This is a genomic window from Kocuria sp. HMSC066H03, assembly GCF_001812045.1.
In the GTDB taxonomy this organism is placed as follows: domain Bacteria; phylum Actinomycetota; class Actinomycetes; order Actinomycetales; family Micrococcaceae; genus Kocuria; species Kocuria rhizophila.
This window is the reverse complement of sequence record NZ_KV807506.1, coordinates 908,330-961,781: the sequence shown is the minus strand read 5'-3', so window position 1 is coordinate 961,781 and position 53,452 is coordinate 908,330. Positions and strand designations below refer to the sequence as shown.

The 53,452-nt window shown below is 69.2% G+C and carries 48 protein-coding genes and 2 tRNA genes (1 of these 50 only partly in view); 29 read left to right on the top strand and 21 right to left on the bottom strand.

Annotated features, from left to right (window positions below; all coding sequences use genetic code 11):
- Positions 1 to 154: 154 nt before the first annotated feature.
- From HMPREF2833_RS07700 to rpmH, 7 genes are all read right to left on the bottom strand, one after another.
- Complete coding sequence (locus tag HMPREF2833_RS07700; protein WP_019310420.1) at positions 155 to 1,018, bottom strand: ParA family protein; 864 nt, start codon at positions 1,016 to 1,018, stop codon at positions 155 to 157.
- A 268-nt stretch (positions 1,019 to 1,286) separates the two neighbouring features.
- On the bottom strand, positions 1,287 to 2,021 hold the full coding sequence (gene rsmG / locus HMPREF2833_RS07695) for a 16S rRNA (guanine(527)-N(7))-methyltransferase RsmG (protein ID WP_083310961.1): 735 nt from the start codon (positions 2,019 to 2,021) through the stop codon (positions 1,287 to 1,289).
- The gene (locus HMPREF2833_RS07690; RefSeq protein ID WP_019310421.1) at positions 2,018 to 2,566 is read right to left on the bottom strand and encodes a Jag family protein; all 549 of its coding nucleotides are present in this window, start codon (positions 2,564 to 2,566) and stop codon (positions 2,018 to 2,020) included. The genes rsmG and HMPREF2833_RS07690 overlap by 4 nt, the downstream gene beginning before the upstream one ends.
- Positions 2,567 to 2,579: 13 nt before the next feature.
- The gene (yidC, locus tag HMPREF2833_RS07685) at positions 2,580 to 3,563 is read right to left on the bottom strand and encodes a membrane protein insertase YidC (RefSeq protein ID WP_019310422.1); all 984 of its coding nucleotides are present in this window, start codon (positions 3,561 to 3,563) and stop codon (positions 2,580 to 2,582) included.
- A complete protein-coding gene (gene yidD / locus HMPREF2833_RS07680) occupies positions 3,560 to 3,994 on the bottom strand; it encodes a membrane protein insertion efficiency factor YidD (RefSeq protein ID WP_224764933.1) in 435 nt (144 codons plus the stop codon). Before yidD ends, yidC begins: the two co-directional genes overlap by 4 nt.
- Before the next feature lie 66 nt (positions 3,995 to 4,060).
- Positions 4,061 to 4,402 carry a ribonuclease P protein component gene (gene rnpA / locus HMPREF2833_RS07675; RefSeq protein ID WP_039101584.1) on the bottom strand — a complete coding sequence of 114 codons (342 nt, stop codon included), beginning with the start codon at positions 4,400 to 4,402 and terminating at the stop codon, positions 4,061 to 4,063.
- A 25-nt stretch (positions 4,403 to 4,427) separates the two neighbouring features.
- A complete protein-coding gene (gene rpmH, locus HMPREF2833_RS07670) occupies positions 4,428 to 4,565 on the bottom strand; it encodes a 50S ribosomal protein L34 (RefSeq protein WP_012399425.1) in 138 nt (45 codons plus the stop codon).
- Positions 4,566 to 5,160: 595 nt separating this feature from the next.
- On the opposite strand from rpmH, the gene dnaA reads away from it, so the two are divergent.
- The 11 genes from dnaA (at position 5,161) to HMPREF2833_RS07620 (ending at position 18,012) form a co-directional block, all read left to right on the top strand.
- On the top strand, positions 5,161 to 6,855 hold the full coding sequence (gene dnaA / locus HMPREF2833_RS07665; protein ID WP_039101583.1) for a chromosomal replication initiator protein DnaA: 1,695 nt from the start codon (positions 5,161 to 5,163) through the stop codon (positions 6,853 to 6,855).
- 601 nt (positions 6,856 to 7,456) lie between these two features.
- On the top strand, positions 7,457 to 8,581 hold the full coding sequence (gene dnaN / locus HMPREF2833_RS07660) for a DNA polymerase III subunit beta (protein ID WP_019310426.1): 1,125 nt from the start codon (positions 7,457 to 7,459) through the stop codon (positions 8,579 to 8,581).
- A 4-nt stretch (positions 8,582 to 8,585) separates the two neighbouring features.
- On the top strand, positions 8,586 to 9,800 hold the full coding sequence (gene recF, locus HMPREF2833_RS07655) for a DNA replication/repair protein RecF (RefSeq protein ID WP_070637275.1): 1,215 nt from the start codon (positions 8,586 to 8,588) through the stop codon (positions 9,798 to 9,800).
- Positions 9,793 to 10,386, top strand: coding sequence for a DciA family protein (locus HMPREF2833_RS07650; protein WP_059281299.1), 594 nt, complete (start codon positions 9,793 to 9,795; stop codon positions 10,384 to 10,386). Before recF ends, HMPREF2833_RS07650 begins: the two co-directional genes overlap by 8 nt.
- A gap of 250 nt (positions 10,387 to 10,636) precedes the next feature.
- Positions 10,637 to 12,700 carry a DNA topoisomerase (ATP-hydrolyzing) subunit B gene (gene gyrB / locus HMPREF2833_RS07645; protein ID WP_039101582.1) on the top strand — a complete coding sequence of 688 codons (2,064 nt, stop codon included), beginning with the start codon at positions 10,637 to 10,639 and terminating at the stop codon, positions 12,698 to 12,700.
- Positions 12,701 to 12,777: 77 nt separating this feature from the next.
- A complete protein-coding gene (gene gyrA, locus HMPREF2833_RS07640) occupies positions 12,778 to 15,492 on the top strand; it encodes a DNA gyrase subunit A (RefSeq protein WP_070637273.1) in 2,715 nt (904 codons plus the stop codon).
- On the top strand, positions 15,489 to 15,974 hold the full coding sequence (locus tag HMPREF2833_RS07635) for a DUF3566 domain-containing protein (RefSeq protein ID WP_019310431.1): 486 nt from the start codon (positions 15,489 to 15,491) through the stop codon (positions 15,972 to 15,974). The genes gyrA and HMPREF2833_RS07635 overlap by 4 nt, the downstream gene beginning before the upstream one ends.
- A gap of 91 nt (positions 15,975 to 16,065) precedes the next feature.
- Positions 16,066 to 16,139, top strand: a tRNA-Ile gene (locus HMPREF2833_RS07630).
- A gap of 49 nt (positions 16,140 to 16,188) precedes the next feature.
- Positions 16,189 to 16,311 carry a hypothetical protein gene (locus tag HMPREF2833_RS12775; RefSeq protein ID WP_256388763.1) on the top strand — a complete coding sequence of 41 codons (123 nt, stop codon included), beginning with the start codon at positions 16,189 to 16,191 and terminating at the stop codon, positions 16,309 to 16,311.
- 51 nt (positions 16,312 to 16,362) lie between these two features.
- Positions 16,363 to 16,435 (top strand) — tRNA-Ala (locus HMPREF2833_RS07625).
- A gap of 281 nt (positions 16,436 to 16,716) precedes the next feature.
- Positions 16,717 to 18,012, top strand: a complete 1,296-nt coding sequence (locus HMPREF2833_RS07620) for an Nramp family divalent metal transporter (RefSeq protein ID WP_019310433.1) — start codon at positions 16,717 to 16,719, stop codon at positions 18,010 to 18,012.
- A gap of 94 nt (positions 18,013 to 18,106) precedes the next feature.
- Here the strand turns inward: HMPREF2833_RS07620 and HMPREF2833_RS07615 are convergent, their stop codons facing one another.
- Positions 18,107 to 19,018: a hypothetical protein gene (locus HMPREF2833_RS07615; RefSeq protein ID WP_039101580.1), complete on the bottom strand. Its 912-nt coding sequence runs from the start codon at positions 19,016 to 19,018 to the stop codon at positions 18,107 to 18,109.
- A gap of 159 nt (positions 19,019 to 19,177) precedes the next feature.
- Between HMPREF2833_RS07615 and HMPREF2833_RS07610 the strand changes: the two genes are divergently transcribed.
- The 3 genes from HMPREF2833_RS07610 (at position 19,178) to HMPREF2833_RS07600 (ending at position 22,343) form a co-directional block, all read left to right on the top strand.
- On the top strand, positions 19,178 to 19,732 hold the full coding sequence (locus tag HMPREF2833_RS07610; protein WP_180956145.1) for a peptidylprolyl isomerase: 555 nt from the start codon (positions 19,178 to 19,180) through the stop codon (positions 19,730 to 19,732).
- Positions 19,733 to 20,144: 412 nt separating this feature from the next.
- Complete coding sequence (locus tag HMPREF2833_RS07605) at positions 20,145 to 20,687, top strand: rhomboid family intramembrane serine protease (protein ID WP_039101578.1); 543 nt, start codon at positions 20,145 to 20,147, stop codon at positions 20,685 to 20,687.
- A 405-nt stretch (positions 20,688 to 21,092) separates the two neighbouring features.
- Positions 21,093 to 22,343: an MFS transporter gene (locus tag HMPREF2833_RS07600; protein ID WP_070637271.1), complete on the top strand. Its 1,251-nt coding sequence runs from the start codon at positions 21,093 to 21,095 to the stop codon at positions 22,341 to 22,343.
- 12 nt (positions 22,344 to 22,355) lie between these two features.
- On the opposite strand, the gene HMPREF2833_RS07595 is transcribed toward HMPREF2833_RS07600, so the two are convergent.
- Both HMPREF2833_RS07595 and HMPREF2833_RS07590 read right to left on the bottom strand, forming a co-directional pair.
- Positions 22,356 to 23,045 (bottom strand): hypothetical protein, encoded by a 690-nt coding sequence (locus HMPREF2833_RS07595; protein WP_039101577.1) that lies wholly within the window; start codon positions 23,043 to 23,045, stop codon positions 22,356 to 22,358.
- 19 nt (positions 23,046 to 23,064) lie between these two features.
- Positions 23,065 to 24,222 carry an alpha/beta hydrolase gene (locus tag HMPREF2833_RS07590; protein ID WP_070637269.1) on the bottom strand — a complete coding sequence of 386 codons (1,158 nt, stop codon included), beginning with the start codon at positions 24,220 to 24,222 and terminating at the stop codon, positions 23,065 to 23,067.
- Positions 24,223 to 24,617: 395 nt separating this feature from the next.
- Here HMPREF2833_RS07590 and HMPREF2833_RS07585 point away from each other — a divergent pair, with 395 nt between their 5' ends.
- Positions 24,618 to 25,274 (top strand): DedA family protein, encoded by a 657-nt coding sequence (locus HMPREF2833_RS07585; protein ID WP_019310440.1) that lies wholly within the window; start codon positions 24,618 to 24,620, stop codon positions 25,272 to 25,274.
- A gap of 12 nt (positions 25,275 to 25,286) precedes the next feature.
- On the opposite strand, the gene HMPREF2833_RS07580 is transcribed toward HMPREF2833_RS07585, so the two are convergent.
- Positions 25,287 to 26,288: a zinc-binding dehydrogenase gene (locus HMPREF2833_RS07580; RefSeq protein ID WP_070637268.1), complete on the bottom strand. Its 1,002-nt coding sequence runs from the start codon at positions 26,286 to 26,288 to the stop codon at positions 25,287 to 25,289.
- A gap of 107 nt (positions 26,289 to 26,395) precedes the next feature.
- On the opposite strand from HMPREF2833_RS07580, the gene HMPREF2833_RS07575 reads away from it, so the two are divergent.
- Positions 26,396 to 27,649, top strand: a complete 1,254-nt coding sequence (locus tag HMPREF2833_RS07575) for an MFS transporter (RefSeq protein WP_070637600.1) — start codon at positions 26,396 to 26,398, stop codon at positions 27,647 to 27,649.
- A 78-nt stretch (positions 27,650 to 27,727) separates the two neighbouring features.
- Here HMPREF2833_RS07575 and HMPREF2833_RS07570 read toward each other — a convergent pair whose 3' ends face one another.
- From HMPREF2833_RS07570 to HMPREF2833_RS07560, 3 genes are all read right to left on the bottom strand, one after another.
- Entirely contained in the window at positions 27,728 to 29,389 is a 1,662-nt protein-coding gene (locus HMPREF2833_RS07570) for a thiamine pyrophosphate-dependent enzyme (RefSeq protein WP_070637266.1), read from the bottom strand.
- A 201-nt stretch (positions 29,390 to 29,590) separates the two neighbouring features.
- On the bottom strand, positions 29,591 to 31,021 hold the full coding sequence (locus HMPREF2833_RS07565; RefSeq protein WP_070637264.1) for a sugar porter family MFS transporter: 1,431 nt from the start codon (positions 31,019 to 31,021) through the stop codon (positions 29,591 to 29,593).
- A 344-nt stretch (positions 31,022 to 31,365) separates the two neighbouring features.
- A complete protein-coding gene (locus tag HMPREF2833_RS07560) occupies positions 31,366 to 32,658 on the bottom strand; it encodes an ROK family transcriptional regulator (RefSeq protein ID WP_083310958.1) in 1,293 nt (430 codons plus the stop codon).
- 347 nt (positions 32,659 to 33,005) lie between these two features.
- Between HMPREF2833_RS07560 and HMPREF2833_RS07555 the strand changes: the two genes are divergently transcribed.
- Complete coding sequence (locus HMPREF2833_RS07555) at positions 33,006 to 33,776, top strand: phosphatase PAP2 family protein (RefSeq protein ID WP_237708745.1); 771 nt, start codon at positions 33,006 to 33,008, stop codon at positions 33,774 to 33,776.
- A 277-nt stretch (positions 33,777 to 34,053) separates the two neighbouring features.
- On the opposite strand, the gene HMPREF2833_RS07550 is transcribed toward HMPREF2833_RS07555, so the two are convergent.
- The 4 genes from HMPREF2833_RS07550 to HMPREF2833_RS07535 form a co-directional block, all read right to left on the bottom strand.
- Complete coding sequence (locus tag HMPREF2833_RS07550; protein ID WP_070637263.1) at positions 34,054 to 34,464, bottom strand: universal stress protein; 411 nt, start codon at positions 34,462 to 34,464, stop codon at positions 34,054 to 34,056.
- A 49-nt stretch (positions 34,465 to 34,513) separates the two neighbouring features.
- The gene (locus HMPREF2833_RS07545; protein WP_019310448.1) at positions 34,514 to 36,013 is read right to left on the bottom strand and encodes an APC family permease; all 1,500 of its coding nucleotides are present in this window, start codon (positions 36,011 to 36,013) and stop codon (positions 34,514 to 34,516) included.
- A gap of 197 nt (positions 36,014 to 36,210) precedes the next feature.
- Positions 36,211 to 37,722 carry a peptide MFS transporter gene (locus HMPREF2833_RS07540; RefSeq protein ID WP_070637262.1) on the bottom strand — a complete coding sequence of 504 codons (1,512 nt, stop codon included), beginning with the start codon at positions 37,720 to 37,722 and terminating at the stop codon, positions 36,211 to 36,213.
- A 125-nt stretch (positions 37,723 to 37,847) separates the two neighbouring features.
- Entirely contained in the window at positions 37,848 to 38,678 is an 831-nt protein-coding gene (locus HMPREF2833_RS07535; protein ID WP_070637260.1) for an aldo/keto reductase, read from the bottom strand.
- Between the two features lie 144 nt (positions 38,679 to 38,822).
- Here HMPREF2833_RS07535 and HMPREF2833_RS07530 point away from each other — a divergent pair, with 144 nt between their 5' ends.
- The gene (locus HMPREF2833_RS07530; RefSeq protein WP_019310451.1) at positions 38,823 to 39,197 is read left to right on the top strand and encodes a hypothetical protein; all 375 of its coding nucleotides are present in this window, start codon (positions 38,823 to 38,825) and stop codon (positions 39,195 to 39,197) included.
- A gap of 199 nt (positions 39,198 to 39,396) precedes the next feature.
- Here HMPREF2833_RS07530 and HMPREF2833_RS07525 read toward each other — a convergent pair whose 3' ends face one another.
- The gene (locus tag HMPREF2833_RS07525; protein WP_019310452.1) at positions 39,397 to 40,206 is read right to left on the bottom strand and encodes a hypothetical protein; all 810 of its coding nucleotides are present in this window, start codon (positions 40,204 to 40,206) and stop codon (positions 39,397 to 39,399) included.
- Between the two features lie 37 nt (positions 40,207 to 40,243).
- Entirely contained in the window at positions 40,244 to 40,987 is a 744-nt protein-coding gene (locus HMPREF2833_RS07520) for a hypothetical protein (RefSeq protein WP_070637258.1), read from the bottom strand.
- A 239-nt stretch (positions 40,988 to 41,226) separates the two neighbouring features.
- Here HMPREF2833_RS07520 and HMPREF2833_RS07515 point away from each other — a divergent pair, with 239 nt between their 5' ends.
- From HMPREF2833_RS07515 to HMPREF2833_RS07475, 9 genes are all read left to right on the top strand, one after another.
- Positions 41,227 to 41,703, top strand: a complete 477-nt coding sequence (locus HMPREF2833_RS07515) for a MarR family winged helix-turn-helix transcriptional regulator (protein ID WP_019310454.1) — start codon at positions 41,227 to 41,229, stop codon at positions 41,701 to 41,703.
- A 166-nt stretch (positions 41,704 to 41,869) separates the two neighbouring features.
- A complete protein-coding gene (locus HMPREF2833_RS07510) occupies positions 41,870 to 43,756 on the top strand; it encodes an ABC transporter ATP-binding protein (protein WP_019310455.1) in 1,887 nt (628 codons plus the stop codon).
- Between the two features lie 45 nt (positions 43,757 to 43,801).
- The gene (locus tag HMPREF2833_RS07505; RefSeq protein WP_019310456.1) at positions 43,802 to 44,377 is read left to right on the top strand and encodes a DUF421 domain-containing protein; all 576 of its coding nucleotides are present in this window, start codon (positions 43,802 to 43,804) and stop codon (positions 44,375 to 44,377) included.
- Between the two features lie 64 nt (positions 44,378 to 44,441).
- Positions 44,442 to 45,608: an ABC transporter ATP-binding protein gene (locus HMPREF2833_RS07500; protein WP_070637254.1), complete on the top strand. Its 1,167-nt coding sequence runs from the start codon at positions 44,442 to 44,444 to the stop codon at positions 45,606 to 45,608.
- Positions 45,605 to 46,360, top strand: a complete 756-nt coding sequence (locus HMPREF2833_RS07495; protein WP_019310458.1) for an ABC transporter permease — start codon at positions 45,605 to 45,607, stop codon at positions 46,358 to 46,360. Before HMPREF2833_RS07500 ends, HMPREF2833_RS07495 begins: the two co-directional genes overlap by 4 nt.
- Positions 46,357 to 47,034, top strand: a complete 678-nt coding sequence (locus HMPREF2833_RS07490) for an ABC transporter permease (protein ID WP_070637251.1) — start codon at positions 46,357 to 46,359, stop codon at positions 47,032 to 47,034. The genes HMPREF2833_RS07495 and HMPREF2833_RS07490 overlap by 4 nt, the downstream gene beginning before the upstream one ends.
- On the top strand, positions 47,031 to 47,999 hold the full coding sequence (locus tag HMPREF2833_RS07485; RefSeq protein ID WP_070637249.1) for an ABC transporter substrate-binding protein: 969 nt from the start codon (positions 47,031 to 47,033) through the stop codon (positions 47,997 to 47,999). The genes HMPREF2833_RS07490 and HMPREF2833_RS07485 overlap by 4 nt, the downstream gene beginning before the upstream one ends.
- A gap of 458 nt (positions 48,000 to 48,457) precedes the next feature.
- A complete protein-coding gene (locus tag HMPREF2833_RS07480; RefSeq protein WP_070637248.1) occupies positions 48,458 to 50,419 on the top strand; it encodes an alpha-amylase family protein in 1,962 nt (653 codons plus the stop codon).
- 413 nt (positions 50,420 to 50,832) lie between these two features.
- Complete coding sequence (locus HMPREF2833_RS07475) at positions 50,833 to 51,441, top strand: SRPBCC family protein (protein WP_070637246.1); 609 nt, start codon at positions 50,833 to 50,835, stop codon at positions 51,439 to 51,441.
- On the opposite strand, the gene HMPREF2833_RS07470 is transcribed toward HMPREF2833_RS07475, so the two are convergent.
- Complete coding sequence (locus tag HMPREF2833_RS07470; protein WP_070637244.1) at positions 51,442 to 52,137, bottom strand: GNAT family N-acetyltransferase; 696 nt, start codon at positions 52,135 to 52,137, stop codon at positions 51,442 to 51,444.
- A 161-nt stretch (positions 52,138 to 52,298) separates the two neighbouring features.
- On the opposite strand from HMPREF2833_RS07470, the gene HMPREF2833_RS07465 reads away from it, so the two are divergent.
- The gene (locus HMPREF2833_RS07465) at positions 52,299 to 52,919 is read left to right on the top strand and encodes a superoxide dismutase (RefSeq protein ID WP_019310464.1); all 621 of its coding nucleotides are present in this window, start codon (positions 52,299 to 52,301) and stop codon (positions 52,917 to 52,919) included.
- A 109-nt stretch (positions 52,920 to 53,028) separates the two neighbouring features.
- Positions 53,029 to 53,452: the 5' end (the start) of a 2-hydroxyacid dehydrogenase gene (locus tag HMPREF2833_RS07460; protein ID WP_019310465.1), read on the top strand. 554 nt of this gene lie beyond the right edge of the window; the window shows 424 of its 978 coding nt (coding positions 1-424); it begins with the start codon at positions 53,029 to 53,031; its stop codon lies beyond the right edge, outside the window.

Sequence of the window (53,452 nt, the reverse complement as noted above, 5' to 3'; positions counted from 1 at the left end):
TGCCCCGATGTTTCACGTGAAACATCGGGGCATCCCGTCGTGGGCCGCATCCGCCGGTGAGATCATCCGCGCCCTGGCCGGCGGTCTTAGCTGCCCTGCATGCTCGGCCGCCACCTCATGTGAACCAGTCAGTGGCGCCGACTCACGTGAGGCATCATTCCCGGGAAGTGCCAGGCTCCCGCGTGGCCAGTTCAGCCGCCGCTTCAAGATAGGAGAGCGCGCCTGTGGAGCTCGGGTCGTAGGTGATGACACTCTGCTGGTAGCTGGGTGCTTCCGAGATCCGCACAGATCGCGGGATCATTGTCTCCATGACCTCGTCCGGGAAGTGCTGACGCACTTCGTCTGCCACCTGCGACGCCAGGTTGGTCCTGCCGTCGTACATGGTCAGCAGAATGGAGGAAACCGTGAGCTGGGGGTTGAGGTGCTTCTGGATCATCTTGATGTTGTTGAGGAGCTGGCTCAGTCCCTCCAGGGCGTAGTACTCGCACTGGATGGGGATCAGCACCTCCGTAGCCGCCACGAACGCGTTGATGGTCAGCAGACCCAGGCTCGGGGGGCAGTCGATGAACACGTAGTCCAGCCGCGGCAGACCGTTCTGCTCGCGTAACTCCGCGTACTCCGCGAGAGCTCGTTGCAGACGCTGCTCGCGGGCCACCACGGAGACGAGTTCGATCTCCGCGCCCGCGAGGTCGATCGTGGCGGGGAGTACCCACAGGTTCTCGGTCTCGGGAGACTCCTTGACCACGTCCGCCACGGGCACCTCGTCGATGAGGATGTCGTACACCGAGTCCGCATCCGCTCCGTGGGGAATGCCGAGGGCGGTGGAGGCATTGCCCTGGGGGTCGTTGTCGACCACCAGCACGTGCTGACCCTGCTGGGCCAGCGCTACCGCCAGGTTGACGGACGTGCTGGTCTTGCCCACGCCGCCCTTCTGGTTGCTGATGGTGATGAAGCGGGTGTTCTTCGGGTGCTCCAACTGGACGTTCTTGAGCTTGGCGCGACGCTTGTTCTCTTCCACGAGTTTCCTCCCCAGAGCGGTATCAGCCACCGCATCCTGTGCTGCAAGACCGGCGTGAGCGTCTGTTTCACGTGAAACATGCTTGCCGCGATCCGGGACAACCTTTTTGGATTGATTAGCGGGATCGGGCGGCAACCCGAAATCGTGTCCGCGTTTCACGGCCTGCGGGTCGTGCTCCGGGGTGGTCATCGACGGTCCCTTTCATGGCTGATGCGTGCTCCTCGTAGCTTATCCGCATCCGTCCCCGCACCCTGGTGCCAGAGGCAGGTCAGAGCACCAGGCGCACCACCGTGGTGGGTTCGGCCAGCAGGTCCTCACCCACGGTCAGAACCTCCGACTCCCTGACACCGAAGCGCCCCAGCTTCTTGGACGCCTTCGTGAGCTCGTCCTCCGCCGACCGGCCCTTCAGGGCGAGCAGCTCACCCCGGCCCTTCAGCAGGGGGAGGGTGATGTCCACGAGACCCACCAGAGCGGACACCGCGCGCGCCGTGACCACGTCCACGGCGCCGACATCCTGCTTGGCCTGTTCCGCGCGGGCCCGCAGCACCCGGACGTTGTCCAGCTCGAGGTCGGAGACGACCTCCTCGAGCCACACCACGCGCCGTTCCAGCGGTTCCACCAGGGTGATCTGCAGATCCGGGCGGGCGATGGCCAGGCACAGACCCGGCAGACCCGCCCCCGACCCCACGTCCACCACGCGCGAGTCAGCTGGGATGAGCTCCTGCACCACGGCGCAGTTGAGAACGTGCCGCTCCCACAGGCGCGGGGCTTCCCGGGGCCCGATGAGACCGCGCACGATCCCGGATGAGGCCAGGTGCTCCGTGTAGCGCCGCGCAAGGTCCAGCCGGGGGCCGAAGATGGCCCGCGCCGCAGGTTCCAGGTCCCCGAGCGGTGGAGCCGGCTGGGGCTCCGGTGCGGCCCGGTGAGCGGGTTCCGGCCCGGAACCGCCTGCCCTTCCGGCCGACGGCCCCGCGGGCCGTCCGTGAGAGTCCTGGGCGCTCATGCGCCGGCCGAGATCACGATGTGGCGCCCAGCGCCGTCGCCCTCGGACTCGGAGACCAGCCCGGCCTCCGCCACGGCGTCGTGCACGATCTTGCGTTCGTACGGGGACAGGGGCGGCAGGTGCACGCTCTCGCCGTCCGCGCGGACCCTGGCCACGGCGTCGTCGGCCAGGGAACGAAGCTCGGCCGCGCGTTCGTCCCGGTGACCCGCCACGTCGAGAATCAGGCGGCTGCGCCGCTGCGTGGCACTGAGGACCGACAGGCGGGCGAGCTCCTGCAGAGCCTCCACGATCTCACCGTCCTGGCCCACGAGAGCCCGCAGATCGGCGTCGTCGTCCTCGGCCACGACGGAGACGTAGGTGCGGCCGTCGCGCACCTCGATGTCGATGTCACCGTCGATGTCCGCGGTGTCGAGGAGCTCCTCGATGTAGTCCGCGGCGATCTCGCCCTCCTCCTCCAGCGGGGAGAGCGGGGCAGTGTCCACCTGTGACTCCGGTACCACGGTCTCCTCCGGAGCCGTGTCCTGGGCGTTGTCCGTCTCGTTCATGGCGGGAGACCTCTCAGCCGTTGTTCTTCTTGGTCTGCTGCTTCTGACGCTTCTTGGACACGGGCTGGTTGCGCTGGCCGGCAGCCGCACGCACCCGCTGCTCCTCGACCTTCTCCTCGTGCTCCTTCTTGGTCATGCCCACGGGGGGCAGGCCCTTGGCGGCGCGCCGCTCGTTGAGCTCGCGCTCCGCCTGGGATCCCTTGGTGGGGTTGTTGCGGATGACCCACCACTGCTGGCCCATGGACCACAGGTTGGAGACGGTCCAGTAGACGAGCACGCCCAGGGGGAAGTTGATGCCGCCCACTGCGAAGATGATGGGGAACAGGTAGAGCATCATCTGCTGCTGGCGGTACATGGGCGAGGCCTTGGCGGTGTCGCTCATGTTGCGGGCGGTCAGCTGCTTCTGCGTGATGAACTGGGTGGCGCTCATGGCCACGATCATCACGATCGCCAGGACGATCGTGGCGGTGTGGTTGCCGTCACCCGGCTGCATCAGTGTGGAGAACAGCGGGGCGCCGAAGATGGTGGACTCGTTGAACTGGTGGACCATCTCCGGCGTGAGGAGGTGGATCGCCTCGTTGTTGGCGGCCGCCTGGGGGACCGAGCGCAGCACCTGGAACAGGGCGAAGAAGATGGGCATCTGCACGATCACGGGCAGGCATGCCGCAAACGGGTTGGAGCCGTGCTTCTTGTACAGGGCCATCTGCTCCTCCGCCATGGCCTGGCGGGAGAGCTGGTCCTTCTTGCCCTTGTACTTGGCCTGCAGCTTGGCCATCTCCGGCTGCAGCTCCTGCATGCCGCGCATGGACTTGATCTGCTTGAGGAACAGCGGGATGGTCAGCGTCCGCATCACGAGCGTGAGACCCACGATGCACAGCACCCAGGTGAGACCGGACGTGGGATCGGCGCCGATCAGGGTGAACAGCTCGTGAAACACCCACAGGACTGCGGACACGATCCATTTGAAGGGCAAGAGAATCAGGTCGAAGAAGTTCATCGAGCGTTGGCTCCTTGAGCCGCATGGTGGCGGGCCTGACAGTCGTGCGTGTACTCACGCACGAGGTTCGGGTGGTTGAGCAGAACGATTCTGGGGGTCGTGGCGAGGGTCGGGAACTCCCGGCCACCCCCCGGGATCCTGTCGATCCCCCCGGCGGCCCAGGGGTGGCAGCGCAGCAGCCGCATCACACTCAGCCCCAGTCCGCGAACGGCACCGTGCACGGTGACGGCTTCGAGCGCGTAGGCGGAGCAGGAGGGGAAGTAGCGGCACACGTCCCCGTAGAGCGGGGAGACGATGGTCCTGTAGAGCTTGAGCAGGGCGATCAGAAGGTTCTGCGGAGCCTGCTTGACCGCGCCGAGCACACCACCCGAGGTGTTGAACTCGTGCGGGGCGCGTGCCAGCAGCTGCTCAGGAGTCACCCGTGGTGTCACGTGCGCCTCCTTCTCGATCGTCCACGGGGCACGTTACGGCATGGTGCCCGGGACCAGCTGTGAGCGTCATCGTGCCCGCCGCACCGCGGCCGTGAATGCGGCCCGGTAGTCGCTGCCCAGTTCGTCCCAGTCCGCGGCAGCAGCGGGGGGCAGGGCCCGCACCACCACGTCCATGCCGTGGGGCTGGTCCCGCACGCTGCTCGCGCTGAGCTCGCGCAGCCGGCGCTTGACCTTGTTGCGCGTCACCGCGTTGCCCACGGCCTTGGAGACCACGAACCCCACGCGGGACGGTTCACCCGTGTGCATGCGCACGGATACGACGACGTTCCGGCGACCGCTGCGGGCACCGGAACGTACGGTGGTCGTGAACTGCGCCGAGGTCCGCATCCGGTGCCGAGTGGGCAGCATGACGCGAACCTCGAGACGCGGGGGCTCAGGCCGAGAGGCTGGCGCGACCCTTGCTGCGGCGGGCACCGATGATGGCGCGGCCGGCGCGGGTGCGCATGCGAGCACGGAAGCCGTGCTTGCGGGCGCGGCGGCGGTTGTTCGGCTGGAAAGTCCGCTTGGGCATTAGTCACTCCATGAGGTTGGACTACGGTGAGCCGACTGCGAGAAGTCGCAGGGGGCGCACGCGGTAGGTTTCTGGGGGCGTGCGGGCATGCAGAGATCGCGATGCTGCACGCACAAGACCTATCCACAGTAGTCAATGGGGCCAGCCGGGTCAAATACCGGGCTCGACGCCGCCCGCCCCCGGGTCCGAGGCCGTCGCCGACCAGAGCTCCCGCCGCCGGCCAGCGGGCACCGCGCCGTTACCGCCACGAAGGGCCCGACCCGGAGCGGCCCTGCCGGTGGCCACCCGGCCCGCAGACCCGCACCCCGCTCTCCCGAAGGGGTCGCACGCGCGGCGGACAGCACTTCCACAGCTGTGCATCCACGGTCCGCAGGGCATGTGGAAAACGGCCGGTCCGCGCCGTGGCGCGGCAGGTTATCCCCAGGCGCGAACTACACGTCTGTAGTTCCACCTGCCCGCAGATTCGGGCTATGAAGTGCCGTGACACCTGATCTAGGCTGAACCCCACGGCCACCCCCCACGAGGTTTATCCACCGCTGTGAACAACTCTGTGGAAAACTGGGCCGTTCCCGGTCCAACACGTCAGGAGTCGCTCATGCAGCAGGACAACCAGACACTGTCCGAGCAGTGGGCAGAGTGTGTCCGCTTCATGAACGAGAATCCCCGGGTGACCGGGCGCTCACGCGGCAACATCGCGCTGTGCGAACCCCGTGGGCTGATGGGCTCCACGCTCCTGGTGGCCGTTCCCAGTGAGGTCACCCGCGAGTTCCTCCAGCACCGACCCATGTCCGAGATCCTGGACGACACCGTGCACAGGGTCTTCGGCGCCGACACCCTGGTGGCCTTCGTGGTGGACCCGGAGCTCGAGATGCAGCCGAGCCCGTCCCGGCCCCCGGCTGACACCCGCCGCGCCGGCGCTGATCGCACGCACCGCGCCCCGGCGGACGGTGGCCGGGCGGACACCGAGTCCAGCTCCACCCAGCAGCGCGGACCCAGCGCGCCCTCGCTGACCGAGATCGAGGCGGAGCGCGCGCCGGGCTCGTTCCTCACCCCCCAGGAACAGGCGGCGGATCCCGAGAGCCGGTTCTCGACCCGTCCCGGCGCAGAGCCGTCCGTTGCCCCACCCGGTCGGGATGCGGAGTTCGGAGGACTTCCGCCCCGCAGGGAGCAGACCCCGGTCCCCGCGCCGCGGGAGGTGCTCACCACCGGCAACGGCTCGGACACCAGCCCCGCCGATTCCGAGTGGGACAGCTCCGCCCGGCTGAACCCCAAGTACGTGTTCGACTCCTTCGTGATCGGCCAGTCCAACCGTTTTGCCCACGCCGCAGCGTTCGCGGTCGCGGAGACCCCCGCCAAGGCATATAACCCGTTGTTCATCTACGGGGACTCCGGCCTGGGCAAGACCCACCTGCTGCACGCCATTGGCCACTACGCCAAGCGGCTCTATCCCAAGATGCGGGTGCGGTACGTGAACTCCGAGGAGTTCACCAACGACTTCATCAACTCCATCCGGGACGACGAGGGTTCGTCCTTCAAGGGCATCTACCGCAACGTGGACCTCCTGCTGATCGACGACATCCAGTTCCTCGCGGGCAAGGAGCACACGCAGGAGGAGTTCTTCCACACCTTCAACGCGCTGCACAACCACGAGAAGCAGATCGTCATCACCTCCGACATGCCTCCCAAGCAGCTCACCGGCTTCGCCGAGCGCATGCGGTCCCGGTTCGAGTGGGGTCTGATCACCGACGTGCAGCCGCCGGAACTTGAGACGCGCATCGCGATCCTGCGGAAGAAGGCCATCAGTGAAGGCATGGATGCCCCGGACGACGTGATGGAGTACATCGCGTCCCACATCTCCACGAACATCCGCGAGCTCGAGGGCGCGCTCATCCGGGTGACCGCGTTCGCGTCGCTCAACAAGCAGCCCGTGGATCTTCCCCTCGCCGAGCTGGTGCTCAAGGACCTGATCACGGACGACGGCGGGCAGGAGATCACCGCGGCGTCGATCCTGGGCCAGACTGCGGCGTTCTTCAACATCACCCTGGACGAGCTGAAGTCCAAGTCCCGCACCCGGACCCTCGTGACGGCTCGGCAGATCGCCATGTACCTGCTGCGCGAGCTCACGGACATGTCCCTTCCCAAGATCGGGCAGGAGCTGGGGGGGCGTGACCACACCACCGTGATGCACGCCGACCGCAAGATCCGCACCCTCATGGCGGAGCGTCGACAGATCTTCGACCAGGTCACGGAACTGACCAACCGGATCAAGCAGCAGTCGCGCGAGGGCTGAGCCCGGCGGCGAGCACCCGCACCGCAGAGATCCTCCACGGGGCCCTGGCCATGTCCGGGGCCCCGTTCTTGTGATTCGCCCACAGGCACGGACCGCTCCACCCCGCGCTTCTGGAGGCGCGTTCCACAGCTCCAGGGCCCTGTGTGGACGGCCTGTGCACGGGCGAGAACGAGGCGGTGTGGAAAAATCTGTGGACAACGAGCCTGGGCCGGTGGAGAACGTCTGCGAATCGGTGGGCAGTGCTGTGGAATCCCCGGAATCACGCGGAAGTTCTGCACTGAGCGGTCACAGGCAGGTGGCCGCCGATCCACAGTGCATCAACACCGTGGAGCCGCTCGACGGCTGGGCTGCAGGCGGTTATCCACAGAACCCACAGGGGTTATTAACACTTCTGACCCTTAAAGAAAGATCCACCGAATAACAAAAATCCGGACGATCCGCCCCGTGCGCCCCTCGAGGATCTCTGTAATTACACGAATCCCCGACGCGACGGCGGCGCACACGATCTCCCCACCACCTCACCCCGTTGGGGAGGCGTCCTCCGTGGCGGATACCATGCAGGGAAGACACTCCTGTCCAAAGCCAACAGAGGGGCACCTTCGTGAAGTTCTCGGTCGAGCGCGACGTACTGGCTGAAGCAGTCACCTGGACTGCTCGTTCGCTGTCCCCGCGGCCCCCCGTTCCCGTGCTGTCCGGTCTGCTCATCAAGGCGGAGAACGGGTCCCTGTCCATCGCGAGCTTCGACTACGAGATCTCCGCTCGCCTCACCATCAGTGCGGACGTCATGGAGGAGGGAACCACCCTCGTCTCGGGTCGCCTGCTCGCGGACATCTGCCGCTCGCTGCCCTCCGCGCCCGTTCAGCTCGAGGCCGACGGCGGAAAGGTCACCCTCACGTGCCGGTCCTCCAAGTTCAACCTCGCAGCCATGCCGGTGGACGACTACCCCCAGCTGCCGGGCCTCCCGGAGCTCTCGGGCGTGGTGGCCGGTGACGAGTTCGCCCACGCCGTCGCGCAGGTGAACATCGCGGCGTCCAAGGACGACACCCTCCCGATCCTCACCGGCATCCGCATGGAGATCGAGGGCGAGAAAATGACCCTCCTGGCCACGGACCGGTACCGCCTGGCCATGCGCGAACTCACGTGGCGCCCCACCGATCCCACGCTGTCCACCGCGGCACTCATCAAGGCCAAGACCCTCAACGACGTCGCCAAGACCCTCGGCTCTGCCGGGGACGTCAACATGGCGCTGGCCGAGAACACCGAACTCGTGGGCTTCGAGTCCGGCGGCCGGCGCACCACCAGCCTGCTGATCGACGGCGAGTACCCCAAAATCCGCTCGCTGTTCCCCGAGAACACCCCGATCACCGCGGTGGTGCGCACCTCGGAGCTGGTCGAGGCCGTGCGCCGCGTGTCCCTCGTGGCCGAGCGCAACACCCCGGTGCGGCTGGCCTTCAGCGAGGGCCAGGTGGCGCTCGACGCCGGCACCGGTGAGGATGCCCAGGCCTCCGAGGTCCTTGACGCGCAGCTCAACGGGGACGACATCACCGTGGCGTTCAACCCCACGTACCTGTCCGAGGGACTGAACGCGTTCGACTCGGCCTACGTGCGGTTCTCGTTCACCGCTCCGCCCAAGCCCGCCGTGCTCTCCGCGCAGGCAGAGCCGGACGGCGAGGACGACGTGGACTACAAGTACCTGCTCATGCCGGTCCGTCTGCCCAACCAGTGATCGTGTGTTCGTAGACCACCTCTCGCTGCTGGACTACCGGACCTACGCCGGTCTGGACCTCGCACTGACCCCGGGACTCACGGTGTTCGCCGGTCCCAACGGCGTGGGCAAGACCAACATCGTGGAGGCGGTCGACTGGGCCGCGTCCCTCGCCTCCCACCGTGTCTCCGGCAACGGGCCCCTGATCGCCACGGGCTCGGAGCGTGCGATCATCCGGCTGCGGGTGAACCGCGGTGGGCAGCGCACGGTGCTGGAGTACGAGCTCAATGCGGCTCGGGCCAACCGCGTGCGGATCAACCGCGCCGCACCCGTGCGCGCCCGGGAGGCGCTCGGGACACTGCACACCGTGCTGTTCTCCCCCGAGGACCTCACCCTGGTGAAGGGTGATCCGTCCCACCGGCGGCGGTTCCTGGACGACCTCGCCACGGCCATGCGGCCCGTGCTCTCCGCGGCCCGTTCGGACTACGACCGTGCGCTGAAGCAGCGCAACGCCCTGCTCAAGTCCACTCGCCGTTCCCGGGCCTTCTCGGACTCGGACCGGGCGACGCTCGCGGTGTGGAACGACCAGCTGGCACGGGCCGGCGCGGCTCTGATGGCCGCGAGGCTCCAGCTCCTCGAGGCCCTGGAGCCCGAGGTGGACCGTGCCTACCAGCAGCTAACGGAGGGCCCCAAGCACGTCAGGCTCGAGTACGAGAGCTCCTCCGTGGCCCCGGGTGCGGACCAGCACGCCCTCGCCCACTTCACCGTGGCGGACCTCCACGGGCTCATGATGGACGCCTTCGAACGCGTGGCGCGCCAGGAGCGCGAGCGCGGCATCACCCTGGTGGGTCCGCACCGGGACGATCTGCTGATCCGTCTGGGAGACACACCCGCCAAGGGCTACGCGTCCCACGGGGAGACCTGGTCCATCTCCCTCTCGCTGCGCCTGGGCTCCTGGTACGTGCACGTGGCCGACGACCCGTCCCCGGGTGCCGCTCCGGTGCTGATCCTGGACGACGTGTTCGCGGAGCTGGACGCCCGCCGCCGGAGTCGGCTGGCGGAGCTCGTGCGGCAGGCGGAACAGGTGCTCGTCACGGCCGCCGTGGACGAGGACCTTCCCGCGGCTCTGCTCGAGAGCTCCCACACGGTCGTGGACGTGGAGCCGGGCGTGGTCCGGGAACGCGGCGCGGCGGCGTCGTCCGCCGGAGAGGGTCAACGCGAGGGCGCCGGAGATGAGTGACACGGTGCACCGGGACGTGGTGGACGCCGCGGCCGTGGCCCTGCAGCGGGCGCGGAAGGCGGCGCAGGACCGCGGGGACAAGCCGCTGTCCGCCGCGGCCGCGGCCAAGAACATGCGGGCGTTCGGAACCGCCATGGAGGAGGGGACCGGTTCCCCGGCGCTGCGCAGCAGGAACCGCTACGGGACGGACCCCCGGCAGCTGGGGGGATTCTCCGGCCCGGGACGCTCGGCGCGGGACCCCCGGCCGCTGTCCTCGGTGGTGGACACGCTCATGACCCACCGCGGGTGGAAGACCCCCGTGAACGTGAGCAGCGTGCTCGCGGACTGGGCCTCCCTGGTGGGCCCGCGCAACGCCGAGCACACGTGGCCCGAGCACTTCGAGGACACGGTGGTGCGCGTGCGCTGCGACTCCACGGCGTACGCCACCCAGCTGCGGCTGATCCAGTCCGAGATCCTGCGCAGCTTCGCCGAGAAGCTCGGCGAGGGCATCGTCACCAGGTTGGAGATCCACGGCCCGGTGGGGCCCAGCTGGAAGCGGGGACGCTGGGCGGTGCAGGGTCGAGGCCCCCGGGACACGTACGGGTAGGCGGATCCGCCCAAAACCCGCCAGAATCCCGCGAGCCGCTCCGGGCCCCGGAAATGACGTCACCCATCACGGCGGGGTTCCGGGGCGTCTGGCGGCCGTTGAGGGCTTGATCCGCGGGAACATCCGCTAGAATGAGAAGTCACAGATCTCTTCGTCCCGCCAGCCGATGAGCCGCGAACCGTCTCATCGGCTGTACTCATGTGGGCCGGGCGACGATCGCCAACGATTACGCAGGAGGACCGGAAACCCCGTGGCTACAGAGGACTCCCCACAGCACGAGTACGGCGCGAGCGACATCACCGTCCTGGAAGGTCTCGAGGCGGTCAGGAAGCGCCCGGGGATGTACATCGGCTCCACCGGGCCCCGGGGTCTGCACCACCTGGTCTACGAGGTGGTCGACAACTCCGTGGACGAGGCCCTGGCCGGATACTGCGACCACATCGAGGTCACGCTGCAGGCGGACGGCGGCGTGCGCGTGTCCGACAACGGCCGCGGCATCCCCGTGGACATGCACCCCACCGAGGGCAGGCCCACCGTGGAGGTCGTGATGACCATCCTGCACGCGGGCGGCAAGTTCGGCGGCGGCGGGTACGCCGTCTCCGGTGGTCTGCACGGCGTGGGCATCTCCGTGGTCAACGCCCTGTCCTCGCGGGTGGACACCGAGGTCCGCCGCCAGGGGCACGTGTGGCGCATGAGCTTCGCCAACGGCGGCCGCCCGCAGGGTGAGCTGGTCAAGGGCGAGGCCACGGAGGAGACGGGCACCACCCAGGTCTTCTACCCGGACGCCGAGATCTTCGAGACCGTGGACTTCGACTTCGAGACCCTGCGTGCGCGCTTCCAGCAGATGGCGTTCCTGAACAAGGGCCTGCGGATCTCCCTCACGGACGAGCGCGCCACGGACGAGACCGGCGAGGAGATCGCCGGGGACACTGTCGCGGACGCCACCGGCCCCCTCGAGGGACAGGACGGCGGCACGGCCGGCGCGGACGACGACGCCGCGGCGGCCGGCGCGCGCCAGGTGGTCTACTGCTACGAGGACGGCCTGCTGGACTACGTGACGTTCCTGAACTCCTCCAAGAAGGCGGAGCTGATCCACCAGGACGTGATCTCCCTGGAGGTGGACGACCAGGACAAGAAGATGTCCCTGGAACTGGCCATGCAGTGGACCACGGCGTTCAACGAGTCCGTGCACACGTACGCCAACACGATCAACACGCACGAGGGCGGCACCCACGAGGAGGGCTTCCGCACCGCACTGACCACGCTGATCAACCGCTACGCCCGTGAGAACAAGCTGCTGCGGGACAAGGACGACAACCTCACGGGCGAGGACGTCCGCGAGGGTCTCACCGCGGTGATCTCCATCAAGCTCTCTGAGCCGCAGTTCGAGGGCCAGACCAAGACCAAGCTGGGCAACTCCGAGGCCAAGACCTTCGTGCAGCGTGAGATGTTCGAGCTCTTCGGCGCATGGCTGGAGCGCAACCCGAACCCGGCCAAGGACATCGTCCGCAAGGCCATCTACGCCTCCCAGGCCCGCCTGGCCGCCCGGAAGGCGCGCGAGACCACGCGCCGCAAGGGTCTGCTGGAGTCCGGCGGGATGCCCGGAAAGCTCAAGGACTGCTCGTCCAAGGACCCCACGCTCTCGGAGATCTACATCGTGGAGGGCGACTCCGCGGGTGGTTCCGCGGTGCAGGGCCGCGACCCCGCGCACCAGGCGATCCTCCCGCTGCGCGGCAAGATCCTCAACGTGGAGCGCGCCCGGCTGGACCGTGCACTGTCCAACGCCGAGGTGCAGTCCATGATCACCGCGTTCGGCGCGGGCATCGGGGACGACTTCGACATCGAGAAGGCCCGGTACCACAAGATCGTGCTGATGGCGGACGCGGACGTGGACGGCCAGCACATCACCACGCTGCTGCTCACGCTGCTGTTCCGCTTCATGCGCCCGCTCATCGAGCACGGCTACGTGTACCTCGCGCAGCCGCCGCTGTACCGCATCAAGTGGTCCAACGCGCCGCACGACTACGTGTTCTCGGACGCGGAGCGCGACGCCGCCCTGGCCAAGGGTCTCGCGGAGAACCGCCGCCTGCCCAAGGACAACGGCATCCAGCGCTACAAGGGTCTGGGCGAGATGGACTACACCGAGCTGTGGGAGACCACCATGGACCCGGAGCACCGCACGCTGCTGCAGGTCACCATGGACGACGCCGCCGCGGCGGACCAGGTCTTCTCGGTGCTGATGGGCGAGGACGTGGAGTCCCGTCGGGAGTTCATCCAGCAGAACGCCAAGGACATTCGGTTCCTCGACATCTAGGCATGTCAACCGCCGGATATTCCCCTGCCGGCATGAACAGTGGACCGTGAGAGACCAGCAGAAACGGACAGCAACGCATGAGTGACGAGACGCAGGCCGGCCCCGGCCCCGTGGATCCGGAGAACACCCCCGAGGCGGTCGAGGGAGTCGTGGTGGACGACCTCGAGGTGACCTCGGACCGCGTGGAGCAGATCGACCTGCAGACGGAGATGCAGCGCTCCTACCTGGACTACGCCATGGCCGTGATCGTGGGCCGTGCGCTGCCGGACGTGCGGGACGGTCTCAAGCCCGTGCACCGCCGCGTGCTCTACACCATGTACGACGGCGGCTACCGCCCGGAGCGCTCGTTCAACAAGTGCGCGCGCGTTGTCGGCGACGTGATGGGCAACTACCACCCGCACGGCGACTCCGCGATCTACGACGCCCTGGTGCGACTGATCCAGAACTGGACCATGCGCTACCCGCTCGCGCTGGGACAGGGCAACTTCGGCTCCCCGGGCAACGACGGCGCCGCGGCACCCCGGTACACCGAGACCAAGATGGCGCCGCTGGCCATGGAGATGGTCCGGGACATCCACGAGGACACCGTGGACTTCCAGGACAACTACGACGGCAAGCAGCAGGAGCCCACGGTGCTGCCGTCCCGGTTCCCGAACCTGCTGGTCAACGGCTCCGCGGGCATCGCGGTGGGCATGGCCACGAACATCCCGCCGCACAACCTGCGCGAGGTCGCGGACGGCGTCCAGTGGTACCTGCAGAACCCGGACGTGGACCGCGAGACCCTGCTGGAGGAGCTCATCAAGCGGGTCAAGGGCCCGGACTTCCCCTCCGGCGCCCAGATCCTGGGGCACAAGGGGATCGAGCAGGCCTACCGCACGGGCCGCGGCTCCATCACGCAGCGCGCCGTGGTCAGCGTGGAGGAGATCCACAACCGCACGTGCCTGGTGGTCACCGAGCTGCCCTACCAGGTCAACCCGGACAACCTGGCCATCAAGATCGCGGACCTGGTCAAGGACGGCAAGGTCCAGGGCATCGCGGACATGCGCGACGAGACCTCCGGGCGCACCGGTCAGCGCCTGGTCATCGTGCTCAAGCGCGACGCCGTTCCCAAGGTGGTGCTCAACAACCTCTACAAGCACACGCAGCTGCAGGAGAACTTCTCCGCGAACATGCTCGCTCTCGTGGACGGCGTGCCGCGCACCCTGTCGCTGGACGCGTTCGTGCACCACTGGGTGACGCACCAGATGGAAGTCATCGTGCGGCGCACCAGGTACCGCCTCAAGCAGGCGCAGGAGGAGGCGCACATCCTGCTGGGCCTGCTCAAGGCCCTGGACGCCCTGGACGAGGTCATCGCCCTGATCCGCCGCTCCCCCACGGTGGAGGAGGCCCGCAGCGGACTCATGGAGCTGCTCGGGATCGACGAGGCGCAGGCCCAGGCGATCCTCAACATGCAGCTGCGGCGCCTGGCCGCCCTGGAGCGCCAGAAGATCCAGGACCGGCACGCGGAGCTGCAGCGGCTGATCGCCGAGTACGAGGAGATCATCGCGTCCGAGGCACGCCAGCGCGAGATCATCTCGGAGGAGCTCGCGGAGATCGTGGAGCGCTACGGGGACGACCGCCGCACCGAGGTGCTGTACGGCTTCGACGGGGACGTCTCCATGGAGGATCTCATCCCGCAGCAGCAGGTGGTGGTCACCATCACCCGTGACGGCTACGTCAAGCGCACCCGCGCGGACGAGTACCGCGCACAGCACCGCGGCGGCCGCGGCATCAAGGGCGCCCAGCTGCGCGGGGACGACGTCGTGGAGCACTTCTTCGTGACGAACACCCACCACTGGATCCTGTTCTTCACCACCCTGGGCCGGGTCTACCGCGTCAAGGCCTACGAGTTCGTGGAGGCCGGGCGGGACGCCAAGGGCCAGCACGTGGCCAACCTCATGGAGTTCCAGCCCGAGGAGCGGATCGCCAAGGTCATGGAGCTGCGCTCGTACCAGGACGCGCCGTACCTGGTGCTGGCCACCCGCAACGGCCTGGTCAAGAAGTCCCGCCTCACGGACTACGACACCAACCGCTCCGCCGGCGTGATCGCGATCAACCTTCGCGATGACGACGAGCTGGTCTCGGCCATGCTCGTGGACACGGACGACGACGTCATGCTGATCTCGCGCCACGGCCAGTCCCTGCGCTTCCGCGCCGACGACGACGCCCTGCGCCCCATGGGTCGCGCCACCTCGGGTGTCACGGGCATGAAGTTCCGCTCGGGTGACGAGCTGCTCTCCGCCAACGTGGTCCACGACGACTCCCACGTGTTCGTGGTGACCGAGGGCGGCTACGCCAAGCGCACCTCCGTCCAGGAGTACCGCGTGCAGGGCCGAGGTGGGCTGGGCATCAAGGTGGCCAAGCTCGCCGAGGTCCGCGGCGGCCTCGTGGGTGGTCTGATCGTGGGCGAGAACGACGAGGTGCTCGTGGTCATGGAGAGCGGGAAGGTGGTCCGTTCCACCGTGAGTGAGGTGCCGGCCCGCGGCCGCGACACCATGGGCGTGATCTTCGCCAAGCCGGGCCCCGAGGACACCATCGTGGGTGTGGCCCGCAACGCGGAGCGCGAGATCGAGAAGGAAGTGGCCGAGGAAGACGCGGCGCACGGCACCGGGCCGGGCGGCGTCGTCGGTGAGGGACGGGACACCGGATCCGGTGACGTCGTCCCGGAGGGCACCGGGGACGGCCAGGCTGACTCCGACGGCCAGAACGATGCAGTAGCGTTGGAGGACAACGACAACGGAGGTGACGCATGAGCGCGAGCTCGGCCTCGAAAGCGGGCAAGCCCGCGACGACTTCTTCCCCCAAGAAGTCCAAGCCCCAGCAGAACGGAAAGACTTCCGGCAAGGGGCTCGTGCGACCCGCCCCCCGGGCCAAGGTGCGCCGCGCCCGCCTGGTGGTCTCCAAGGTGGACACGTGGTCCGTCCTGAAGCTGGCGTTCCTGCTGTCCGTGGCCCTGGGGATCATCACCGTGGTCGCGTCCCTCGTGCTGTGGCTCGTGCTGGATCTGACCGGTCTCTTCCAGGGCATCAACGAGCTGCTCTCCATGCTCGGTGGCAGTGCGGAGGGAGCGGACATCAAGAAGTTCCTGTCGCTCGGCAACACGGCGCTGTTCTCCACCCTGATCTCCGTGGTCAACGTGATCCTGCTGTCTGCGCTCTCCGTGCTGGGAGCGATCCTGTACAACATCGCGGCGTCGCTGATCGGCGGCATCGGCGTGACCCTCACCGACGACTGATCCCCGGCCCGCACAGATTTGGTGCGGGGACCAACCTCCGGTAAAGTCTTGGCGTGGCCAGCCAGAGAATGCTCTGTTCCGGCCACGCTGAGGGCGTATAGCTCAGACGGTTAGAGCGCTTCGCTGATAACGAAGAGGTCCCAGGTTCAATTCCTGGTACGCCCACCCATCGAATTCCCACCCACCGCGAGTTCTGCTCGACCGGAGGATCCCCGTGAAGTCACGCATTGCGGCACTGGTTGCCCTGACCGGACTGACGGTGGCCGCTGTGAAGTCCTGGCGCGATGCCGAGGCCAAGCGGGACGCGTGGAATTCGGCAGTGGATCCCGTGGACTGAGAACCGCGGGCACGGCGTTCCTCCCGGCGGAGGAGCGCCGCAACTGAATACGGGGCCTTAGCTCAGTTGGTAGAGCGCTGCCTTTGCAAGGCAGATGTCAGGAGTTCGAATCTCCTAGGCTCCACACCCGAACCCCGGACGCCTCTGCAATGAGGTGTCCGGGGTTCTTCTCGTTCCCCAGCAGGTGAGCGGGGGGCCGCGCAGGGCCGCTGGCACCGACCGAGGGGCATGCACGGGGCCGCCGGCGCCGGGCACCGGGTGCCTCAGACCCGCCGGTTCCCGGGGGCGCCTCCTGCGCGGCACGGGCGGCCCGCCGTGGAACGCGACTGTCACCGAGGAGCGCGGGGCCGTGACAGACTGGTCCCCACCTGTGACGTGCCCCATATCGAAGTGCGGAGTCTCCCCATGCGCGACAAGACCCCCCTGCAGCCCCTGGCCTCGGTCGATCCCCACGAGCCGCTCGAGCGGATAGAGCGGTGGAAGCTGATCGGCCCCGGACTGGTGGTCGCCGCCACGGGCGTGGGGGCCGCGGACATGGTGGCCACCCTCACCGCCGGTTCCCGGTACGGCTACACCCTGCTGTGGGCGGTCGTGGCCGGCACCATCATGAAGATCGTGCTCGTGGAGGGAGCGGGGCGCTACTCCCTGGCCAGTGGCCGCACCATCTTCGAGGGCTGGCGGTCCCTGGGTCGCTGGACCTCCTGGTACTTCGGCCCGTACATCATCATCTGGGGCTTCGTGTACGGAGCCACCGCCATGTCCTCGTCCGCGCTGCCCCTGGCGGCCCTGTTCCCGTTCCTGCCGCTGTGGGCGTGGGCCATGATCATGGGCGTGCTGGGGTTCGGGATCGTGTGGCTCGGACGGTACGCGGTCATCGAGAAGATCACCGCGGCCATGGTGGGCATCATGTTCGTGGTCATGGTGGGCCTGGCCGTCATCACGGTGCCGGACATCCCCGAGATGATCACCGGGCTGATCCCCGTGATCCCCCAGGGCGGCGTGGTGTACACGCTGGCGCTGGCCGGTGGGGTGGGCGGCACCATCACCCTGGCCGCGTACGGCTACTGGCTGCGGGAGAAGGGCTGGCACCAGCCCCGGTGGATGCGCGTCATGCAGCTCGACAACGTGGTGGCCTACACCATGACCGGCATCTTCGTGCTGGCCATGCTCGTGGTGGGTGCCGAGGTGCTCTACTCGGCGGGCTACGCGATCAGTGCCGGGGACAAGGGGCTGCTGGACCTCGACAAGGTGCTGCGCGAGCGCTACGGGGACGTGATCGGCGTGACGTTCCTCGTGGGATTCTGGGCCGCCTCGTTCTCCTCCGTGGTGGGCGTGTGGTCCGGTGTGTCCCTCATGTTCGCGGACTACTGGGGCAACGTCCGGAACAGGCCCAGTGGGCACCCGGACACGAGGACCGGCGGCAAGTACTTCAAGTTCTACCTGCTGTGGCTCACCTTCCCGCCCATGCTCCTGCTGCTGCTGGACAAGCCGGTGTTCCTGATCCTGCTCTACGGCGTGCTGGGCGCCCTGTTCATGCCGTTCCTGGCCGTCACCCTGCTGGGGCTGCTCAACACGTCCCGCACCCCCAAGAAGTGGCGCAACGGCATGTTCACCAACGCCGTGCTGGTGGTGTGCGCGGTGCTGTTCATCATTCTGGGCGTCTACCAGACCTACGACACCGTGGCCGGGATCTTCTCCTGACCCGGCCCTGACAACGACGACGCCGCGCCCCTCGAACGAGGAGCGCGGCGTCGTGCTGTGGTCGCGGGATCCCCGGCGGGGATCCTGCGCAACCTCAGTGCTTGGTGTTGCCCGGGTTGTGCTTGGAGGCGTTGTCCGCGGAACCCAGCTTGGTGTCATCGGTCTTGGAGCCCTTGATCTGCTCCTTGACCTCGTTGACGGTCTGCTTGGCGTCCTCGGCCACCGACTTCACGCCGTCCGTGGCGCGGTGGGCCGCCTGCGTGGCGGTGCCCCCCTGGTGTGCGCTGGACGTGGGGTCCTTGACGTCGTCCACCTTCACACCGGTGCCGGCGGCCACGGTGGAGTTGGTGTTGACGGGGGACGCGGACACGCGCGGCGACGCGGTGGCCGGGGTCTTCCAGGGATCCTGCACCGGACGGGAGGCGCGCCATGCGGCAACGCCTGCCACGCCACCGGCCACGAGCAGACCGAGGACCAGCAGGCCCTTGTGGCCGCCCTGGGCCTTCTTCTGCTGCTTGGCGTACTCCTTGGCGGAGTTCTTGGCGGCCTTCTGGATGCGCTTGACCGTCTTCTTGTCGCCCGTCAGCTTGGTGACGAGTGCGTCGAACTGGTCCGAGGTGTCCGCGTCCGCGACCTTGGCGGCCAGCGCGGCCACGGCGCCCGAGTACTTCTCCTGGGCGGCGGCACGACCGGTGGCGGTCTTCTTGGCGGCCTTGGCGGCGAGGGGAGCGGCAGCCGCGACACCCGCGGCCTTGGCCTTCTCGCTGCGCTTGCGGGCGTCCTCGCCGAAGCTCTGGGCCTTGCCCAGACCGTCCTGGACGTACGGGCTCGTGGCCTCGACGCCGCTCGCGAGGGCGGTGGCGCCGGCCTCCACACCGTGCTGCAGCTTCTCGCCGAGCTCAGCGATCTCGGTGGACAGCCAGTCCCCCGCGTGGACGACCTTGTGCCCGGCCGCCTTGCTGGTGGCCTCGGCCTGCTTCTGAGCCTTGCTCTTGAACACGCTCATGATGTCTCCCTCCTACAGTGGCGATGATGTGAATCTCCACTTCCCAGCATACGTTCTGTGAGCTGGGAGACTCCCGGGGATCGGGCTGCCCGGGGGCCTTTTCACTGTGCGCTGAACACCTTTCGGCCGTCCTGACGGCTTCGTGACACCCGTGCCAGAATGACAGCCATGACTTCCGCTACTGCCACGCACAAGGCCACCATCCACACCAACCACGGGGACATCGTGGTGGAGCTCTTCGGCAACCACGCCCCCAAGACGGTCAAGAACTTCGTGGGTCTCTCGGACGGCACCCAGGAGTGGGCCGATCCCCGCACGGGTGAGAAGCAGTCCGGCCCGCTGTACAAGGACGTCGTGTTCCACCGGATCATCAAGGACTTCATGATCCAGGGCGGGGACCCGCTGGGCCAGGGCATCGGCGGCCCGGGCTACAACTTCGACGACGAGATCCACCCCGAGCTGAACTTCAACGCCCCGTACATGCTGGCCATGGCGAACGCCGGCACCCGCAACGGACGCGGCACCAACGGCTCGCAGTTCTTCATCACCACCGCCCCCACCACCTGGCTGCAGGGCAAGCACACCATCTTCGGCGAGGTGGCGGACGACGACTCCAAGAAGGTCGTGGACGAGCTCAACACCGTCCGCACCGGCGGCCAGGACCGCCCCGTGGAGGACTGCGTGATCACCTCCATCGACGTGGAAGCTCTCTGAGTCCCACTCGAGACCACACAGCGTGGAGCCCACCCGGTCACCGGGTGGGCTCCACGTCTATCCGGGGGCGATGACCCGCCCCACCAGTTGATATGTCGGAGATGACATGAGTGACGACCACGCCGGTGATGAGTTCGACCCGCGACCTGCCCACCCGCACGGGAGCCTGGGCCCCGGGGGAGGACACGGAGCTCCCCCGGGTGGTGTGCCGGCGCCCCGCTACGGCCAGTACCCCCCCGGGCAGCAGCCGCGCGACCCCCGGGAGGGCAACGGCGCCGCTCAGGGCCCGGCACCGCACGGGTACGGGCCGCACGGCCACGGACCGTCCAACGCGGGGCAGCACGACCCTGCCGGGGGCGGCGCGCCCTCCCGCGGGCGTTCCCGGAGGGGGCGCGGACGCAGTGGCTGGCCGGTGACGTGGACGCTCATCGGCATCTGCGCGGGCACGTGGGCGCTGCAGTGGCTCACGCGCCTGTTCACGCCCTACGACCTCTCCACCGTGCTGGGCTACGCCCCCGCCCTCACCGCCTCCCAGCCGTGGCGGATGCTCACGAGCGGTTTCGTGCACGCGATGCCCTCTCCGGTGCACCTGCTGCTGAACATGTACACCCTGTACCTCTTCGGCCGGATGCTGGAGCCGCTGCTGGGAGCGTGGCGGATGGCCGTGCTGTTCCTGCTCTCCGTGCTCGGCGGCTCGGTGGGGGTGCTGCTGCTCGGTGATCCCTGGGTGCTCGTGATCGGTGCCTCCGGCGGCATCTTCGGGCTGTTCGGCGCCATGTTCGTGTTCATGCGGCACTTCGAGAACAGCATCGTGCCCATCACGGTGCTGATCGTGATCAACCTGGCCTTCGGATTCCTGGTGGGAGGGGTGGCGTGGCAGGCCCACCTGGGCGGGCTCGTCACCGGCGCGATCGTGGCGGCGCTCATGCTGCCGCGGCTGCGGCGGAGGATCTGACGACGTGTTCAGCGCTGTTCTCCACAGGGCTTGTCCACACCTGTTAACAACTTACACATCTGTAATTCCACACCTGTGAACAACCCTGTGGATACCGGTTTTCCGGGTTTCGTGGCTTCCAATCCACACATGTGCCGGGAGATATTCACACTTTTCTCCACACCTGTGGAAAACGTCCGTGCACCGGGTGGGGAGAAGGCGCCGGTGACCTCCCGCACACGGGTCCCCCGACGCGAATAATTTCCTCTCTGCGCGCGTTGTCCGTGTGTGCGCCGCGACGAATGTGTGCCGTCCGCCGCCGCCCGCTCATCCCGTACCCGCCGTCGCGTGCGAAGAGCCGCCCCGAGAGGCACGGCAGCCCCCGTGCCGCCCCTCGCTCCCGGATCCTCGAAAGGCCGCGTGGTCATGACCCAGCTGACTCCTGCTCGCCGCCGACTCGCCCTGCTCGCCCTGGCGCTGGGCGGCTTCGGCATCGGCTGCACCGAATTCGCCTCCATGGGCCTGCTCCCGCAGATCGCCCAGGACCTCATGCCGCAGCTCTACGGGCAGTCGCCGGAGACGGGGATCGCCCGGGCGGGCTGGATGGTGAGCGCCTACGCGGCCGGCGTCGTCGTGGGGGCCCCGGTGATCTCCTTCCTGGCGGCGAAGTCGTCGCGCACGGTCATGCTCCTGGTGATGGCTGCGGCGCTGCTCGCGGGCAGCCTGGCCTCCGCGCTGGCACCCTCGTTCGAGTCCCTGGTCGTGCTGCGCTTCCTGGCGGGCGTGCCTCACGGTGCCTACTTCGGGCTCGCGTCCCTGGTGGCCGCCACCGTCATGGGCCCCGGCAACCAGGCCAAGGGTGTGGCCCTCGCGCTGTCCGGTCTCACGGTGGCGAACGTGGTGGGCGTACCCGTCATGACGGCCGTCGGCCAGGCGTGGGGATGGCGGATGGCGTACGGCGCGGTGGCCCTGGTCTTCGCCGCGACCGTCATCGGCCTGTGGTTCACGGTTCCCCGCCAGGAGCCCGTGGTCGGGGCCAGCCGGCGGGGTGAGCTCAAGGCCTTCGCCCTGCCCCAGGTGTGGATCGTGATGGGCGTGGCCGCGGTGGGCTTCGGCGGGTTCTTCGCGATCTACACGTACCTGACCCAGATGGGCCGTGAGCTCGCGGGGCTGTCCGCCGGCGCGATCCCGTGGCTGCTCGCGGTGGTGGGCGTGGGCATGACGATCGGCAACGCCCTCGGCGGCATCAGCGCCGACCGCAGCGCCCGGCGCACCATGGCGGTGGGCTTCCCGGCACTGGCCCTGGCACTTCTGCTCATGGGGATCCTCGGCGGCTCCCCGGTGGGAATCTTCGTGGCCGGTTTCGTGATGGCGCTGGTCAACTCGTTCATCATGCCCAGCATCCAGAGCTGGCTCATCACGGCCGCGGGCTCCGCCCAGCTGATGGGCGCGTCCCTGAACCACGCCGCGTTCAACGTGGCCAACTCGATCGGGGCCCTGCTGGGCGGCGTCGTGATCTCCGCCGGATTCGGCTACCGCTCACCCGCCGTGGTGGCGTGCGCACTGTCCGTCGTGGGCGGGCTGCTCGCGCTCGCGGGCGTCCAGCGGCAGAAGGCGGACCGACGACGCCGCCTGGCGGCCGGGCACCCCGTCACCGCCTCCCAGACGGCGGTCTGAGCAGGGCCCGGATCACTCGATCAGGAACCGTCCCGCCCACAGGAACAGACCCGCGTCCAGCAGCATGAGCAGGGACGCCAGTCCCAGCAGGGCGGTGACGACCACCGTGATCCTGGGCGCGACGGCTGCCCACGCGCGCCGCATGACCGTGGAGAACCGCTCCTGCCGGCCCAGCAGGGTCAGCAGGACCAGGGCGGTCAGGGCGATCTGGCTCAGCAGGGCCCACGCCACCCATCCGATGACCACCCGCGGCAGGGGCTGGGAAGCGGCGACCGCCACGTGGATGTCGAACGGGATGTCGAGCACCACGATCCCCACGAACACCAGTGACGTGGCGTACAGGGCCCACGGGCTCGCGGCGGGCTTCTCCGGGGTCGGTTCTCCCCGGGCCCGGCGGCGCGAGACGGCCCGCCACAGCGCGTAGCCGCCCACCACCACGGCGAGACCGACCTCGACCCACGCGGCGGTGCCGCCGTGGCGCACCAGGGCCCACCAGTCCACGCTCTGCAGGCGAGGGCCCGCGAGAAGCGTGAGGGCCACGCCCCACGCGGCGGTCCCTCCCAGCAGGAGGGCGGACGCGCCCATGATGTGGCGGCGCCGCACCCCCGCCCCGAGGGCTGCGGCCATGATGACCATGGGCGCCGGGTCGAAGCCGCCCAGCGCCGTGGCGAGGACCGTTCCGGTGTATTCCCCCGCGTTCATATCCGGTTCCCGAGGCCGTTCACGCGGGCAGAGGCGCGAACGCCGGGGACGTGCGGCCCAGCCACGCCAGGGAGGAGTCCAGCTGGGCCTCCCACAGGGCGACCCGGTGGGCACCGCTCTGGGAGATGTTCGTCTCCAGGCTTGTGGGGGCGGAGACGGCAGGGGCGAATCCGTGCACGGCGTTCACCGAGACCGTGTCCTCACCGCCGGAGAAGAACCAGAGGCGGACGTCCGGCGTGTCGCGGCGAACCACCGAGGCGAGGTCGTAGGCCGCCGGATCCGCGGTCTTCCACTGCTGTCCAGGGCTGTACATGGGCGCGAAGTAGCCCGCCAGGTTCACGCTGCTGGACCAGATCTGGGGATGGCGCACGGCAAACATGGCCGAGCACCAGCCACCCGCGCTGTAGCCCAGGGTGGACCACGCCGCCCGATCGCTCGAGACCCTCAGGTTCTCGTGGATCCAGGACACCACGTCCTTGCTCACGTACGTCTCCCACCGCCCGTGGTCGCTGTCCACGCACTCGGTGTCGTTGTTGCCCGGGTAGACGTCCGGGATCACCACGATGGCCTCCCGCATGGTGCCGCCCGATACCGCGGAGCGGATGTGGTGGCCGATGTCCATGGCCTTGGTGTAGGTCCGCACGTCCCCGGGGAACCCGGTGAACGCGGTGATCACGGGGTAGGCGCGCTGCGGCTGAGCCATGTAGGAGGGCGGCAGCCAGGCCGTGGCATCCTGTGTGATCCCCGACTCCCGGCCGGGAAGGGTGAAGTGCACCCACTGCCCCGAGGTGCTGGCCGCATCCACCTGCGACCCGAAGAAGGAGCTGCTGGCGGGGTTCGTCTGCGCGGCGGTGAAGGGCTGGTGGGGAAGATCCTTCGCGGGCGTGGTCACGGCGGCCGGGACGGCGCCGACGGTCGCGGTGGTCACCGGCCCCCCGCCGTTGGAGAGCAGGTCACCCCAGCTGGAGTACCACTGGTTGTCCATGTTCATCTTCAGGAAGACACCCACCAGGGTCAGCAGGACCACCAGGACCACGCACACCAGCTGGAGCAGGTACTTCCCCAGCCCGGGCCCACGACGGCGCGGCAGGACCACCACCGTGACCGCGAGCAGGGCCAGCGCCGCTCCCGCGACGACGACGAAGAGGGGCCACCCTGTCAGCTCGAAGAACGCCATGGCACACTGCTCGTTTCCTGTGGACTGTCCGTGGACTCCGTGGGACGACCGGTGGTCTCCCCACGGAGACTGGATCATCGCACGGGGACAGCATAGGTATCCGGAGTGCCGGACGGGCACGGCACGGAACACGGCAGGGTGTTGGCAGAAAACAAGGGGGCTGCTGCCAGGTGCACACCAGCGCACTCCCGGCCGGAGCTCGGCCGGCGAGGAAGCCGCACGGGGACTCCGGACCCGCCTGCCCAGGTACGACGGGCCCCGGGGAAAGTGAGCCCGGGGAAACGCGCCCCGTGGAACGCGCCCCGGGAATCGGGTGACGGGAGCGTGGACGGTCCGGGCGGCGTCGTGAACCCCCGCCGCGAGGACGCGGTTCCGAGGGCGCATAATGGGTCACCATGACGCTTGAACTGATGCAGACCGCGGGAACTCTCGCACCCCAGCTGCTGCCGCTGGGAGACCCGGAACAGCTGCTGCAGCAGCTCGGGCCCTGGGCCCTGGCGGGCATGACCGTGATCGTCTTCATCGAGTCCGGGCTGCTGTTCCCCTTCCTGCCCGGCGACTCCCTGCTGTTCACGGGCGGCCTGCTGCACGAGGCGCTGAACATCCCGCTGTGGCTCATGATCCTGGTGCCGTTCATCGCCGCCGTGGCCGGGGACCAGGTGGGGTACTTCCTGGGGCACCGGTACGGGCGGCGATTCTTCAAGGACGACGCCCGGTTCCTGAAGACCGCGTACCTGCGCCAGACCGAGGACTTCTTCCACAAGTACGGGGGCCGGTCCATCGTGCTCGCGCGCTTCGTGCCGATCGTGCGGACCTTCGTGCCCCTCGTGGCGGGCGCCGCACGCCACCCCTACCGTCAGTTCGTGGGCTGGAACGTGCTGGGCGGCTTCTTGTGGGTCACCATCATGGTGGTCGCCGGATCCCTGCTGGGCGGCATCCCGCTGATCCGCGACCACGTGGACCTGATCGCCATCCTGATCGTGTTCCTCTCGCTGATCCCGGTGGCCGTCCAGATCATCACGAGCATGCGGGGCAGGAGCGTGCAGAGCTGACCCGCGCGGGGCCTACGGCACGATCGTGAACTTCACGTGGCCGTCCCCGCCGCGCTCGGCCGTGCGCAGCACGTCGATGGTCTCCTCGAGCGGGTGCACGGGGCCCAGGCAGTAGTCCACGGTGACCTCGCCGTCCCGGATGCGCCGGACGGCCTCGTGGAAGGACACGAGACCAGGCTCGGACTGGGCGGCCACGGAGCCCTGGAGCCGGACCGACTTGCGGAAGACCTCGTAGACCGGCACGGGTGCGGACTCGAAGCTCTCGTAGAGGCCGAACCAGCCGACGATTCCGCGGTCGGCCACGATCTCCACGGCCTCCGCGCGCAGGGCGTCCGATCCCACGGCCTCGATGACGAGGTCCGCACCCGTGTTGCCGGTGGCCTCGGAGACCACGGTCGTCAGCTCCTCGTGCGGCACGTGCACGGTGCGGGCACCCAGCTGCCGGGCGATCTCGAGCCGCGACTCCTCCTTGTCGGAGACGATCACCTGCTCGAAGCCCCGTCGCAGGGCGTCCTGCAGGAAGAACAGCCCCGCGGAACCCGCTCCCATGACCACACAGGTCCCGGCACGCCGGGGCGGCACCTCGGTGGGCCAGTAGAGGTTCATGGCGTAGATGCAGGTGCCCATCTGCTGGGCCATGAGGTAGCGCCGCATCTCGGTGAGGTCCGTGGGGTCCACCTCCGGGGGCAGCGCCACCGCGTGGTCCTCGTCCAGGAGCATGTACTCGGCGAAGGCGCCGCCGAGCTCCCCGGGTGCGAGGCACAGCACCGCGGTGCCCTCGGGGAACTTCTCCGAGCGGGACTCCGTGACCACGCCCACTCCCTCGTGACCCGGGTAGCCGGGGAGCTCGGGGCCCCGCGGGTGGAGCGTCCCGTGCAGCACGGAGTGCAGGTCGGAGCCGCACACCGACGCCGCGACCATCCTGACCACGAACTCGCCGTCCTGCGTGGCCTCGGGATCGGGCCACTGCTTCACCACGACGGTTCCGGGACTGGGGACGTGGGTGGCGCGCATGGACGCTCCTTCGGATCGGTGCGGGTGTGCTGGTCACTCTGCACGCTACGCCATGGTGAGTTCCGGCTCACACGCGGGGCGTCTCCGGCTGCCGATAGCCTGTGACGGTGAAACTTCCCCGGGCCCTGGCCCCCTTCTCCTCGCGCGCCTACACGGTGCTCGCCCTGGCCATGGGCGTGAGCGTGTTCGGGTCCGGGCTGTGGGCCGTGGCCATGGTGGCCCGGGTCATGGAGCTCGGGGGATCGGCCGTGGACCTGTCCCTGGTCACGGCAGCCGGGGCCGTGGGAATGGTCGTCTTCGTGCTCGTGGGCGGAGTGGCGGCGGACAGGTTCCGACTGACGGTGATCCTGCGGTGCGTGGAGGTCACCAACCTGGTGACGGCCACGACCATCGTGGTCCTCACCTGGACGGACACCCTCGCCCTGTGGCACCTGGGCGTCGCGGCCTTCGTGTTCTCGGGAGCAGTGGGCTTCTTCTACCCGGCCTACTCCGCCGCACTGCCCCGGATCCTGCCGGTCCACCAGCTGCTCGCGGCCAACGGTGTGGAGGGCACGGCCCGTCCCCTGCTGCAGCTCGCGGCCGGCCCCGCCGTGGGCGGCGCCCTCACGGGTCTGGCGCTGCCCGGGGCTTCCGTCCTGGCCATCGCCGCGTGCCACGCCGTGGCGCTGGTGTTCATGATACGGCTGCGTCTCCCGGAGCGGGGCGGCGACGACGCGCAGGGGGCGTCGTCGTCCCAGTCCTCGATGCTGCGCGAGATGCTGGAGGGCTTCCAGTACTGCGTGCGCACACCGTGGCTGCTGTGGACCCTGCTCTGGGCCATGAGTGCGATCTTCCTGTTCATGGGTCCGCTCGAGGTGCTCGTCCCGTTCCTCGTGGTGGACCGGCTGGGGGGCACGGTGGCGGACTACGGCGCCATGCTGGGTCTCTACGGCATCTCCACGGCCGTGGGCTCCAGCGTGATGGCGTCCCTCCAGCTGCCGCGGAAGTACCTCACCACCATGATCTGGCTCTGGGGATTTGGCACACTGCCCTTCGGTCTGGTGGGCATGACCGACTCGTGGTGGGTCATGGCGGGTGCGCTGTGCGTGTTCGGCGCCACAGGTGGGGCGGGTCAGGTCATCTGGGGGACCCTGCTGCAGCGTCGTGTCCCCTCGCACATGCTCGGGCGGATCTCCTCCCTGGACTTCTTCGTGTCCCTGCTGCTCATGCCCATCTCCATGGCCGTGGCGGGCCCGGTCTCGCAGGTGGTCCCACCCGAGGCCATCTTCTGGGGCGTGGCCCTGCTGACCCCCGCCCTCGGTGTGGTGGCGGTCTTCGTGGGTCGGATGCACCGGGACCAGGCGGAGCACCCCCTGCGCTGACGACGACGCCGCCGCGAGCCTCGCAGGGAGGCTTGCGGCGGCGTCGTCATGACTTTCTGACCTGCTTTTATGTGCGGATCAGTATGCCTTCTGGCGCTGCTCCACGACCAGGTGGATCACCGCGAACGTGTGCTCCTCGTCGATGGCCCGGTAGGCGCGCTCCAACGCCCCGGGGATCTCCGACTGCCGTTCCACCCGGACGCCCACGCCGTGGAACGCCGCGGCCATGGCCGCGAAGTCCGGGTTCTTCAGCTGCGTCCCGGACACGTGACCCGGGTACTGGCGTTCCTGGTGGGTGCGGATGGTGCCGTACTCCTGGTTGTCCATCACGATCACGAGCGGGGTGGCGCCGTACTGCGCGGCCGTGGCCAGCTCCTGCCCGTTCATGAGGAACTCGCCGTCGCCGGCGATCGAGATCACCCGGCGGCCCGGGAAGTTCAGCGACGCCGCCACCGCGGAGGGCACCGAGTACCCCATGGACCCGTTGCGCGCGGAGATCATGGACGCGTACCCGTTGGTGGGGAAGTACCGGTGCGCCCAGTTGGTGTGCTCGCCCGCCCCGAAGGTGACCATGGCGTCCTCGGGGAGGGTGCGTGCCAGCTCGGTCATCATGGCGTCCATGGTGGCGGGCCCGTCCTGCTCGGGGCGCGGCTGCGGCGTGGAGAAGTCGATCTGCTGCTGCCGCATGCGGCGGCACCAGTCCCGCCACGTGTCCTTGACCGGCAGGTTCATCCGCACCAGGTCCCGCACGAAGACGTCCGGCTTGGCCACGATCTGGTAGGTGACAGCACCCGAGCGGCCTCGCATGGAGGGATCCATGGTCACGATGAAGTTCTTCTTGGACCAGTCCTGGCGCACCAGGAACCCGTTGGTGATCACGTCACCGGGGACCGTGCCCACGAAGACCAGCAGATCGGTCTCCTCCATGAGGTCGAACGTGGGCTTGGGGCGCCCGTACCCGATGGGGCCCACGTAGGAGGGGGATCCGAAGGGCACTGTGCCCTCGCAGCGCCACTCGGCGGCGGCCGGGATGTGGTGCTCCTCGAGCCACTGAGTGAACCGCTCGGCGCCCTCCGTGCTCCAGTCGTTGCCGCCGAACACGAACAGGGGCTTCATGGACTGCTGCAGCGCGGCCTCGAGGGCCTTCCAGTCGTCCACGGTCATGCCGCCGCCGGCCACGGGGATCTCCGGGTGCAGCGTGGCGTCGATCTCACGGGTGATGACGTCCTCCGGGAGCCCCACCACCACGGGACCGGGCCGTCCTGAACGGGCCGCGAACATGGCCTCGGCCACGTACTCGGAGGCGCGCTCCGCGTGGTCCAGCACCATCACGCGCTTGGCGCCCGAGGCGAACCACTGGTGCGGGTCGAACTCCTGGAAGGCCTCCTTCTCCCGGTGCTCGAACGGGATCAGCCCCACGAACAGCACCATGGGGGTGGAGTCCTGCCACGCGGTGTGCAGGCCCACGTGCGCATTGGCCGCACCGGGGCCGCGGGTCACCATGGCCACCCCGGGGACCTGGTTCATCTTCCCGTCCGCCTCCGCCATGTACGCCGCTCCGCCCTCGTGGCGGCACACCACCGTCTCGATGGAGGAGTCGTGCAGGCCGTCGAGAACGTCCAGGTAGCTCTCCCCGGGGACCACGTACGCGCGCTCCACGCCGTGCGCCGCGAGGGACTCGACGATCACGTGCCCGGCGGACATACGGCCCGGAGCTGCGGTGGCGGTTGGCTGCGTCATGGGAAGGTCTCTTTTCGCCGTCAGGACGGGCGCCGGGACCGGAAGGCCGCAGCGCCCACGAGTGTTCTTCGCAAAATACCCGACGGCAGGAAAGCGCACGGAAATGCGTCCAGCATGCGACACGGACAGGGCCGCGGACGCCGTCCGCCCCGGTCTGCGCAGGTGCAGGCCGGGGCGGACGGTGTGGTGCGGGGGAACAGGTCAGTCGTGCATGTCCTCGAGCTCCACGTTGTTGGTCTCGCGCACCATCTTGATGGTGAACACCAGGGACACCACGGCGAAGAACGCGTAGATCCCGTACGTCAGGCCCAGCGAGTTGTTGGACATGGTGGGGAAGGAGACGGTCACGGCCCAGTTGGCGAGCCACTGCACCGCGCCGGCCACGGCGAGAGCCGCACCGCGGATGTGGTTGGGGAACATCTCGCCGAGCAGCACCCACATGAGCGGGCCCCAGGAGACGCCGAAGAACACCACGAAGAGGTTGGCCGCCACGAGAGCCACCGGGCCCGCCACGGGGCCGAGGACCGGGGTGAGCTGACCGTCCACCATCTCCTTGCCGGCGGTGGCGAAGACGAAGGACATCGCAGCAAGGGTCACGGCCATGCCGCCGGAGCCCACGAGCAGCAGCGGGCGCCGCCCCACCTTGTCCACCAGGAAGATGGCCACGATGGTCACGAGCACGTTGACCACGGAGGTGGCCACGGAGATGGCGAAGGAGTCGGACTCCTTGAACCCCACGGACTCCCACAGCGTGTTGGAGTAGTAGAAGATCACGTTGATGCCCACGAACTGCTGCAGGGCGGCCAGGCCGATGCCCACCCAGACCACGGGCTTGAGCCCGGCCATGGAACCGCGCAGATCGGAGAAGCGCGGCTTGCGCTCGTTGTTCACGGTGGTGCGGATCTTGTCCACGCGCACGTCCACGGCGTCGTCACCGTGGATCCGGGACAGCACGCTGCGCGCCTCGTCCTCGCGGCCGGCAGCCACCAGGAAGCGCGGGGATTCCGGGATCAGGAAGGAGCCGATGCCGTAGAGGAGGGCGGGGACGGCCATGATCAGGAACATCCAGCGCCACGCGGCCAGCCCGAGCCACAGCTCCTGGGAGGCTCCGCCGGCCCAGTTGGCGAGCAGGGCGTCCACGAGCAGGGACAGGAAGATGCCCAGCACGATGCCCATCTGCTGCAGGGACCCCAGCCGCCCGCGCAGGTGGGCGGGGGAGACCTCGGCAATGTAGGCGGGAGCGATCACGGAGGCCACGCCTACGCCCACGCCGCCGATCACGCGCCAGAAGATGAGCCACTCGATGGACTGCGTGAGACCGCAGCCGATCGCGGAGAGTAGGAACAGCAGGGCCGCGACCTTCATGACGGGGATGCGGCCCGTGCGGTCCGCGATGCGGGAGCCGAAGAAGGCACCCACCGCAGCACCCAGCAGGGCGGCGGCCACGGCGAAGCCGAGCGGTCCGGGGCCCACGTCGAAGGTGGACTGGATCGAGGAGACGGCGCCGTTGATCACGGCGGAGTCGTATCCGAAGAGGAGGCCACCGAAGGCGGCCACGGTGGTGATGCGAACCACCGCCGCGGTGTTCGTCTGGTGGTGTTCCGTCGGGTGTGCTTGCGCCGCTTGGCTCATCCCACAGCTCCCTTGCTGTCGTGAATTTCAACGCTCGGTGGATACCGTGCCCCGCCGTCCGCCGTGCACAGCTGGACGCGCGGGACCAGGGGGCGCGGTCGGCGAGGACCGGGCCTCCGTGACCGTGGAGGCATGTGGAGCGGCCGCCGGTGTGGACGGTGACCCCAGCGTAGGACTCGCATCACAGAATGTCCATGAGTCGAACACAACGGCGCGTCATGTCTGCTCCGGCTCAGAGGGCGGACGCACCACATCGCATCAGGCCCCGCGGAGGTCTCTCGCGCCGGGCCCCGTGGGCGGAGGCACCGCGGGCCGGCCACAGCCACCCGGCGGGACCGGGTGGCTCACACGGGGAGCGGGGTCCCCGCCCGGGCGAGCAGCAGCGCGCCGGTCAGGTGCGCCAACGGGCCCAGCTCGGACGTGGTGATCCGCACCCGGTCCCCGCGCTGCAGGGTGTACTTCTCCACGGCCCGTCGCAGCGGTTCGAGCAGCAGGTCCCCGGCGCGGGCGAGGTCCCCGCCCACGACCACGAGCTGCGGGTTGAGCAGGTTGCACAGCTGGGCCACGGCCCCGCCGATGAGTCCCCCGGAATCCGCGACCACCCGGGTGCAGCCCGGGTCTCCCGCGAGGGCCGCGTCCACCACGTCCGGCACCGTCTCCAGCGGGCGTCCCGACGAGTGCACCAGACCGAGCACGGCGGCGGAGGACACGAAGGTCTCGAGGCAGCCCCTGTTCCCGCAGCGGCAGAGCCCGGCCCGTTCGTCCAGGGTGACGTGGCCGATCTCCCCGGCGGAGCCCGTGGCGCCGCGGTAGAGCCGACCTCCCAGGACCAGCCCCGCACCCACCCCGTGGGAGACCTTCAGGTAGGCCATGTCGCGCACGTCCCGCCCGGCACCGAGGGAGTGCTCGCCGACCGCGCCGGCATTCGCGTCGTTCTCCAGGACCACGGGGCAGTCCAGCACCCGGGATGCCAGATCCTGGACGTCCATTCCCGCCCAGCGGGGCAGGATGGCCGCGGAGTCCAGCTCCCGCCCTCGTTCGGCCACGGGAGCGGGCACCGCGATCCCGGCCTGCAGGAAGCGCTGAGCGGAGATCCCGAGCTCGTCCCGCAGCTCGTCGGCCATGCGGCGCGCGGTCTCGAGGACCTCGGCGGCTCCGTGGTCGGGCGGCAGCTCGCAGCGCTTCCGGGCGAGGATCTCCACGTTGAGGTCCGCCACGGCCACGGCCACGTGGCGGTGTCCCACGTCCACCCCCAGCAGGTGCCCGGCGCGGGGGCTGAACCGCACATTCTGACCCCTGCGTCCCCCGTGATCCGGCTCCACGGCCAGCAGATCGCACCGGGTGAGCTCCTTGACGATCGACGAGACGGTCGACGGCGCCAGGGCCGTCTCCCGCGCGATCCTCGCCTGGGTCACGGCCCCCAGTTCGCGCACGGCGTCCACCACTCGTCGCCGGTTGGCCACGCGCAGGGCCGTCTGCGATCCCGGGGCGGTGGGACTGGCGACCCGTGCCGCGGTGTCGGCCCGCGCGGCGTTGGACTCCGCCTCGTCGGGGCTCTCGACGGGGGATGGACGCGGTGGACGGAGCCGACCCGTGGCCGGGCGCTCCGCGGGCCGCGCCGTGGGTGAGGACGTCATCGTCTCTTCCCTTCTCGAATGCTCGTGGTGGCCTGAGTGTAGTCAACGTTCGGGCAACGAACACGAAGTCCGGGCGAAAGTGGGGCGGAAGTCCTCCGGTGCCGGGAAGGGGCCCGCGGGAGCGGGCGTCTAATATGGCGTAGAAGACATGCAATGCTTATGGGTAGCCTTTTCACAAGCTGTTTCACGTGAAACGAGCGTCTGCTGGCGCCACGCGGAGCACGACACGCCGACACCAGGATTCACACGGTGTCTCGTGTCACCATTGCTGTATGACCAATCCGGCGCAGTACACTTCCCCCTCGCCGGGCGGGTCCCCGTGGCACTTGCCGCAGTTGCGTCACCGCGTGGCCGTTCCTCTGGTCGTGGTGCTGCTGACAGCGACAATCGGTCGTCTGCTGGTGCTCTCACCGCAGGTGACCGACGGGGAGACCGCGTTGCTCGAGGGGCTCTCCCAGCATCGCAACGTCCTTCTGGACGGCATCGCCACCCTGGTGCAGTTCACGCTGTCCAACGGCGGGGTGGTTCTCATCATCGCGGCCGTCATCGGCTGGCTGGCCGTGATCCGACGCCGCCCCCTCGACGCCACGGGGTTCGCCATCACCGCGCTCGCGGGCTGGGGCGCGGTGGGGCTCGTGAAAGTGCTCGTGGAACGTCCCCGGCCGGCGGTGTCCGGCGATCCACTGGAAGTGGTTGCGGGATCCACATCCTTCCCCTCGTCCCACACGGGTGCCCTGGTCGCCATCGTCCTCGCCCTCGGTTTCGTGGCCGCGCGCCGGCGGACCCGGCGCAACGTGCTGCTGTGGGGCACCCTCGGAGTGGCCGTGGTCGGTGCCGCCCGCGTGTACTCGGGGGCCCACTACCCCCTCGACGTCCTGGCCGCCCTGCCGGTGGCCTGGGCCGGGGTGATGGTGGGAACCGCCGTGGCCAACAAGGTGGTCCCCGCCCTGGCGTACGGCTTCTCGTGGCAGCAGGTGGGCGTGTCCCTCGAGGCACCAGACTCGCGCCGTGCCGCGACCCGGGCGGCGGTTCCCACCGAGGCGCACGGCTCCACGGCCCGCCGCGTCACGGGATCCTCCGACACCCACGATCCGCGGCGCTCGGACCGAGCGGCTTGATCCCTGCGCCCCCCTCGCGCGCCCACTGCCGGTGGCGGGTGGACCCGCGCTGAGCATTGGCGGACGCGTCAGGACATGGTGTGCGCGCGCCCACGACGAACGGCGGGCCGAACCTCTGGGAGGTTCGGCCCGCCGTCGTCGTGCGGTCCTGCGCGCGGAGTCTGAGATGTGCCCGCAGCCCCGGTCTCGGGAAGAACTCGCGGCGTGCACCCGTCGCACGGCCCTCAGCGCCGCCGTGGACGTCCCGGGGTATTTCCCGGGGGAGTCCAGCGGCGTGTCAGTCCTGCGTGTACTCGGCCTTCACGCACAGCACGGGGCACCCGGCCTCGAGCAGCAGACGCTGGGTGGTGGGCGCCATGATGAGCTTGCCCACCGGCGTGCGCCGGCGGGTGCCGATCACCAGCAGCGTGGTGTGCGTGCGGTCGGTGACGTCGAGGATGACGTCCGCCGGGTCGGCGTCGTCCGCCATGGGGATCAGCTCGTAGGCGACGCCGCTCGCGTCCAGCGCGGCGCGGTCCTCCCTCACTGCGGTCTCGGTCTCCTCCGGACCAGTGTGGCGGCCCCACCGCTTGGTGTGGTGGCCCTGGACCACCATGAGGTCCGCGGCACGCAGCTTGGCCTCGTCGATGGCGGCACGCAGCGCGGCGCGCCCGGCGGGGGTGGGCAGGTATCCGACAACGATGTTCATGGGGTCTCCTGGTCCGTGACGTGGTGGGTTCTGGGGTGGGCCGGGGACCTCAGCGGTCCACGTCCTCGAGGTGGGCGATGTCCTCGGGGTGCTGGAAGCGCGTGCGGCGCCCCGTGAACAGGCGGGCGTAGAGGAAGTTCACGAGCCACAGCACCACGCCGAGGGCGATCAGCACCAGGGCGATCTGGTACTCGATGGTGTCCTGCGCCCACGGGCCCAGCAGGAACGCGCACGTGACGGCACCCAGGTAGGGGAGCACGCGCGGCGCGTGGAAGTAGTCGTGGCCCTCCTGGGAGCGGTCGCGGCGCAGGATGATGGCGGCCACGTTGACCACGGTGAACACGCCCAGCAGGAGCAGGGCCGTGGTGCCACCGAGCGCGGACGCGGTGCTCTTGCCCATGATGTTGTTCACGATCACGATCAGCAGCATGCCCAGCGCGGTGGTGAAGAGGATGGCCGTCCAGGGCGTGCGGCGCCCGGGGAGGACCTTGGACAGGAACCCGGGGATGACACCCTGCTTGGCCATGCCGTAGAGCAGGCGCGAGGCCATGAGCATGTTGATCAGCGCGGTGTTCGCCACCGCGAAGATGGTGAGGAACGGGTAGATGGTGTCGATCGGGATGTTGGGCGCACCGATCTTGACCACGTCCAGCAGCGGGGTGGTGGACTCGCTGAGCTGACCGATGGGAACGATCGCCACGGTGAACAGGGACACCACCACATAGATGACGCCCGTGATGCACAGCCCGAACAGCATGACCCGCGGGAAGTTGCGGGTGGGATCCTTGGTCTCCTCGACCATGTTGACGGAGTCCTCGAAGCCCACGAAGGAGAAGAACGCCAGGGACGTCACCGAGGAGAGCACCAGGAACATGTTCTTGTCCTCGGCGGTCTCGAAGATCATGGTGCGGCTGAAGTCCGCGTTGCCCTGGAACGCCGCCCAGAAGCCCACGAGGATCACGATCAGCAGGCCGGTGAGCTCGATGACGGTGAGCACCACGTTGAGCTTCACGGACTCGGAGACGCCGCGCAGGTTGACGAGTGCGAGCAGGGCCATGAAGCCCACGGCCACGAGGGTGATGCCGAACGGGCTCAGGTCCAGGTGGAAGCCCTTGGCGAAGTTCGCCGCCACGGTGCTCGACGCGGTGGCGGCCGAGGTCAGTCCGGAGCACAGCACCGCGAAGGTCACCAGGAAGGTGAGGAAGTGGATGCCGAAGGCCTTGTGCGTGTAGAGCGCCGCACCGGAGGCGCCCGGGTACTTGGTCACGAGTTCCAGGTACGAGAACGCGGTGATGGTGGCCACCACGAACGCCACGAGGATGGGGGCCCACGCGGCGCCGCCGATCTCACCGGCGATGTTGCCGGTCAGGGCGTAGACGCCGGTGCCCAGGATGTCGCCCACGATGAACAGCAGGAGCAGGCCTGGGCCCATCACCCGCTTGAGTTCGTGGTTCTCTCCCGAGGGGTCCGTGCCCCCGGCTGCGGCCGTGTCACGGCCCGTGGCCGACGACGCCGGTGCGGCGCCGTTCGGCGTAGCTGAACTGCTCATGTTGTCCTCCGCGGATCGACCAGAGTGCGGCCGCGCACGGTTCACCCGCTCGGGGGTTTGACCTGTGATCCGCGGCTCATTGCGTACAGGTAACCCTAAGGGATGCTGCGCGCCGCAGGGGGCACTGCGGCAGGAGTGGAAAGAGCGCGCCCCGCGCCCTGGGTGGGGCGGGACGCGCTCTCACGCGACGAGCTGGATCAGCGGATGCCGCGCATCATCCTGAGGATGGGCTTGGCGGCCAGCAGCATGACCACACCGAGGACGATGGTGACCGCGCCCATGGTGCCGAAGTAGGCGACCTCGTTCTCGCGGCTGTAGAACTCGGCCAGCGAGCCGGACAGTGCAGTGCCCAGCGCCACCGAGAGGTTGTACAGGGCAACCATCTGCACCGGGAACCTCCGCGGTGCCAGCTTGGTGGCCAGGGACAGCCCCACCGGGGAGAGGAAGAGCTCGCCCAGGGTGGCAACGAGGAGGATCAGCACGATCCAGCCCACGAACACGGACGCGGTGTCCGCCTGGGTGATGAAGAGCAGGAACGCCGCACCGATCAGCAGCAGGGCGATGCCGAACTTCACCGGGGTGCTGGGCTGGCGCGTTCCGAGCTTGGTCCACACGCCCGCGAACACCATGCCGAACAGGATGATGAACACGGGGTTGATGGACTGGACCGCGGACGGCTTGAACTCCAGGCCGAAGAGGCTCAGGTCCAGGCGGGTGTCCGCGTAGACGGCCAGCACGGTGAACTGCTGCTGGAACAGGGCGAAGAATGCCGCTGTGGCAATGAACAGGGGGATGAAGGCGACCACCCGGGAGTGCTCCTCGGGGGAGAGCCCCTTGTCCTTCAGCATGATGGCGAACAGGGCGATGGCCGCCACGAGAGAGATGAGGACCACGGCGCCGGACAGGTTGCCGGGGTTGAGGATCCCGGTGAAGAGCAGCACCAGGACCACGACCACGAAGCCCAGGGCGATCCCGATCCACTTGCCGTACTGCGAGCGGGGCAGGGGGTTGGCCACCGTGTGCACGGAGTCCGGCAGGCCCTTGCGGGTGAGGAAGTACTGCACCAGGCCGAGCGCCATGAAGAAGGCGGCGATGCCGAAGCCGGCGTGGAAGCCCCAGGTGCCCCACGCGAAGCTCGTGAGCAGCGGCCCGAACAGGGCGCCGATGTTGACGCCCATGTAGTAGATGGAGAAGCCGGCGTCACGGCGCGGGTCGTCGCGCTCGTAGAGCGTGCCCACCAGGTTCACGCACGTGGTCTTCAGACCACCGGAACCCACGGCCACGCACAGCAGGCCGATGGCCAGACCGGGCACGCTGGGGATCAGTGCCAGGGCGATGTGGCCGACCATGATCAGCACCGCCGAGGCGAGCATGGTGCGCTCGGAGCCGATCAGACGGTCGGCCACCCAGCCGCCCAGGATGGAGCACAGGTACACGGTGCCGCCGTAGGCGCCCACGATGCCTGTCGCCACACCCTGGTCGAGGCCGAGACCACCCTCCGCCGCCGGGTAGTACATGTAGAACAGGACGAGGGCCTGCATGCCGTAGAAGGAGAAGCGCTCCCACATCTCCACGGAGAAGAGGTTGGCCAGCATGCCGGGCTGACCGAAGAAGGTTCTTCTGCCCGCGGGGTTGTGCGGGTCGATGGTCGGGTTCGGATCGTTCGGCGCGTTGCCGGTGAGGCCGCTGCCTGGTGTGCTGTGACTCATGGGTCACCATGATGCACCCGGATGCCCGGGGAACTGCTTTCCGACGCACAGGACGAAGCCCCCGGGTTCCTGTGAGGCAGGACACCCGGGGGCTTCGTCACACGGCAGTCGCGAACCGTGCGGAGTCAGTCGTTGAAGTCCGCGGGATCCGGGCCGATGCGGCCGTTGTCACGGGTCAGGCCGTTGATCTGCTCGATCTCCTCCGGGGTGAGCGTGAGCTTCTGTGCGTCCCAGTTCTCCTGGATGCGCTCAGGGGTCACGGACTTGGGGAACACCACGTTGCCGATGGCCAGGTGCCACGCGATGACCACCTGGGCGGGGGTGGCGCCGTGCGCCTCGGCGATCTTCCCGATGGTCTCGTCCTGGAGGTCCGCCTTGCCCTGGCCCAGCGGGGACCACGCCTCGGTGACGATGCCGTGCTGGGCACCCAGCTCGCGCAGGGCCTGCTGGTTGAAGTAGGGGTGCAGCTCGATCTGGTGCGCGGCGGGGGCCACCCCGGTGTCCAGCACGTCCTGCAACGCCTTCTCCGTGAAGTTCGAGACACCGATGGACCGGGCCTTGCCGGAGGCCTTGATCTCCTGGAAGGCCTTCCAGGTCTCCAGGTACTTGCCCTTCTCCGGCTGGGACCAGTGGATGAGGTAGAGGTCCACGTAGTCCAGGCCAAGGCGCTCCAGGGACTTGTCCATGGCCTCGAGGGTGGACTCGTAGCCCTGGTCGTCGTTCCACAGCTTGGTGGTCACGAAGAGCTCCTCGCGCGGAATGCCGCTGCTGGCGATCGCGCGGCCCACGCCCTCCTCGTTGCCGTAGATCTTGGCGGTGTCGATGTGGCGGTAGCCGATCTTGAGGGCCTGGCTCACCACGTCCTCCGCCACGTCCGCGTCCACCTGCCACACGCCGAAGCCGAACTGCGGGATGGTGTTTCCGTCATTGAGCTGGAGGGTCTGGTTCTTGGACATCGTTACTGAATCCTTTCGTTGACAACTACCTCCCAGTCAACTGCGCGGTGGCCGGGTCTGACAAGCAGTTAAGTTGTGGGTGAAGTTCCCCCAGCTGTCCCACGACCGGGCGGGGCGGTCAGGGAAACGTGGTGAAATGGATCCATGAAGTTCGATTTCCAGCGTGTCAAGACCCCCGCCTACCTCACGTCCGTGGCCCTGGTGGTGATCGGGCTGCTGTGCGCCGTGGGCTCGCTGGCGGTGCTCGCGTGGATCCTCACCATCCTGGGGATCGCCCTCAACGTCATGGCTGTGAGCATCACCGCGATCGACGACCTCCCCGCGCGCGCTCGCCGCACCGGCACCCGCGTGGTCGAGGACCCGGAGCCGGAGACCGACCAGCACGACGTCGTCTCCCCCGCACGCGCCCAGCACTCGGTCTCCGGGCGCTCCGCAGCATCGGCGGGGACGTCCGCGCAGGGCGGTTCCTCGGCGGTCCGTCCCTCCGCAGCCCCCGCCAGGGACCGCGCCGAGTTCTGAGCGGCGTCGGCCAGGACCGTTCCCACTCCGGAACTGCTCTCGCAGAGTCCGGACCCGGGCCGGCGGCCGTCCCGCCATCACCGGTTGTCGCCCGGGCCAGCTCGTCACGGCGGGCGCGTTCGCGCCCGGCCCGCCGTCAGTCCTCCTCCGGCGAGGGGCGGGAGACGGGGCCCTCCTCCCCCGCAGGGACGGTCGGTGGTCAGTTCATCGCGGCGGCACGGTAGATCTGCTGCACCTTCTCCGCGGGCAGGCGGGTTTCGATGCTGACCGTGTTCTCCGGGTCCGAGCGCAGGTAGCGCACCGGGCCGTGGGAGCCCACCGCGAGCTTCTCGGCGTCCGCCACGGCGTACACGGCATCCAGGGTGCCGGTGAACGCGGGACCCTGCGTGGGGTTCACGCGCACGGTGAGGTGCGCGGTCACGGTGTCCGAGACGCCGTTCTCGTCGAAGGGCGACTCCACGTCCAGCTCGCGGACGATGCCCACGCCGTAGCCGATCACGCCGGGCAGCCGCGCGGCCAGGTGTCCCTGCGCCTTGGCGAAGGAGCGGCGCAGCACGGCCACCCAGGACAGCGCCGCGGCCACCAGGACCACGGCGACGACCCCCAGCCACAGCCCGTTGCGGGTGTCCGCGAAGCGCATTCCGCTCAGCACGATCACGAGCGCGGACACCAGCGGGATCACGAGCAGCAGGGACGCCACCAGCCGCTCGCCCACGGGCGTTTTCCCCGCGGCAGGTGCGCTGACACCGGGGCCGTCCGCCGCCGCGCCGTCCGACGACGCCGCCCCGCTGCCCGCCTCGGCAGACGTCACCGCGCTCTCGTGGGAACCAGCCGACTCGGCCGCCGCCACGCCCGTCTCCCCGGCCTCCGTGCTCGACGACGCGTGGGGCCGCCCCGCCTCGTCGCCGCTCGCGGGAGAGGGCGCCTTCCTCAGCTGGCGCAGCGCGGCGGCGTCGAAGCCCCGGTCGTTCACGGTGACGGGAGCGGGCCAGGTGGCGTGGGAATCCATGGGGTCCATTATGAGGGAGTGGGGGGAGGGGGGTAGATCAGCCTGTATAGACCACGGGGTAGGACTTGGTGAGTTTCTGACCCGTGTTCAAAGTGGCCGTGACTTCCGCGAATGACCGAATTCTCTTCTTGCCGTTGCGCACATCGGCCGTGGTGAGGGCTACCACCCCTGTGTAATCCACGCGGAACCGGCCAGAAGGTCCTGAATCAAAATTCCTGCACCCAGTCTGAGAGTCGACCTTGTACCGGTTTCCGGTGTCCTGGGCGGCTGACCAGAACATGTTGACATCCCACGAAGGCAGCGGGCCAGCATTTGGGTGTTCAACAGTCGTGTTGTTGACGGTGTTGGTGACCCGTGACCGGAATCCACTGCCAGATGTGGGGGACCAAGAGGCATTGCAGGTCCCGTTCGAGCATGTGTTGCGCGTGCTAGCGGTGGAGTTTCCCATCCAGAACACCCCCGGGCCGCTACTGTCCTGCCCCTGTCGGTTCTCCATCCAGAAGGTGTAGCTGATGTCCGTGACGATTACTCCGGGTGGGAGGTTGTCCACGTAGGTCTGACCTCCCAGGGTCAGGTACTGATTGGTCCTCCCCGTGCCGGAATCGATGGTGCCGAAGTCGTAAAACATGCCCCCGCTGAACCGGAGCGCGGGCTGGCACTGGCTGGACGCGGCAAGCGCCGGCGCAACCGACGCCGCCGCAATGACCGGAACCGACCACGCGGCGCCCTTGGCGAGGGTCCGCCGGGTGAGGGTGCGGGCGGCGTCGTGCTGCTGGGTCATGCGCTGGTGCTCTCCCTCGTGTGTCTGCGCCCGGGGGGCGCGCGATGCCGTCCGTCTGCCGGGTCCGGCGGCGGGGGCCCGGGCAGGCGGTCGGATCTGGGGGGGTGCCGGCCGGGGCGAATCCCTCGCCCACCAGGCTACGCGCCGTCTTTGGGGAGCGCGGACGCGGCCAACGTCCGGGTGCGGCCCCGGGTCAGAAACATTTGCAGCGGCAATCTTTGCTTACTACAATCCTTGCCATGACTGAGACGAAGTGGCTGTCCGAGGACGAGCGGGAGGCGTGGCTCGCGCTCGTGTCGATCATGTTCCGTCTGCCGGGGCGCGTGGAGAACCAGCTGCGCACCGAGGAGGACATGTCCCTGGCGGAGTACCTGGTGCTCGCCATGCTTTCGGAAGCACCGCGGCGTCAGCACAAGATGTCCGCACTGGCCACGGCCACGAACACCTCGCAATCGCGGCTCTCGCGCATCGTCGCCCGGATGGAGCGGGACGGGCTCGTCACCCGGCAGGGACGTCAGGACGACCGGCGCGTGGTGATCGCGGAGATCACCCCGGCGGGCCTCGAGCGCGTCAAGGAGGCCGCGCCGGCCCACGTGCGCCACGTCCGGGAGATCGTCTTCGACCGGCTGAGCACCGAGCAGGTGGCGCAGCTGCGGGAGATCGGCCGCGCGCTCAACTGCGGCGACAACGCCCGTAGCGTGCTGGGTCTGGACTGACGGGCCCAGCGCCATGGCCGCTCGTGCCGTGCGGTCCCCCGGGAAGTCTCCATCCCGGCGTGAACAGCATGCCCACTGAAGGGCCACTGACCCTGCCCAGTCCGTGACGGACGGGGTGGTCGCGAGGACTGCTGGGCACGTCTGAGCGCGGGTCTACAGTGACGGCGTGAGCATGCAGAGCGCCCACATGGCCATGTGGCGGACCATGAGCGGGCAGGACAACAAGGGCCGGCGGGTCAGCTGGGACACCGTCAAGCGGATCGCCACGTTCGCCCGGCCGCACCGCCGTGCGCTGATCGCGTTCGTTCTGGTGTCCGTGGTGCTGGCGGTGCTGGGGGTCGTGACCCCGGTGCTCGCCGGGGACGTGGTCAACGCCATCACCGGCGGTCACGACGTCTCCGTGGTCGTGTGGCTGGCCATCGCCATCGCGGTGGTGGCCGTGGCGGACGCCGGGCTCTCCCTGCTGAGCCGCCTGCAGTCCGCGCGCATCGGCGAGGGCCTCATCTACGACCTGCGCACGGCCGTCTACGACCACGTGCAGACCATGCCGCTCGCCTTCTTCACCCGGACGCGCACCGGTGCGCTGGTGTCCCGCCTGAACACGGATGTGATCGGTGCCCAGCGCGCCTTCGCCGGGACGCTGTCCGGCGTGGTGTCCAACCTGGTGTCCCTGGTGCTCACCGTGGCGGTCATGGTGACCATCTCGTGGCAGGTGACACTGCTGTCCCTGCTGCTGCTCCCCATCTTCCTGGTCCCCGCCCGCGCCATGGGCGGCAGGCTGGCCTCGCTTCAGCGGCAGTCCGCGCAGTACAACGCGCAGATGTCCACGCGCATGACCGAGCGCTTCTCCGCGGGCGGCGCCACCCTGGTCAAGCTCTACAGCGATCCCGCCGAGGAGTCCCGTGAGTTCGCGGCCCGTGCGGCGGACGTCCGCGGCATCGGGATCCGCTCCACCATGCTGCAGACCACCTTCGTGACCGCGCTGACCCTGGTCTCCGCCCTGGCGCTGGCACTCGTCTACGGCGTGGGCGGCACCCAGGCGCTGCTGGGCCACCTGGACGCCGGTTCCGTGGTGGCTCTGGGCATGCTGCTGACCAGGCTCTACACACCGCTGACCATGCTCGCGAACGCCCACATGGACATCATGAGCGCGGTGGTCAGCTTCGAGCGCGTGTTCGAGGTCCTGGACATCAAGCCCCTGATCGCAGAGAGCCCCAGCGCCCGCGCCCTGCCCGAGGGTCCGGTGGCCGTGGAGTTCGACCACGTCAACTTCTCCTACCCCTCCGCGGAGAAGGTCTCGCTCGCGTCCCTGGAGGACGTCGCGGTGCTCGACTCCCGGGGCGGTGAGGAGGTGCTGCACGACGTCAGCTTCCGTGCGGCCCCAGGACACACCGTGGCGCTCGTGGGCTCCTCCGGCGCCGGCAAGTCCACGATCGCCCAGCTGGTGGCGCGGCTGTACGACGTGGACTCCGGCGAGGTGAGCATCGGCGGTCAGGACGTGCGGGACACCACCTTCGAGTCCCTGCGCCACACCGTGGGCATGGTCATGCAGGACGGGCACCTCTTCCACGACACCATCCGGGCCAACCTCGCGGTGGCGCGGGAGGGCGTGACCGACGAGGAGGTCTGGGACGCTCTGGAGCGCTCGCGGCTGCGCCACGTCATCGCGTCCCTGCCGGACGGGCTGGACACCGTGGTGGGGGAGCGCGGCTACCGGCTCTCGGGCGGTGAGCGGCAGCGCCTCACGATCGCCCGGCTGCTCCTGGCGCGCCCGCGCGTGGTCATCCTGGACGAGGCCACCTCCGCACTGGACTCCACCAACGAGGCCCACGTGCAGGCCGCGCTGGACGAGGCCATGTCCGGTCGCACCGCCGTGGTGATCGCCCACCGGCTGTCCACCATCCGCCGGGCGGACCAGATCCTGGTGGTCGAGGCCGGTCGGATCGCCGAGCGGGGCACCCACGAGGAGCTGCTCGCGCGCGGCGGCCGCTACGCGGAGCTGCACGAGACGCAGTTCGCCGCCACGACCTCGGGCCACGACGACGCCCGGTAGCGTTCCCGGCGGACGCACGGTTTCCCTCGAGATCAGGAGTCAGGCATGAGCGGCTGGGAGAGGCTCTGGGCGGAGCTCGGCATCACGCTCCCGCACGCGGTGGGCGTGGTGCTCTCCGCAGCGGGGATCTACGTGGTGTTCCTGGTGTTCGTCCGGCTGCTGGGCCAGCGGGTGCTCTCGGCCATGTCCACGTTCGACGTGGTGGTGACCGTGATGCTCGGCGCCGTGGCCGGGCGTGTGATCCTGGGCCACCCGCCCACCCTCGCGAGCGGTGTGCTGGGGCTGGCCACCCTGTTCCTGCTGGAGGCGGTCTTCGGCCAGCTGGGGACACGCCCACGGCTGCAGCGGCTGTTCAACGCCCCCACCCGGCTGCTCATGGTCGGGGACGAGGTGCAGGAGGCGGAGCTGCGGCGCGCCCACATCACCCGTTCCGAGCTCCACGGGGCCCTGCGCCGGGCCGGTGTGCGCTCCTACGGGGAGGTGGCCTGCGTGCTCCACGAGTCCGGGGGTGGGATCAGCGTGCTGCGCCGCGGCGTCCCCGTGGACCGCCACCTGCTCTCGGACGTGGTCGGTGTGGAGCGGATCCCGGACGAGCTCCTCGCCCCGGACCGCACCGATTAGTTCGCACGCTGATTGTTGCCGCCGACTATGATGAGGGCCACGCCTACGAAGGGACACGGACCCCATGACCGACATGGCCATCCGCTATCGCGGTGTGAGCAAGGTCTATCCGGATGGAACCACAGCGGTCGACGACCTGAACCTCGATGTCCCCGCGGGGTCCCTCACGGTGTTCGTGGGACCCTCCGGCTGCGGCAAGACCACGTCCCTGCGGATGCTCAACCGCATGGTGGAGCCCACCGGCGGCGTGGTGGAGGTCAACGGGCAGGACGTCTCCACCATCCCGGCCGCCCAGCTGCGCCGCTCCATGGGCTACGTGATGCAGCAGTCGGGCCTGCTGCCGCACAAGACCGTGGAGGACAACATCGCCACGGTGCCCCGGCTGAACGGGGTCTCCAAGCGTGAGGCGCGGGCGGGCGCCCGTGAGCTGCTGGGCTCGGTGGGCCTGGACGAGTCCCTGGCCACCCGCTACCCGGCGCAGCTCTCCGGCGGTCAGCAGCAGCGCGTGGGCGTGGCCCGGGCGCTCGCGGCGGATCCGCCCATCCTGCTCATGGACGAGCCGTTCTCCGCGGTGGACCCGGTGGTGCGCCAGGACCTGCAGCAGGAGCTGCTGGACCTGCAGAAGCGGCTGCACCGCACCATCGTGTTCGTGACCCACGACATCGACGAGGCCGTCCTGCTGGGCAACCGCGTGGCGGTCTTCGCCCGGGGCGGCCGGCTGGCCCAGTACGCCACACCCGAGGAGCTGCTGCGGGCCCCGGCGGACGACTTCGTGGCGGACTTCATCGGCCGGGACCGCGGCTTCCGCTCCCTCAGCTTCGACAGCGCCAGCGTGGCCCTGCAGCCCGTGACCGTGCTGTCCTCCACCACGGGTGAACGCACCGTGGTGGGTCCCGGGGTGGAGAACCCGGTGCCGTGGCAGGGAGGTGGCGCGGCGGCGTCGTCGGACTGGGTGCTCGTGGTGGACGAGCGTCAGCATCCCCTGGGGTGGCTCCCGGTGCGCGAGAGCGGTGAGGCCGCCGGGCACGAGGAGCTGCGTGTGGGCGGGACCCTCTGGCGCTCGGGCGACTCCCTGCGCACCGCGCTCGACGCCGCGCTGTCCTCGCCGTCCGGGCAGGCCGTGGCCGTCCACGAGGACGGCTCGGTGGCCGGTGTGGTCCCGGGCGACGCCGTGATGCGCGCCATCGAGGACCAGCGCTCCACCCGTGAGGACCGGGGGCGGAGGCCGTGAACTGGCTGACGAACAACTGGCCCACGGTCCTGGAGCTTGCGGGCTCCCACCTGGTGCAGTCCGTGATCCCGGTGCTCGTGGGGCTGCTCATCAGCGTTCCCCTGGCGCGGCTGGCGGCCGGCAACCGGTGGTTGCGACCCGTGTTCGTCACGGGCTCCTCGCTGCTCTACACCATTCCCTCGCTCACGCTGTTCGTGGTGCTGCCGCTGGTCCTGGGCACGCAGATCACCTCCGTGGTCAACGTGGTCGTGGCGCTGACCCTGTACGTGATCGCCATCCTGGTGCGCTCGTGCGTGGACGCGTTCGAGTCGCTGGACCGGGACGTCCTGCAGGCGGCCACGGCCATGGGCTACAAGCCCGCGCGCCGGTTCTTCGGGGTGGAGCTGCCGCTGGCCGTGCCCGTGATGATCGCGGGCCTGCGCGTGGCCACCGTCTCCAACATCTCCATGGTCTCGGTGGGCGCGGTGATCGGCATCCAGTCCCTGGGCACGCTCTTCACCGACGGGCTGCGCCGCTCGATCGTCGCGGAGATCGTGGTGGGCATCGTGGCCACCGTGGTCATCGCCGTGGTCCTGGACCAGCTGCTGCGCCTGCTGGGCCACGTGCTGACCCGCTGGCAGCGCACCGGCACCGGCGGGCAGAACCCGGCCGTGCGGCGCGGTGACGGCCGCGGCACCCGGGCCCACGAAGGGGGCTCGCGGGACGAGGCAGGCTCCCTGGCCGCCGTGGAGTCCGGAGGTGCCACCGCATGAACCTGTTCGCCGAAGCCGGCCAGTTCCTCACCGACCCCGCCAACTGGACGGGTGCCTCGGGCATCCCCCAGCGGATGCTCGAGCACGTGGGCTACAGCCTGCTGACCATGGTGATCGCCCTGGTGATCGCCGTCCCGCTGGGCCTGTGGGTCGGCCACTCGGGCCGCGGCGGGGGAGTGGTCGTGGGCCTGGCCGGCGCGCTGCGCTCGCTGCCCACCCTGGGCCTGCTCACGCTGTTCACCCTGCTGATGGGCCTGGGTCTGATGCCGCCCATCCTGGCGCTCGTGCTGCTGGCCATCCCGCCCATCCTGTCCGGCACCTACTCCGGGATCGCGGCGGTGTCCCCCGCGCTCGTGGACGCCGCGCGCGCCATGGGCATGACGGAGTCCCAGACCCTGTTCCGCGTGGAGGTCCCGGTGGCGCTGCCCGTGATCCTGGGCGGGATCCGCAACGCCGCGCTGCAGGTGCTCGCCACCGTGACCATCGTGGCGTACATCAACCTGGGCGGTCTGGGCCGCTACCTGATCGACGGGCTCGCGGTGCGCGACTACTCGCGCATGCTCGCGTCCGTGGTGCTCGTGGCAGTGCTCGCGCTGGCCGCCGACGCAGTTCTCGCTCTCACCCAACGCCTGGTGACGTCGCCGGGTCTCAGACTGACAGGAGATCGCCCATGACCATCCACCACTCGTCCCCCCGCCCCCGCTGGCGGCCCGTGGCCTTCGCGGGGGTGGCCGTCTCCGCCCTGCTCGCTCTCACGGCGTGCGGCGGCGGCTCCGACCCCCTGGCGGAGGACAGCGACGCCGCCTCGGGCGGTTCCTCGGACACCGTCACCGTGGGCTCGGCGGACTTCCCCGAGTCGCAGATCATTGCGGAGCTCTACGCCGGGGTGCTGCGGGACGCCGGCGTGACCGCGGAGACCTCTCCGGGCATCGGCGCCCGGGAGGCGTACGTGGGCGCGGTCAAGGACGGTTCCGTGGACGTGGTCCCGGACTACTCCGGCAACCTGCTGCTCTTCGCGGACAAGGACGCCCAGGCGGCGTCGGCGGAGGAGATCGCCAAGGCCCTGCCGGGCGCGCTGGAGAGCCAGGGGCTGTCGGTGCTGGACGCGTCCAAGGCCGAGGACAAGGACGCGCTGGTGGTCACGCAGGCCACCGCGGAGAAGTACGGTCTGAAGTCCGCGGAGGACCTCTCCTCGGTGTGCGGCGAGCTGGTCATGGCCGGACCCCCGGAGTTCCAGGAGCGCGCCTACGGCGTGAGCGGGCTCAAGGAGAAGTACGACTGCTCGTTCAAGTCCTTCCAGCCCATCAACGACGGCGGCGGGCCCCTCACGGTCCAGGCGCTGACCAAGGGCGACGCCCAGGTGGCGGACATCTTCACCACCACCCCGGCCATCCAGGACGAGAACCTGGTGGTGCTGGAGGACCCCAAGAACAACTTCATCGCCCAGCAGGTGCTGCCGCTCACCGCTCCGGACCGCCTGCCCCAGGAGGCGGTGGACGCGCTCAACGAGTTCTCCACCAAGCTCACCACGCAGGACCTGATCGACCTCAACCGCAAGGTCAGCGGGGACGAGCAGCAGAACCCCGCGGACGCCGCGAAGCAGTGGCTGAAGGACAACGGGTACGACAAGGCCTCCTGAGCCGACTTCCACCACGGGTCCGGGCCGCGCCCGGTGGTACCGCCGATCCGGCGGAACCACCGGGCGCGCGTCATCTTCCGTTCATTCGCACGTGCGCACGCACAGTGGTGACGTGGTGGAAACCCCGTTCTGCACAGCGTTGTCCACATGCTCACCGGGCTGGGGTCGCACCCTGCTGACCTGCGGTGACGCGGGCGTTTCCCCACGTGGCACCTCGTTGCACACAGGGCGTTGTCCACACCTGTGGACAACGCTGTGCACACGCTGTGCAGTGAACACCGGGTGCGCGGACGGTCACGGGGACGTCACCTGCCGGTCACGGGATCTCGCCTGCCTATGCTGGACGGGCCGCGCCCTCCCTCCGGAGCGCCCGGCAGATCCGAGCTCGGAGTCAAGGGGGATCCCGGGCACCATCACTGCCCGCGGACGTGCTGCGTGCCGGCAGAGGAGGCCTTCCCGTGCTGTCTGACAACATTCCCCGCCGCATCACTGGTCGCGAGAACCTGCTGGCCGTGCTGCAGGAGCACCTGGTGCGGGACACCCGGGTGGCCGCCGCGGACCGCGACGTGTTCCTCCACCGCCTGCCGCAGCAGCTTCCCCGGATCGTCACGTCCCTGTCCGCCGTCTACGGTTCCGGCCCGGAGATCTGGGACGTCGTCGCGCGGGCCGTGCTGACCGCGTGGGACGCCTACGCCGAGCGCCCCGCGGACCTCCGGGACCTGGACCGGCGGCGCGAGGGTGCGGCACCGTGGTTCACCTCCCGCGAGGCCGTGGGCGGGGTGTGCTACGTGGACCGCTACGCCGGCACGATCGCCGGGCTGCGGGAGCAGATCCCGTACTTCCGGGAGCTCGGGCTCAGCTACCTGCACCTCATGCCCCTGTACGAGAGCCCCGCGGGCAACTCCGACGGCGGCTACGCGGTATCCTCCTACCGGCGCGTGGACCCGGCCCTCGGGACCATGGAAGAGCTCGCGGAGCTGGCCGCCGAGCTGCGCTCGCAGGGGATCGCGCTCGTGCTGGACTTCGTGTTCAACCACACCTCCAACGAGCACGAGTGGGCCCGGGCCGCGGCCGCGGGGGACCCGCACTTCGAACGGTTCTACTGGATCCACCGGGACCGCACCCTTCCGGATGCGTTCGAGCGCACGGCCCGGGAGATTTTCCCGGACGACCACCCGGGGGTCTTCACGCGTGTGGACAGCACCCCGGCCGGGCGCGCCGCGAGCCCGTTCGACCCCGATCCCCGATGGGTGTGGACCACGTTCCACCGCTTCCAGTGGGACCTGAACTACGCCAACCCGGAGGTCTTCCACGCCATGGCGGGGGAGATGCTGTTCCTCGCGAACCAGGGCGCGCAGGTGCTGCGCCTGGACGCCGTGGCCTTCATCTGGAAGCAGCTGGGCAGCACGTGCGAGTCCCAGCCGCAGGTCCACGACCTGCTGCGCGCGTTCCGCGCCGTCGCGGCCCTCGCCGCGCCCGCCGTGGAGTTCAAGTCGGAGGCGATCGTCCACCCGGACGAGGTCATCCGCTACGTCCACCCCGAGCAGTGCGCCCTGTCCTACAACCCCCTCCAGATGGCGCTCACGTGGGAGGCCCTGGCCACCCGGGACGTCACCCTGCTCTCCGCCGCGCTCGCCGAGCGCCACGAGACCCCCGAGGGCACTGCGTGGGTCAACTACGTGCGCGGCCACGACGACATCGGCTGGACCTTCTCCGACGACGACGCCGCACGGCTGGGTGTGGACCCCGCCGGTCACCGCCGCTTCCTCAACGCCTTCTACACCGGGCGCCACCCGGGGAGCTTTGCGGACGGCGTCGCCTTCCAGGACAACCCGCGCACGGGTGACTGTCGGATCTGCGGGACCACGGCGTCCCTGCTGGGTCTGGAGGCCGAGCCCGGCCCCGCGGTGGACCGCATCCTGCTCGCCCACTCCCTGGCCATGAGCACCGGCGGGGTCCCCCTGGTCTACCTGGGGGACGAGGTGGGCCAGCTCAACGACCCCCACTGGCGCCAGGAGCCCGGTCACGGGGATGACGCCCGGTGGGTGCACCGCCCGCGGCGCAGGGAGGCGGACCACGAGCGGCGCCACGACCTGTTCTCCGTGCAGGGGCGGATCTTCGGCGGGATCCGGGGCATGATCGCGGTGCGCCGCAGGACGCCGGAGTTCGAGGGCACCACGCTCATCCCGTTCGACACGCACAACAGCCACGTCCTGGGGTACCAGCGCCCGGGCGAGCACAGCCTGGTGCTGTGCCTGGCCAACGTCAGCGACTGGTCGCAGTTCGTGACCGGGGAGACGCTCAGCGGGTTCCTGCCCACGGCCACGCTGCTGCACGCGCAGTCCGAGGTGGACCTGCGCGGCGGGATCCTCCTGGAGGCCCACGGGTTCCGGTGGCTCCGGGTCATCCCGGTGCGCTGAACCGCCCCCGGCGGGGGGTGTGATCTGAGTGTCCCCCCAAGAGGGGTGACTGCACCCATAAGGGTGGACATTCGCGGTTGTCCACAGGACTTCTCCACAGGCGTGGATAAGTTACACGCCTGTGCTCTCCCCGGGTGAACCGCACGACCGTTCGGTATCTCGTCTGGTCACGGGCGGGTTTCGGGGCAGCCGGCCCGTGGACTATGCAGTTGCATCGAATATGTGTTCGAATTGTGCACAGACTTCTCCACGGCTGTGGATAACCGTTGTCCACCAGGTGTGCACGGGACACACACCCCGAGCGAGGTGACGAGTTGTGCCCTTTGCATCAGACTGGAGTTCTGATGACAAGCGTGCCGTGGCCGCTCGGTGGGACGAGCGGCATGGGGAGAGGCACGTCCTAGGGGGAAAACATGTCTGTGTGCATCACGCAGGTCGGGGAGTCCGACCGCAGTTTCACCATGGTCGCGGAGCAGGATGTGGCCGTGACCGTCGAAGAGTTCGACCGTGCGATTGGTCGACCCAGGGAGATGGGCGAGTGGTTCGGTGTGGAGTTCACCTGGCCCACGTGCCCCGACCACCAGATGGAGGTGGGCTCCGCCCTGGAGTTCAGGGCGCCGATCGGCCCGCTGCACTTCGACTTCATCATGATCGTGGCGGACCGGGTGCCCGGGGAGTCGCTGCTGTTCCGCACCACGCGCGGATCCGTGGACGTCACCCTCGAGTACACGTGGTGGGCCACGAGCACCGGAACCCGTGTGCGGCTGAACCTCGACTTCCGGCTGCGCCATGAACTGTGGTGGCGGACCCGGTGGACGCAGGCCGTGGCACGGCGCAAGCTCACGGTGGGGATGGAGCGGATGCGCCAGCAGCTGGGCGTGGCTCCGTGTGCCCAGACGGCCGCGCCGGTGGTGGCAGGCAGTGGCGCGGAGGCGTCCCGGGAGACCGGTGCTCCCGGGCGGGGCCGCATGGCAGCCGCCCACCGCGCCGCCCACGCGCGGCACCGCGCGCAGCGCGCCTGATCAGCGCGTTGCGGGGGCCACCGGCGCCAGGGAACGCTCCATGCGCAGCACGCGCACCCGGTAGTCCATGCCGGGGACGTCGAAGTCCACCGCCCCGCGCGGTGTGTAGCCCAGCCCGGCGTAGAAGGGCTGGAGCACAGGATTGGACTCGTCGCAGTCCAGGCGGGAGATCGTGCGCCCGGAGGCCGCAATGGCCTGCTCCGCCACGCGGATCAGGCGGGTCCCCGTTCCGGTGCCGCTCAGCGAGCGGTTCACAGCCACCCCGTGGATGTACCCCGCGGGCTCGGGCTGCGGGCCCCAGATCGGGAGGTCCTCCCAGATCACGCGCACGCTCGCGAGCACGTCCCCGGGGCGCTGCGGGGACTCCATGACCCACCACTCGTCCCGGTCGATCTCCTGCTCCACGTGGTCGAGGGCGAACTCGCCCTCGCGCCACTGGTCGATCCCGCGCGCCTGCATCCAGCGGGCCAGCGTGTCCCGGAGCGCGATGATGCCGCGCGCGTGCTCGCGTCTCGCGCGCACCACCTCCAGCGTGCTCGGGTCCAGGCCTGCGGATTCACGACGGCGCTGGGTGGCGTCCCCGGAGCCGGCTGCGCTCTCGGACCCCGGGACGTTTCCGGACCCCGCGTGAGAGCCCGGGGCGGTGACACCCGGGGGGAGGTGCGGAACGGGGCGTGCGGCGTCGTCGGCTGGCATGACCCGAGACTAGGTCAGGCCCGTGGCCGGGGGCGGAGGGTGTGACAGAACGTGACGGGGAGTCCGGGGCCCGTACGCCAGGGGCTGAACGTGCTTGACCAGGGCGAGACGGCGGGCGGAAGGTTGAAGCATCACGTCCCGCAAAGGAAGGATGATTCACCATGGCTGAAAAGTTCACTCTCCCCGATCTTCCGTACGACTACGCAGCGCTCGAGCCGCACATCTCCGCGCAGATCATGCAGCTGCACCACGACAAGCACCACAACACCTACGTGACCGGTGCTAACACCGCGCTGGAGAAGATGGAGGAGGCCCGCGCCAACGGTGACGCCGCAGGTGCCGCGAAGCTCTCCAAGGACCTCCAGTTCAACCTGGGTGGGCACATCAACCACTCGATCTTCTGGAAGAACCTCTCCCCCGAGGGCGGCGACAAGCCCACCGGTGAGCTGGCCGCCGCGATCGACGAGTTCTTCGGCTCCTTCGACGCCTTCCGTGACCAGTTCACGGCCGTGGCCACGACCATCCAGGGCTCCGGCTGGGCGATCCTCGCGTACGAGCCGATCGCCGGCAACCTGGTGATCGAGCAGATGTACGACCAGCAGAACGGTGTCCCCGTGGCCACCATCCCGCTGCTGCAGCTGGACATGTGGGAGCACGCCTTCTACCTGGACTACCAGAACGTCAAGGCGGACTACGTCAAGGCCTTCTGGAACATCGTGAACTGGGCGGACGTCACCGAGCGCTTCGAGAAGGCGCGCGCCGGGGCCAAGTCCCTCATCTGATCCCGTGGTGACGCATCGCCCCGCGGTGCCGTGACCTGTCGAAACCCCGCCCGGCGCTCGCCGTGCGGGGTTTCGCGCTACCAGCCAGCCATTCCGAGGAGTCCCGTCCATGAGCACGCCCCGTTTCCTGGTGACCCGGGAGATTCCCGAGCCCGGCCCGAGCATCCTGCGCGACGCGGGGGAGGTGGAGACCCGCAGCGGCATGAGCGCCGACGAGCTGCGGGAGGCGGTCACGGGCGGCGAGTACGACGTGGTGCTGTCCCAGACCTCCGACGCCTTCTCCGCGGAGCTCCTGGGGGAGGCTCGGATCAGGGGCATCGCGAACTACGGGGTGGGGTACAACAACATCGATGTGGCGGCGGCCGCGGAGCACGGGATCGCGGTGGGCAACACCCCGGACGTGCTGGACAACGCCACCGCGAACGTGGCCGTGCTGCTGCTCCTGGGAGCGGCGCGCCGCGCGCACGAAGCCTCCGAGTTCCTGCGCAGCGGTCAGTTCCAGGGGCTGCGCCCGCAGCTGCTGGTGGGTCAGG

Bases quoted from the DNA above. Each gene is read 5' to 3' on its own strand.
- HMPREF2833_RS07475 (WP_070637246.1), top strand. From the start codon at position 50,833: ATGTCTGTGTGCATCACGCAGGTCGGGGAGTCCGACCGCAGTTTCACC.
- HMPREF2833_RS07540 (WP_070637262.1), bottom strand. From the start codon at position 37,722: ATGAGTCACAGCACACCAGGCAGCGGCCTCACCGGCAACGCGCCGAAC.
- HMPREF2833_RS07610 (WP_180956145.1), top strand. From the start codon at position 19,178: ATGACAGCCATGACTTCCGCTACTGCCACGCACAAGGCCACCATCCAC.
- HMPREF2833_RS07570 (WP_070637266.1), bottom strand. From the start codon at position 29,389: ATGACGCAGCCAACCGCCACCGCAGCTCCGGGCCGTATGTCCGCCGGG.
- HMPREF2833_RS07520 (WP_070637258.1), bottom strand. From the start codon at position 40,987: ATGACCCAGCAGCACGACGCCGCCCGCACCCTCACCCGGCGGACCCTC.
- HMPREF2833_RS07525 (WP_019310452.1), bottom strand. From the start codon at position 40,206: ATGGATTCCCACGCCACCTGGCCCGCTCCCGTCACCGTGAACGACCGG.
- rnpA (WP_039101584.1), bottom strand. From the start codon at position 4,402: ATGCTGCCCACTCGGCACCGGATGCGGACCTCGGCGCAGTTCACGACC.
- HMPREF2833_RS07490 (WP_070637251.1), top strand. From the start codon at position 46,357: ATGAACCTGTTCGCCGAAGCCGGCCAGTTCCTCACCGACCCCGCCAAC.
- HMPREF2833_RS07545 (WP_019310448.1), bottom strand. From the start codon at position 36,013: ATGAGCAGTTCAGCTACGCCGAACGGCGCCGCACCGGCGTCGTCGGCC.
- rpmH (WP_012399425.1), bottom strand. From the start codon at position 4,565: ATGCCCAAGCGGACTTTCCAGCCGAACAACCGCCGCCGCGCCCGCAAG.
- HMPREF2833_RS07620 (WP_019310433.1), top strand. From the start codon at position 16,717: ATGCGCGACAAGACCCCCCTGCAGCCCCTGGCCTCGGTCGATCCCCAC.
- HMPREF2833_RS07650 (WP_059281299.1), top strand. From the start codon at position 9,793: ATGAGTGACACGGTGCACCGGGACGTGGTGGACGCCGCGGCCGTGGCC.
- yidC (WP_019310422.1), bottom strand. From the start codon at position 3,563: ATGAACTTCTTCGACCTGATTCTCTTGCCCTTCAAATGGATCGTGTCC.
- HMPREF2833_RS07635 (WP_019310431.1), top strand. From the start codon at position 15,489: ATGAGCGCGAGCTCGGCCTCGAAAGCGGGCAAGCCCGCGACGACTTCT.
- HMPREF2833_RS07535 (WP_070637260.1), bottom strand. From the start codon at position 38,678: ATGTCCAAGAACCAGACCCTCCAGCTCAATGACGGAAACACCATCCCG.
- HMPREF2833_RS07560 (WP_083310958.1), bottom strand. From the start codon at position 32,658: ATGACGTCCTCACCCACGGCGCGGCCCGCGGAGCGCCCGGCCACGGGT.
- dnaA (WP_039101583.1), top strand. From the start codon at position 5,161: ATGCAGCAGGACAACCAGACACTGTCCGAGCAGTGGGCAGAGTGTGTC.
- HMPREF2833_RS07585 (WP_019310440.1), top strand. From the start codon at position 24,618: ATGACGCTTGAACTGATGCAGACCGCGGGAACTCTCGCACCCCAGCTG.
- HMPREF2833_RS07595 (WP_039101577.1), bottom strand. From the start codon at position 23,045: ATGAACGCGGGGGAATACACCGGAACGGTCCTCGCCACGGCGCTGGGC.
- HMPREF2833_RS07505 (WP_019310456.1), top strand. From the start codon at position 43,802: ATGAGCGGCTGGGAGAGGCTCTGGGCGGAGCTCGGCATCACGCTCCCG.
- HMPREF2833_RS07580 (WP_070637268.1), bottom strand. From the start codon at position 26,288: ATGCGCGCCACCCACGTCCCCAGTCCCGGAACCGTCGTGGTGAAGCAG.
- HMPREF2833_RS07470 (WP_070637244.1), bottom strand. From the start codon at position 52,137: ATGCCAGCCGACGACGCCGCACGCCCCGTTCCGCACCTCCCCCCGGGT.
- rsmG (WP_083310961.1), bottom strand. From the start codon at position 2,021: ATGAGCGCCCAGGACTCTCACGGACGGCCCGCGGGGCCGTCGGCCGGA.
- HMPREF2833_RS07565 (WP_070637264.1), bottom strand. From the start codon at position 31,021: ATGAGCCAAGCGGCGCAAGCACACCCGACGGAACACCACCAGACGAAC.
- HMPREF2833_RS07465 (WP_019310464.1), top strand. From the start codon at position 52,299: ATGGCTGAAAAGTTCACTCTCCCCGATCTTCCGTACGACTACGCAGCG.
- HMPREF2833_RS07690 (WP_019310421.1), bottom strand. From the start codon at position 2,566: ATGAACGAGACGGACAACGCCCAGGACACGGCTCCGGAGGAGACCGTG.
- HMPREF2833_RS07485 (WP_070637249.1), top strand. From the start codon at position 47,031: ATGACCATCCACCACTCGTCCCCCCGCCCCCGCTGGCGGCCCGTGGCC.
- HMPREF2833_RS07615 (WP_039101580.1), bottom strand. From the start codon at position 19,018: ATGAGCGTGTTCAAGAGCAAGGCTCAGAAGCAGGCCGAGGCCACCAGC.
- HMPREF2833_RS07550 (WP_070637263.1), bottom strand. From the start codon at position 34,464: ATGAACATCGTTGTCGGATACCTGCCCACCCCCGCCGGGCGCGCCGCG.
- HMPREF2833_RS07500 (WP_070637254.1), top strand. From the start codon at position 44,442: ATGACCGACATGGCCATCCGCTATCGCGGTGTGAGCAAGGTCTATCCG.
- gyrA (WP_070637273.1), top strand. From the start codon at position 12,778: ATGAGTGACGAGACGCAGGCCGGCCCCGGCCCCGTGGATCCGGAGAAC.
- HMPREF2833_RS07590 (WP_070637269.1), bottom strand. From the start codon at position 24,222: ATGGCGTTCTTCGAGCTGACAGGGTGGCCCCTCTTCGTCGTCGTCGCG.
- HMPREF2833_RS07530 (WP_019310451.1), top strand. From the start codon at position 38,823: ATGAAGTTCGATTTCCAGCGTGTCAAGACCCCCGCCTACCTCACGTCC.
- HMPREF2833_RS07600 (WP_070637271.1), top strand. From the start codon at position 21,093: ATGACCCAGCTGACTCCTGCTCGCCGCCGACTCGCCCTGCTCGCCCTG.
- HMPREF2833_RS07515 (WP_019310454.1), top strand. From the start codon at position 41,227: ATGACTGAGACGAAGTGGCTGTCCGAGGACGAGCGGGAGGCGTGGCTC.